This window comes from Aureimonas sp. AU4, assembly GCF_001463765.1.
Classification (GTDB): Bacteria; Pseudomonadota; Alphaproteobacteria; order Rhizobiales; family Rhizobiaceae; genus Aureimonas.
Window position 1 is genome coordinate 1 of the sequence record NZ_BBWK01000077.1, and the last position, 42,382, is coordinate 42,382.

Below are 42,382 nucleotides of genomic sequence, written 5' to 3' on the forward strand. Positions count from 1 at the left end.
TGGATGGATCCTCCCGAAGGCTGCGGGCCGGCGATCCGACCTCGTCCGCCCATATGGCGGATCGCGCCCCTTCGTCACGGGTGCATCCTCTCGACGAACCGCCGGCCCACGATTGCGGGCAATTACTTATCGTCGTTATTTTTGTTGAAAGATGCAAACCGATGCCTCTAAGGAGCGCGTCAGGATACCGGGAGCGCGAGCATGTCGTATCAGTTCGGGACTGGACGTGTCCGGGTTGGGCCTGACGGAGCCAAGCCTGACTTGCGTTCGTCCACGCCGCCCGCCGTTTCGTCGACGGCCTTGGCCAACGGACTTCTCGCTTCGTCGGCCCTCTGGCTCCTTTTCCTGGTGCTCTGGCTGGGCTGCTAGCGACGCCGCTCTCGGCGGCGAGGCGTCGTGTCGCGCCAGGAACCATCGCGCGGTGCGCGGACTTGGATGAGCTTCCAAGAAGGAGTTCATCCATGACCGAGACGAGCCGCCGCACCTTTCTGGCGGGTGCCGCCCTCAGCGCCGGCGCGGCGGTCGCCGCCGGCACGGCCACGCGGGCGGTCGCCCAGGAGAAGCACAAGCCGGGCGCGCCGACCGCGCCCCAGGCGGCCAACTATCCCAAGCCTCCCTACCCCACCGACATGCAGCCCTGGCCGGGCCTCGCCTCGAAGATGAACCCGCGCCCCGACCACGGCGAGACGAGCTACAAGGGTTCGGGCAAGCTCACGGGCAAGCGGGCGCTGATCACGGGCGGCGACTCCGGCATCGGCCGCGCAGCGGCCATCGCCTATGCGCGCGAGGGCGCGGACGTCGCGATCAACTACCTGCCGCAGGAGGAGCCCGACGCGCGCGAGGTCGTGGCCCTGATCGAGGCGGAAGGGCGCAAGGCGGTCGCGATCCCCGGCGACCTGCGCACGGAGGAGTTCTGCCGCCGCCTGGTTGAGGAGGCCGCCACGCAGCTCGGCGGCCTCGACATCCTCGTCAACAACGCCGCGCTTCAGCAGACCCGTCCCTCGATCGCGGAGATCTCGTCGGAACTTTTCGACGACACGATGAAGACCAACGTCTACGCACCCTTCTGGCTCACTAAGGCGGCGCTGGAGCGGATGAAGGAGGGCGCGGTGATCGTGAACACCTCGTCCGAGCAGGCCGGCAACCCGTCGGCCGAGATCATGCACTACGCCATGACGCGCGCGGCCGTCCTCAACTTCACCAAGGGCCTCGCCAAGCAGCTCGCCCCGCGCGGCATCCGCGTCAACGCGGTGGCGCCCGGTCCGTTCTGGACGCCGCTCCAGGTGGCGGGCGGAGCGACCGAGGAGAAGCTTCGCGAGTTCGGCTCCGACACGCCGCTCGGCCGGGCCGGCCAGCCGGCCGAGATCGCGCCGCTCTATGTGGCGGCGGCCGACCCGCTTCTCAGCTTCTCGACGGGCCAGATCTTCGGCTCGACGGGCGGCAACGGCCAGCCGGCCTGATGACGCGTCCGGGGCGCCGCCGCGCAGGCAGCGCCCCGGGCTTCATGCGAGAACCGCTCGGCGGCGCTCCGAAGCGCGGCCCGCAACGAGAATGACGAGCCCGCCCAGCACCACGGCCGCAGCCGCGTAGACGATCACTCCGGTCGGGCCCATCCCGTCGATCAGGAGGCCGCCGATCACCGCGCCGCTCGCGATGGCGACCTGGAAGGCCGAGGACAGGAGCGCGCCCGCGCTTTCGGCGAGGTCCGGTGCGGCCCGCGCGTTCCAGATCGAGGTCGAGACCGGAAACCCGCCGAAGGCGAAGCCCCAGACGGCGGTCGCCGCAAAGGCCACGGCGGGCGAGGTACCCGCGATCGCCAGTGCGATCGCCGCCGCGCCGATCAGGAGCGAGGCCGAGCCCACCGCCCAGGCGGGGCTTCGCGCCGCGACGGCGCCCGCCGCGATGTTGCCGAGGAAGCCGCCGAGGCCGAAGGCGAGGAGCGCAAGCGAGATGGTCGAGACCTCGAGGCGCGGCACCTCTTCCAGGAAGGGCCGGATGAAGGTGAAGCCGGCGAAATGGCCGGAGACGACGATCACCACCGTCAGAAGGCCGATCGCAACCGCCGGACGCAAGAGTGCCGCGCGAAACAGCTTGATGCTCGGCGGAGCGGTGGGCGGCAGCGCGGGCAGGACCGCGAACTGCACCGCAAGCGACGCCAGCCCGAGCCCGGCCGCCGACAGGAAGGTAGCCCGCCAGCCGATCCATTCGCCCAGCGCTGCACCCAGAGGCGCGGCGACCACGGTGGCGAGCGACACGCCCATGACGATGACCGACATCGCGCGCGGCACCTCGGCCGAGGGCACGAGGCGCAGGGCCAGCGCCGTCATCATCGCCCAGAAGCCGCCGAGCGCGAAGCCGAGCAGTGCGCGCGCCAGGAGAAGCATGCCGACGCTGTTCGCCGTGGCCGCGAGGAGGCTCGACAGGACAAGCAGTCCCATCAGGACCCAGACGATCAGGCGCCGGTCGAGACGGCCCGACAGAAGCACGAGAAGCGGCCCGGCGATCGCCGCCACCACCGCCGTCGCGGTGATGGCCTGACCGACCGTCCCATTGCTGACCCCAAGTTCGGCCGCCATGGGCGTGAGCAGGCTGACGGGCAGGAACTCGGCCGTCACGAGGCCGAAGACCCCGAACGACAGGGAAAGGACCGCGGGCCAGGCGGCGCGGGGCTCGTCGATTTCGGACACAAGCCCCGGGGAGGCGACGGGTTGGGCGAAATCCATGAGGGGACCGCTCCTTGCATGATGCTGCGTTGCAGCAGCGTCTACGCTCGTCCGGCTGGCGTTTCCATGCCAGAATGACTGAGATGCTTGACCGATCCGCCAAATCCCACTCGCCCGGCTCCGCCGATCCTCTAACCGAAATGCTGCGCGGCCTGCGCCTCGACGGCGTGGAATACGGTCGCTGCCGCATGGCCGGGGACTGGTGCTTCCGCTATCCCGCCCAGGCTCACGCACATTTTCACTTCGTGGCCGGGCGCGGGTGCTGGCTGCAGGAGCCGGACGGCACTTGGAGCGAGCTGGCGGCGGGCGATGCCGTGCTCGTGCCGCGCGGCGCCGCCCACACGCTGGCGAGCGCACCGGGCCTCGAGCCACGCCCCTTTCCGCGCCGCGACTGCCTCGCCATCTGCGAAAGCGTCTACGACTACGACGGCGGCAACGCGCCCGAGGACGAGGGCTGCGTTCTCTTCTGCGGCACGATGCGCTTCAACCTCGACGGCCTCCATCCCCTCCTGCAGGTCATGCCGGACGTGATGCGGGCGAAGGAGCTGATGGTGGAGGAGCCGACCATTCCCCACCTTCTCGACGCCATGGTGGCCGAGTGCGGGCTGAACCGGGTGGGGGCGAGCGGCATCCTCGCGCGGCTGGCCGACGTCATGGCCGCGCAGATCATCCGCTCCTGGGTGGAGCATGGATGCGGCGACTCGGCGGGCTGGATCGCGGCGGTGCGCGATCCGCAGGTCGGCCGCGTGATCGCGGCGATCCATGCCGAACCCGAGCGGGACTGGGCGGTGGCCAGCCTCGCCGCGATCATGGGCGCCTCGCGCTCGGGCTTCGCGGCCAAGTTCACCGCGACCGTCGGCATGACGCCTGCGCGCTACGTGACCGAGGTGCGCATGCACCGGGCGCGGCAGTGGATCGGGCGCGACCGGATGCGGGTCGGAGAGGTCGCGCACCGGCTCGGCTACGATTCCGAGGCCGCCTTCAGCCGTGCCTTCAAGCGCGTCGTGGGAACGGCACCGGGCCGGCTGCGCACGGGCGTCATGGCGGACGCCTGAGAAAGGCGCGCGGCGGGACCCCGCATCGGACCCGTCAGCACCATGGCCGTCAGTCGAAGAAGCCCTCGTCGCCCTCCGCCAGATAGCGCCGGGCGCGTTCGGGCACGAGTTCCACGCCCATGCCGGGGCGATCGGGCACCTCGACCATCCCGTTCACGACGATCGGGTCGGGCAGTCCGTCCACGATCTCGTTCCACCAGGGCGGATCGCCCGTCGTGTACTCGAAGGCGATGAAGTTGTCGGGGAGCGTGGCCGAAACCTGAATCAGCGCGCCGAGGCCGAGAAGCCCGTTGGCCGTGCCATGCGGGGCCATGGTGATGCCGTGAAGGTCGGCATGCTCGGCGATCCACTTCAGCTCCGCGAGCCCGCCGACATCGGCGGGATCGGGTCCCACCACATGGACCGCGTTGGTCTCGATCAGCTCCTTGAAGTTGCGCCGAAGGTAGATCTGCTCGCCCGTATGGATGGGCGTGGCGGAGGTCCGCGTCAGCTCGCGATAGCTGCCGGCATCCACCCAAGGGGTGTAGTCGCCCGATAGGAGATCCTCGACCCAGAGGAGGTTGTAGGGCTCGAGCATCCGGACGAGGCGGATCGCATCGCCCAGCATCCAGCCCGGCCCGCAGTCGAGCGCCAGGCCGATCCGGTCGCCCGCGACCTCCTTCATCGCCGCCACGCAGCTGACCAGATGGCGCAGGCCCCGCTCGGTCACCGGCCCCCGGTCCAGCGCGCCATGGAAGGGCCCCGCGCCCAGCTCGCCGTAGGTGAAGTCCGGCACCTCGCGCTTCATGGGCGAGTGGAAACCGATCGGCTGCTTGATGATCGTGAAGCCCTCCGGCGAAGCCATCATGCGCGCGAGGTCGTCGGCGTAGTCCTCCGGCCGATGCCCGGCGAGCGGAAAGCGCACCGAGCCGTTGTAGACGCGCACGCGGTCGCGCACCTTGCCGCCGAGCAGGCGGTGGACCGGCAGGCCGGCGGCCTTGCCGGCCAGGTCCCACAAGGCCATCTCGACGACGCTGACGGCGCTGCCCCACGGCTTGAAGCCGCCGCGCTGGCGGATCTTGCGCATGGTGCGCTCGACCAGCGTCGGGTCCTCGCCGATCAGCGCCTCGCGCAGGGCGAGGATGTGGGGCTTCAGATAGGGCTTCCACGTCTCGGCCTGGGCATAGCCCGACACGCCCTCGTCGGTCACGATGCGCACCACGGGGCTGCGGCCGATCACGGCGCATCGGAGGTCGGTGATCTTCATGCGGCGCGGCTCGTCCTGGGGTCCTTGAGGGTGCGGGATACGGCGGCGGCTGTCTCGATCGCGGCCAGCCGGATCGCCTCCATGCGCGCCGCCTCGGTTCCGGCGAGAAAGGGAACGCTGAGGGCGGCGACCATCGCGCCATCGGGACCATGAACCGGGGCGGCGAAGGCCTGAATGCTCGGCGCGTTCTCGCCCTTGTCCTGCGCCCAGCCGAGGCGGCGGATGCGCGCGAGCTCGGCCCTCAAGCGGCGCGGGTCGGTGACGGTGCGCGGCGTGAAGGCGACGAGAGGGCGAGCCAACCAGCGGTCGAGCTCGGCCGCGTCGAGATGGGCGAGCAGCATCTTGCTCGCCGCGCCCGCATGGATCGGCATGCGCTGGCCGGGCGCGACCGTCAGGGCGTATTCGCGCCGCCCCTGCGCGGTGGCGAGCACAAGGACGCCCTCGCCGTCGAGGACGCTGAGCTTCACGCCCTCGCCGAGTTCGGCGGCGAGCCGATCGAGATGGGGCTGGCTCGCGGCCTGAAGGTCGATCTCGCTTGCCTGCGAGGCGACATGGGCAGCGAGCGTCAGAAGGCGCCGGCCCAGGAGATAGTGACCCGCCTCGCTGCGGCGGACCATGTCGTGGCGCTGCAGCGTGTTGAGGATGCGGTAGACGCTGGTGCGCGGCAGGTCGAGCCGCGCCGTGAGGTCGCTGATCGAGAGCCCCTCGGCACGCTGCTCGAGCGCAGCCAGAAGTTCCATCATGCGGTCGATGGCGGGGATGGTGTGGCGGCTCGCGCCCGCCTCCTCGGCGATGTCCATGCGCCTACCCTCTCGGCGGTTGACAGGAAGACGGGAGAGCGTAGCATCAAATCATGAACTATTGAAGTTCATATTTGAACGACGCGGAACAAGCGTCGGCATCTCGGGGAGGACCGCCGCATGTTGACCGTCTCGGCCATCGCTCACGTCGCCATCCGCATCAAGGACATCGACCGGACGATGCGCTTCTACGAGCAGGGGCTGGGCTTTCGCGAGATGCTGCGGCTCGACCGCGACGGACGCCTGTGGCTCGTCTACCTGCGCGTGACCGACCAGCAGTTCCTGGAGATCTTTCCCGAAGGCACGGGCGAGCGCGCCGCCGAGCGCGAGGCGGTGGGCTACAATCATCTCTGCCTTGAGGTGCCCTCGATCGACGGCGCGCTCGCCGAGCTGGCGGCGGCCGGCATCGAGCCGATCCGCCCGAAGGTGCTCGGCGCCGACGGCAACTGGCAGGCCTGGATCGAGGACCCCGACGGCCACCGCATCGAGCTCATGGAGATGGCGGCGAATTCCATGCAGGCGCAGGCGATCGAACGCCTGCGGCAGGGAGGCTGAGGCGATGCGCGCGGAAGGAAACGATGCGGCGCGAGGCGACATGCGGGACAGCGGGCGATGAAGATCACGGGCCTCAAGACCTTCGTCGCCAACGTGTCGCGAACCAACTTCGTGTTCGTGAAGATCTATACCGACGACGGGATCGACGGCGTCGGCGAGGCGACGCTGGAGTGGAAGACGCGCACGGTCGTGGCCGCGATCGAGGAGCTGGAGCGCGTTCTCGTCGGACGCGACCCGTTCGCGGTGGACGCGCTCATTGAGCAACTGCATCGCGACAGCTACTGGCGCACGGGCGCCGTGTTCCGCACCGCGCTCGGCGGCATCGAGGCCGCCCTTCTCGACATCAAGGGCAAGGCGCTCGGCGTTCCCGTCTTCGAGCTTCTTGGCGGCAAGTATCGCGAGCGCGTCGCCTGCTATGCCAATCATTGGTTCTTCGGCGCGGTGACGCCCGAGGACCACGCCGAAAAGGCGAAGGCCGCGGTCGCCATGGGCTACCGGGCGCTCAAGTGGGACCCGTTCGATGCGGCCGACCTCCAGATGGACCGGCGCCAGCGCCACGCCACGATCGCGATCGTGGAAGCGGTGCGCGCGGCGGTCGGGCCCGACATCGACCTGATGCTCGACGTCCACGGACGGCTCGACGTGCCGACCGCGATCGCGATGTGCCGCGCGCTCGCGCCCTTCGACCTTACCTGGATCGAGGAGCCGACGCCGCCCGAGAGCATCGACGCGCTGGCCGAGGTGCGCGCGCACAGCCCGGTGCCGATCGCAGCCGGCGAGCGCTTCTTCGAGCCCGCGCGCTTCCAGGAGGCTCTGGCCAAGCGCGCGGTCGACATCCTCCAGCCCGACGTCTCGCATGTGGGTGGGCTCGGCGAGACCAAGCGCATCGCCCACAATGCCCACACCCACCTCATCCCGGTCGCGCCGCACAACCCGGTCGGCCCGGTGATGAACGCAATGACGCTCCACGCCTCCGTGGCGATCCCCAACATGCTGGTCTTCGAGACCGTGTCGGTGGACGTGCCGTGGCGGCGCGAGCTCGTGCGTGAGACGCTGCGCTTCGAGGACGGCCATCTTCTGGCGCCGACCGCGCCGGGGCTCGGCGTCGAGCTGATCGAGGAGGCCTGCGCGCGCTTCCCCTACGAGGCGACCAACGTGCCGCTGTTCGACGGCTCGATGAACACGACCGGCGTGTCGACCGGCGAGAAGACCTTCTAGCGAGACAGGATGACGTCCTCCCTCCTCATTCGCGGCGGGCGCGTGATCGATCCGGCCTCCGGCCTCGACGCGGTGGCGGACGTCCTGGTGCGGGACGGCAGGATCGCGGCCATCGCGCCCGGCCTTTCGCCGGAGGGATCTGCGGACCACCGCGTGATCGAGGCCGCCGGCGCCCTCGTCGTGCCGGGCCTCGTCGACCTCCACACCCACGCCTACTGGGGCGGCACGCTGCTCGGCGTCAACGCCGACAAGATCGGGCCGCGCACCGGCGTCACCACCTGGGTGGACTGCGGCAGCAGCGGCGCGGCGACGCTGGAGGGCTTCCTCTGGCACGTCGTTCGGCCGAGCCGTGTGCGCATCCTGCCCATGGTCAACCTGTCCTATATCGGCCTCACCGCCGCCGGCCACCTGTCGATGGATGTCGGCGAGCTGCACGACTGGCGCTTTGCGGACCTCAGCGAGATCGATCGGGTGGGGGAAGCGTTCGGTCCCGAGATCCACGGCGTGAAGCTGCGTGCCAGCAACAACGCCTGCGGCGCGAACGGCCCCGTCGTCCTGCCGCTCGCGCGCGAGGCGGCCGACAGGCTCGGCGTCCCCCTCATGATCCATGTCGGCACCGCACCGCCGACCATCGACGAGGTGCTGCCCTTCCTGCGCGAGGGCGACATCCTCGCCCACGTCTACAATGCCAGCGCCGGCGGCTCGGTGCTCGACGCCTCGGGGCGCCTGCGCCCGGCGGTGCGCGAGGCGATAGGGCGCGGCGTGCGCATGGATGTCGGCCACGGCGGCTCGAGCTTCTCGTTCCGCATCGCCGAACGCGCCATGGACCAAGGGCTCCTGCCCGACGCCATCAGCTCCGACCTTCATGCCTACAACATCGACGGCCCGGCCGGCAGCCTGCCGGAGGTGATGGCGAAGTTCCTGGCGCTCGGGCTCCCGCTGGCCGACGTCCTGCGCCTCGCCACCGCCTCGCCGGCCACTGTCATCCGCCGCCCCGACCTCGGTCGGCTCCAGGTCGGCGGCGAGGCCGATCTGGCGGTGTTCCGCCTGGAGAAGCGGGGCGTCGATCTGGTGGACTGCGAGGGCGCCGTGCGGCGCGGCACATCGAGCCTTCACAACATTCTCACCGTGTGCCGCGGCCGGGTGCTGGAAAGCTTCGAGGACGGCCGCAACGAGGGACGTCGCTACTGATGCTTGAAGAACCGGCTCGGGACTTGACCGTTGACAAGCCGATCCTCCCCACGCCAAAGTGCATTATAGAACTACGCAAGTTCATATTTGAACTTTACTGAAGGACCCACGATCGCCGGAAGAAGCGACGGGGTCACGCCTTCGCCGGACGCCAAGGCGCCGGGCCCGGTCGCGGCAGCACAGTGCCGCCGCCGGGCATCGACGGATGATCGGCTCATCGCCGCAACCGCGACGAAACCGTCGCAACGGGAGGAAGCATGCGGAAATCCCTGATCCGTGCCGGGCTGGCGGGCATCCTGTCCGCGCTGACGCTCGGCGGCACGGCCCTTGCGGGCGAGGTCGTCTGGTGGACGCCCAACTTCAACGAGGCGCGCGCCCGCGAGCTCGTCGCAAAGTTCCAGGAGAGCCACCCCGGCATCACCGTCAACCTGCAGATCACCACCACCGACGGCCTGCCGCAGCGCGTCCTCACCGCGCTCCAGTCGGGCGCCGCGCCCGACATCATCGACGTGCAGCACGGCTGGGTCACCGGCTACGCGCAGAACGACCTCGTGCTGCCGCTCGACGACGTCCTCAAGGACCGCACGGACTACGTTCCCGCCAGCCTCGACTACGTGACCTACGACAACAAGCTGTGGGGCATGCCCTACCGCATCGAGTCGCTGGCGGTGCTCTACAACCGGAAGCACTTCACCGAGGCCGGTCTCGATCCGGCCAAGCCGCCGCAGACTTGGGAGGAGCTTCAGGCCGCCGCCAAGGCGCTGACGCGCGACGGGCGCTCGGGCTTTGCGATCACCGGCGGCGGCGAGGTCGGCAACACGATCTTCCGCTCCATGCCCTTCATGTGGATGAACGGCGGCGGCATCCTCTCGCAGGACGGCACAAAGGTGCTCGTGAACAGCCCGGAAACCGTGGCCGCGGTCCAGTTCTACACGGACTTCTACAAGAACAAGCTCTCGCCCGCCTCGACGCTGGAAAACGACGGTACGGCCAACCGCCGCCTGTTCATCGCCGAGAAGGTCTCGATGTACCAGGCCGGCCAGTTCGACGTGAAGTCGATCCAGACCGAGAACCCGAACATCGACATCGGCGTGATGATCATGCCTCATCCGGCGGGCAAGGATACCGCCGCCGTGCTCGGCGGCTGGAGCTTCGTCGTTCCGAAGGATGCGAAGAACCCCGACGAGGCCAAGGTGCTGGTCGGCTTCCTGTCGGAGGCGGCCAACCAGGGCTTCCTGACCGACACCTTCCCCGCCCGTCTCAGCGCGATGGATCTGCCGCGCTTCGGCGACCCGATCCTCCAGGTCTACAAGCAGATGCTGCCCTTCGGCCGCCCGGTCCCCAACCAGCGCAACTGGGTGCAGATCAGCCAGGCCTATTTCGACGGCATCCAGCGCATCCTGCTCGGCGACGAGGACGCCCAGACGGCGATGGACGAGGCGGCCGAGGAGATCGAGGGTCTGCTCTAAGGGTCCTCCCTGCCTTTTACGCGGCGGCCGCTCGAGCGCCGCCGCGCCCCTTCCATGATGCGACCGACGATCGGTGCCGCCATGCAATCCCAGTCCACGGGCTATCTCTTCATTCTGCCGGCGCTTCTCGTGCTGGCGATGCTGATCGCCTATCCCGTCGCCTATACCGGCCTTCTCAGCGTCACCGACAGCCGGGGCGCCTTTGTCGGGCTCGACAACTTCCGCCGCATCCTCGGCGCGCGCGCCACGGCAACCGCGCTTCTCAACACGCTCTGGTGGGTGGCGGGCTCGATCGTCTTCCAGGTCGTGCTCGGCGTCCTGACCGCGATCCTCCTCAACCAGAGCTTTCGCGGCCGGGCGGTGGTGCGCTCGATCACGCTGATCCCCTGGGTCGTTCCGGGCATCGTCGCGGCCACGACCTGGGCCTGGATGCTGCACACCGAGTTCGGCATCGTGAACTACATGCTGACCGGGCCGGGCCTTCTCGAGCATCCCGTCGGCTGGCTCACCAACGGCGACACCGTGCTGCCGGTGATGATCGCGATCAACGTCTGGAAGATGTTTCCCTTCGTCGCGATCATGGTTCTGGCCGGGCTCCAATCCATCCCGAACGACCTCTACGAGGCCGCGCGCATCGACGGCGCGCGCTACTGGGAGGAGGTCTGGTACGTGATGCTGCCCCAGGTGCGCCCGGTGATCGTGGCCGTCACGCTGCTTCTCGTGATCTGGGCGCTCAACCACATCACCATCATCTACGCCATCACGCGCGGCGGCCCGGCCAACCGCACGCTGATCACCCCGATCCAGATCTTCCGCACCGCCTTCGAGAGCACGCAGTTCAACACGGCCGCCGCCCTGTCGGTGATGTTCTTCGCGGTCGCGATCCTGGTGGTGTTCGCCTATATCCGCCTGCTCGCGGCGGGAGCGGCCCGATGAGCGCGGGCGCCGCGCCCAAGCGCCCCGGCCTGCCGCTGCCCCTGATCTGGCTCGGCTCGCTGGTCCTCGTCCTCGTCTGCCTGTTTCCGTTCTGGTGGATGGGCCTGTCGTCGATCAAGACCCTGCGCGAGCTCTACACCGTGCCGCCCATCTGGTGGCCGGAGGTGCCGAGCCTCGAGAACTACCGCAAGGTTCTCTTTGAATCGAACATCCCGCGATACTTCCTGAACAGCCTCGTCGTCTCGATCGGCTCGACGGGTCTGGCGCTGATCCTTGCGATCTTCGCGTCCTACGGCTTCGCCCGCTTCGACTTTCGCGGCAAGCCGCTCCTCCAGTCCTTCGTGCTGATCGGCCAGCTGCTGCCGACCGCCGCGATCATCGTGCCGCTCTTCATCACGCTGCGCGTGCTCGGCCTCGTGAACACCTACTGGGGCCTCATCCTCGTCTACATGATCCTGACCCTGCCACTCTCGGTCTGGATGCTGACGAGCTACTTCCGCGCCATTCCCGTGGAGCTGGAGGAGGCCGCGATCATCGACGGGGCGAGCCGTCTCGGCTGCCTGTTCCGCATCGTCCTGCCGCTGTCCGTGCCCGGCATCGTGTCGGTCCTGGTCTACGCCTTCGTGACCACCTGGAACGAGTTCATCTTCGCCTTATGCTTCGCCACCGACGCCTCGGTGAAGACGCTGCCGATCGGGCTCGCCGAGTTCTCCACCGAGTTCAACACGGACTGGGGCGCCGTGATGGCGGCCTCGGTCATCATGACCCTCCCGATCGCCCTTCTGTTCCTGTCCATGCAGCGCCTGTTCGTGGGCGGCATGACGGCGGGGGCGACCAAGGGATGACGCGTACGAGCCTTCCGGAAGGATATGCCATGACCACGACCATTCCCGCGCTCGGCCTCGGCACCTACGGGCGCACCGGCGAGGAGGGCCTGGCCGCGCTTCTCGCCGCGCTGGAGCTCGGCTACCGCCATCTCGACACGGCGCAGAGCTACGGCACCGAGGGAAATGTCGGCGAGGCCGTCCGCCGCTCGGGGCTTCCCCGCGACGAGGTCTTCGTCACCACCAAGGTCGCCGACACGAACCTCTCGCGCGCCGACTTCGCCCCCAGCGTCCAGCGCAGCCTCGACACGCTGGGGCTCGACCGCGTCGACCTTCTCCTGATCCACTGGCCCTCGGAACGCGACCAGGTGCCCTTCGAGGACTACATGACCGCTCTTGGCCAAGCGAAGGCGGCGGGCCACACGCGCCTGATCGGCGTCTCGAACTTTCCGATCGAGCATCTGAAGCAGGCCCGCGCGCTGCTGGGCGAGGATGCGCTGGCGACCAATCAGGTCGAGATCCACCCCTTCCTCCAGTCGCCCACCTTACGCGACTTCGCGCGCTCGATCGAGCTGCCGCTGACCGCCTACCAGCCGCTCGCCAAGGGCCAAGTCGGCGAGAACGAGACCCTCCGCGAGATCGCGGCGAAGCACGGCGTCACGCCGGCGGCGGTGGCGCTCGCCTTCCTGATGGCGGAGGGACACATCGTGATCCCCGCCTCCGGAAGCCGCGCCAACCTCGAGGCGAACCTTCGGGCGCGCGACCTCAAGCTCCGGCCCGAGGAGATCGACGCCGTCCGGCGCCTCGACCGGGGCGAGCGCGGCATCGATCCGGAGAAGTCCCCTCGCTGGGACGACTGAGAGGGAGGGACGCATCATGGGTTCGGTATCGATCCGCGAGGCGCGCAAGAGCTACGGGGCGCTGGAGGTGCTGCACGGCGTCTCGGTGGAGATCGCCGACGGCGAGTTCGTCGTTCTGGTCGGCCCGTCCGGCTGCGGGAAGTCGACGCTTCTGCGCATGCTCGCCGGGCTCGAGTCGATCTCGGCCGGCGAGATCGCGATCGACGGGCGCGTCGTCAACGCGCTGGCGCCGAAAGAGCGCGACATCGCCATGGTGTTCCAGTCCTACGCGCTCTACCCGCACATGACGGTGGCGGAAAACATGGGCTTTTCGCTCAAGCTCGGCCGCCGGCCGCGCGAGGAGATCCAGGATCGCGTCGGCACGGCCGCGCGCACGCTCAGCCTCGACGCGCTGCTCGACCGCCAGCCGCGCCAGCTGTCGGGCGGCCAGCGCCAGCGCGTCGCCATGGGCCGCGCCATGGTGCGCGCGCCCGCCGTGTTCCTGTTCGACGAGCCTTTGTCGAACTTGGATGCCAAGCTCCGCGTCCAGATGCGCGCCGAGATCAAGCAGAACCATCAGCGCCTGCGCACCACGACCGTCTACGTCACGCACGACCAGATCGAGGCCATGACCATGGCCGACCGCATCGTCGTCATGAACGGCGGGCGCGTCGAACAGATCGGAACGCCGCTCGAGCTCTACGAGCGACCGGCCAACCTCTTCGTCGCCGGCTTCATCGGCTCGCCCGCCATGAACCTCCTGCCCGGGCGGATCGCCGAGGGTGCGCTGACCGCCGAGGACGGCACGCGCATCCCGCTCGGTGGCGCGGCTTCGGCGCAAGGGAGCGCCGCGATCCTCGGCGCACGGCCCGAGCATATCGTGATCGATCCCGCCGGCGTGCCGGCCGAGGTACTGGTGGTCGAGCCGACGGGCGCCGACACGCATGTCACGCTGCGCCTCGCCGGCCAGCCCGTCGTCGGCACGTTCCGCGAGCGCATCACGGCGCAACCCGGCGAGCGGCTGCCCGTGCGGCTCGACCCTCAGCGTCTCCACCTCTTCGACGCCGAAACGGGCCGCCGCCTCGAACAGGGAGGCCGAGCCTAGCCATGACCGCCATCTACCCCGATCTTCGCGATCGCACCGTTCTCGTCACCGGCGGGGCGTCCGGCATCGGCGAGGCCATCGTGCGGGCCTTCGCAGCCCAAGGCTCACGCGTCGGCTTCGTCGATCTGGATAAATCGGCGGGAGAGCGGCTGGCGGCCGAGCTTTCGACAGGCGACGGCCAGATCCGTTTTGCCGCCTGCGACCTTCGCGACATCGCGGCGCTGCAGGCGGCGGTCGGCGAGATCCGCGACGCGCTCGGCCCCGTCACCGTGCTCGTCAACAACGCCGCCAACGACGAGCGCCATCCCACCCCGACCGTCACGCCGGACTATTTCGACGACCGGATCGCGGTGAACCTGCGCCACCAGTTCTTCGCGGCCCAGGCCGTCCTGCCCGACATGGAGCGGGCGGGCGGCGGCTCGATCGTCTGCATGAGCTCGATCTCGTGGATGGCGGGTTTCGGCGGCATGGCGCTCTACACCGCCTCGAAATCCGCCGTTCTCGGCCTCGTGCGCTCGCTCGCCCGCGACTACGGGCCGGCGGGCGTGCGCGTCAACGCCGTCTCGCCGGGCTGGATCATGACCGAACGCCAGCTCGCGCTCTGGCTGACGCCCGAGGCCGACGCCATGCGCGAGGAGCGCCAGGCGCTGAAACGCCGGCTCGTGCCCGACGACATCGCCCGCCTCGTCCTGTTTCTCGCCTCCGAGGAGGCCGGCGCCATCACCGCGCAGAACCACGTCGCCGACGGCGGCTGGGTCTGACGCCCGTTTCCCTTTTCGCCTGCCTTCGAGGTGCCTTTTATGCAGTCCCCTTCCGACATCCAGCCGATCACCCGCCCGCCCCGCGCCTGGTGCGACGCGCTCGCCGCGATCGGCACCGCCACGTGCAGCAGCGAGCTCAGCCTGATGGGCATCCGCGATGCGCAGATCCACGGGCCGCGACCGCTCAAACTCGGCCGCTCGGTGGCCGGTCCCGCGCTGACCCTCCAGATGATGCCCAAGCGCGAGGACCTCTACGGCTCGAACGAGTACGAGAACCCCGAGGTCCAGCTCCATCGCCACGTTCTCTACCCCGCCGAGGCCGGCGACATGGTGGTGGTGGACGCGCGCGGCGACATGGCAAGCGGCATCTTCGGCGAGATGATGCTGACCTTCCTCGCGGGTCGCGGCGGGTCGGGTGTGGTGGTGGACGGCTGCATCCGCGATTCCGCCAAGGCGCGCGAGCTCGACCTCGGCGTCTGGGTGAAGGGCGTGACGCCCAACTACCACGCGCAGACCAACCTCATCCCCTTCGCCGTCAACGTGCCGGTCGCCTGCGGCGGCGCCCTCGTCATGCCGGGCGACATCATCGTGGCCGACGACGACGGCGTGGTGGTGGTGCCCGTCGCCATGGCGGAGCGGCTGATCGAGGGCGCGAGCCAGCATGTCGAGTGGGAGGAGTTCGCGCGCCTGCGCCTGTCGCAGGGCGGAGACCTTCGCAAATACTATCCCCTCACCGACGCGGTGCAGGACGAGTATCTCGCCTGGCGCGCGGCCAACCAGGGCTGACGCTCCCCTTGTGCTCCCGTCCAGGACAGGAGACGGGAGCGTTTCTCCCCGCGCCGGCCCAATGACAAGGACGATCATGACGCCGACCCTCGAAGACCTGAAGCGCGAAGCGAAGGAACTCGATCTGCCCCACTTCGACTACGCGATCGCGTGGGAACTCGGGCTCCGACTGCGCGAGCGCGCGGCGGAACAGGCGCTGCCGGTCGGCATCGAGGTGTTCCATGGGACCGCACCGGTCTTCCTGTCGCTCCTGCCGGGTTCCTCGCCCGACAATGTGGAGTGGCTGCGGCGCAAGCGGGCCGTGGCGTTGCGCTTCCACCAGAGTTCGCTCGCCATGCGGCGGCTGTGCGAGGCGAAGGGCGTCGAGTTCGCCGCTCGCTACCACCTGCCCTCAAGCGAGTTCGTCGCAAGCGGCGGCGCGGTGCCGATCGTGATGCGCGGCACCGGCGTGGTGGGCGTCGCGACCGTGAGCGGCCTGCCCGACACGGAAGACCACGCCTTGGTCGTCTCCGCCTTGCGGGAACTGCGCCGGGCGCAAGGCATCGGCGACTAACGATCAGGTGACCTGACGATCCGCGTCAGCCGTGGCAACATGGCGGCCGGACATCGTTCGCTGGGGAGGAAACGGAATGCGTCGGATGATCTGGGCCGCGACGATGGCTTTAGCGGCGGGTGTCGCGCAGGCGCAGGACAAGCCCGTGGTGAACGCGGGCACGCGCGCGCCGGACTGCACCGCCCGTGTGAACTACGACCGCAACGCCGACCTGCCGGGCTACCTGGACGGCGACGGCATCTGCCAACCCTTCCTGCCGCTGAACCAGCTCATCCCGGCCGGGCGTGACGCCAGCTTCTACACAGACGACTTCACGGACGCCGCGATCCGCACACGCTGGCAGAGCTGCAAGGCCGACGAGGCGTGTGCGGCCGCCGCCCGCAAGGGGGCGCAGGGCTTCGCCCGCGTCGAGACGCGCGAGACCGGGACGGTGGGCGCGACGGGCCGGATCGACCCCGAGGGCGACGTCGATCTCGCTGCGATCCGCCGGCCCGCCTTCTTCGGGCAGGAGCCCTATCGCGAGCCGATCGCGGCCAGCGACGCAAGCGCCCATACGGTCGAGTTCACCGCGCCGCGCGACGCTCTCGAGCGCACCAAGCTCGGCAAGACCGGCGAGATCAAGCTGCGCGGCTGGTATATCCGGGGCGACGGCATCAGCAGTGAGGACGGCACCCGTCAGCGCGCGCTCGTCGTCATGAACAACGGCGGCGGCAACGAGATCACCGCGATCGACGATCCGCGCTCCGAGCTCGTCACGCGCGACGCGGCCAGCGGTAAGTTCACGCTCTCCGACAAGCCCGACGGCCTGACCGAGGAAGCGGGCATGCGCCACTGGCGGGGCTTTGCCGCCGCCTTCCATGCGGCCGGCTTCGACGTCCTCGTCACCGACCGGCGCGGCAACGGCATCTCGGGCGGCGGGAACGGCTTCAACACGGCCGAGCAGGCGAATGACATAATGCGCGAGTTCGACCAGCTCGGCACCGGCGAGGGCCTGCGGGCGATGGGAGCCAAGGGCGGCACGCTGACGGGCAAGGCGGCGGCCGACGCCGTGCTGCAGGGCGCGGACATCGCGGCGATGCCGATCGTCCTCATGGGCTACTCGCGCGGCTCCTATGCGGTCGCCTACGCCATGCAGAAGAACTTCGTCACCGACTGCAACCGCGATGTTCCGGGTGGCACCTGCGCGCCGGCCCTCGCCCGCGCCAACATCCGGGGCGCGATCCTCTATGGCCCGAACTCGGGCGGTCTCGGCACGCGGGTCGCCGGCCACGACATGATCGAGGCGGCACTGCGCGAGGAGTTCGCGACCACCTACTATCCCGACGGCGAGGTGGCGGCCGGCGTCGCGCGCTGGCCGGCGCTGCAGATCGTGAAGGGCACCTGGGACTACGTCGAGGGGATGGAGGGCGCGTTCGCGAGCTACAACCGGGCGACGGGCCTGAAGGACATGTTCGTGTTCCACGGCCCCCATGGGCTCGCCATGCAGTCCGACGGCAACATGGCGCTGGCGGGCGAACGCATGGCGCGCTTCGCCCGCGCCGCCGCGTTCGGACAAAGCCGCCTGGAGGGCACCACGCCGCCGGCCGACCTGCGCGAACTGGTTCTGTCCGCCCCGGCGATCTGGGACACCAACACGGACCCGACCGGTCCGCGATAGGAAGCGTTCCGGCAGGGAACCGCTCAGATGACCTTGCCGGGGTTCAGCGTGCCGCGTGGGTCGAGCGCGGTCTTGAGGAGACGCATGGTCGCGATCTCGGCGGGGCTGCGCGAGTGGTGGAGATAGTCGCGCTTCAGGACGCCGATGCCGTGCTCCGCCGAGATCGACCCGTGGTAACGGGCGATCAGGGAGTAGACGACTTCCTTCAGCGCCCCGATGCGCTCGGGCGTCGGCAGTCCCGTGGTCAGGTGCAGGTTGCCGTCCGCCAGATGCCCGAAGACGTGTAGCCCGAGGACATCGGGGACTTCGCGCCGGAGCGTGGCCTCCACCTCGGTCGCGAACGCCTCCATCGCGCCGAGCGGCAGCGAGACGTCGAAGTCGACCGGCACCGTGAACAGGCGCTGTTCCGCCTCGAAATCCTCGCGGATCCTCCACAGCTCGTCGCGCTGGCGCGAGGATTGCGCAACGACGGCGTCCTCGATGTCCCCTGCCTCGAGCGCTGCTCCGACCACCGCTTCGAAGAGAGCCGGGTCGCCGTCCGGCTCGAAGCCTTCGGCCTCGCACAGGCCGTAGACGGCGGCTCCGGGCACGACAGGGCGCCGCGCGCCGCAAAGGGCCTCGACGTTGCGCTCGAAGAACTCCGGCCACATGATCTCGAAGCTCGACAGCGTGCCGCGCAGGTCGCGCTGGAGGCGCGCGAGCGTGCGGACCGCCGCGTCGAAGCTCGGGAAAGCCAGAAGCGCGGTGGCCACGGTAGCCGGCGCCGGATGCAGTCTCAGGACGGCACGGGTGATGATCCCGAGCGTTCCCTCCGAGCCGATGAAGAGCTGCTTCAGATCGTAGCCCGTGTTGTCCTTGCGGTAGGGGCTGAGATGCGAGAGGACCGTGCCGTCGGCCAGCACGCACTCGAGGCCGAGAACCTGGTCGCGCGCCACGCCGTAGCGCAGCGCCTGGAAGCCGCCGGCATTGGTGGCCAGCGCCCCGCCCAGCGTCGCGGTGCCGCGCGCGCCGAAGTCGAGGCCGAAGCGCAGACCGCTCGCCGCGCAGCGCTCCTGGATCGTCTGGATGACGGCGCCCGCTCCGGCCTCGACGGTCAGTGCGGCCTCGTCCGGCGCGTCGACGGCGTTCATGCGCTCGAGCGAAACGAGGATGCTGGCCCCATCCGCCCGCGTCGCCTGGTTGAGATTGGTGCGTCCGCCTTCGGGCACCACCGCGATGCCCTCGCGATCGCAAAGGGCGAGCACCTTCGAGACCTCTTCGGTCGAGCCCGGCTTCACCAGCGCCCTCGCGAGCGTCGGCTCGTTCGTCCAGAAATCCATCGGCCTCGAGCGCAACTCGTCGCCCGGGACGACATGCCGCTCGCCCGTGATCGCGGCGAGCGCCCCGATGATGTCTCCCATCTCAGCGCCTTCCGGATCGTGCGCGCAGTTCGCCGAGATAGTCGTTGGCCGCCCGGGTGGCCTCGAAGCCGGCCGGGTCGAGATCGGCGAGGAGCATGTCCGGTTCGGCTTCGCCGGCCTGGGCCAGCGCCCTGCCGTCGGGAGCCGCTATGACCGAGAGCCCTTGGTAGCGGAACGCGGCGTCCGATCCGCACCAGTCGGCGTAGGAGACGAAGACGCCGTTCTCGAAGGCCCGCGTCGGAACGAGGCTGCGGGCGATGAAGCGCGCGCCGTCGCCAAACGGCAGGGCGGTGGGCACCAGGACGAGATCCGCGCCGGCCGTGGCGAGCTCGCGCACGGTCTCGGGAAACTCGACGTCGAAGCAGACGAGAAGACCGATCCGAAGCCCCGCGAGCTCGACGAGGGGCGAGACCGCTTCGCCCGGCGAGAAGGCGTCTCGCTCGTAGTCGCCGTAGAGGAAGCGCTTGGCGTAGCTGGCGGGCGCCTTGCCCGGCTGCAGGAAGACGGCGGCGTTGCGCACTTGGCCGTCCTCGACGACCGGGAGGCCCAGCGCGAGCGCGACGCCCGTGCGGGCGACGAGCTCGGCAAGGCGGGCGATCGTGTCCGGCGCCTGTTCGGCCGATGCCCGCAGCGTCGCCGCGCCCGCGCCGTAGCCGGGCAGCGCGAGTTCGGGCATGTGCGCGAGATCGGCGCCGGCAGCGCGCGCGCTCGCGAGCATGTCACCGACCTCGGGAAGGCCGAGGGGCTTGCCGGCGTCAAGCTGAAAGAGGGCGAGGCGCATCAGCGGCGTTCCCACGCGCCCAGCAACTTCGGCAGGTCGCCGAAGCGCGCGACGAGACCGAAGACCAGCGCGGCGAGCGCCACGAACAAAACCGAGATCGAGGCCATCACCGGCGTGTAGCCGTAGCGCAGCGCGTTGAAGATCTTGATCGGCACGGTCTCCATCGTGAAGCCGACCGTCATGTAGGCGATGATGTATTCGTTGAGCGACAGGACGAAGGCGAAGGCGAAGCCCGACACGAGGTAGGGCCGGATCATCGGCAGGACGATCGTGCGGCGCACCGCCGCCTCGCTCGCGCCCATGGTGCGCGCCGCTTCCACGATCTCGCGGTCGATCGAGGAGAAGCCGAGGGTGAGCGTCACGAGTGGCAGGCTGGTGAAGAAGATCGCGTGGCTGACGACCACCGTGAAGGCCGAGCCGTAGAAGCCCGCCGTCGACCAGAAGGCGAGCGCGCCGAGCGCGGTGATCACGGGCGGCAGCACGAAGGGCGAGACGCCGAGGAGCTGCACCATGCGCCCGATGAGCGTCGTGCGCCGCCACAGGGCGTAGGCGATCGGCAGCGCGATCAGGACCGCGAGGGCCGCCGCCAGGAGCGCGATCGACACCGAGGTGAGAAGCGCCCCGCGCCAGTCGGGATCGGTGAAGATCGCGCCGTACCAGCGCAGCGACAGGCCCTTGGGCGGAAAGACGAGGCTTTGCTGGGCGTTCAGCGACACGCCCGCGATGATCGCGACGGGCGCGGCGAGAAACAGGCCGACGAGGGCGAAGAGCAGGCGGCTCATGCCGTGCCCCCCACCCGACGCGCGCCGAACAGGGCGGTGAGCGAGACGAGGAGAATGCTCGCCAGCACCAGGAACACGGCCATCGCGGCGGCGAACGGCATGTTGGACTGGTAGATCGCCTGATCGGTGATCAGCACCGAAAGCGTCCAGTGCTGGGGGCGTCCAAGGAGCTGCGGCAGGAGGTAGGAGCCGAGCGCGAAGACGAAGACCACGACGAAGGTCGCGGCCAGCGCGCCGCGCAGCGCCGGCAGGATCACGGTGAGAAAGGCACGCACAGGCGAGGCGCCGAGCGTCTCGGCCGCCTCGCCGAGCGCGGGGTCGAGACGCGAGAACGAGGGGTAGAGCACCAGCACGCAATAGGGCAGCGCCTGGTAGGACATGCCGAGAAGCACGGCCGCGAAGCTTGGCGTGAAGGCCGCCGGCGACGTCATCAGGCCGAGGGCGACGAGGAGGTTGGAGACGCCGGCCGTGCGCGACAGGAGCGTGGACCAGGAGAAGCCGATGATCACCTCGGACAGGGACAGGACGGCGAGAAGCGCGACCAGCCAGGGCACCTGCGCGCGGCGCGGCAGGCGCGACAGGAGGTAGGTGAAGGGCGCGCCGACCACGAGGCAGACCAGGGCGACGAGGGCGGAAAGACCGAGCGAGAACAGAAGGATCTCGCCGAAGAAGACCGACAGGAAGCGCGCATAGTTGGCCGTGGTCAGGATCGGCTCGTAGAAGCCGCCCTGCACGCGCTGGAAGAAGGATACGGCGATCATCAGGCCGAAGGGCACGACGAAGAAGGCGCCGAGCATCAACGCGGGAAAGACCAGCGCCGCCTGCCCGCTCGGCGTCCGCGAACCGGCCGTGCTCATGCCGCCTCGGCCGGAAAGACGGTGGCCGCGCCCGGCTTGAGCGCGAGCGACACGCGCGAGCCGGCGGGCGCGACGGGGGCGCCGGCCTCGCGATGGGCGATGATCCGCGTCTCGCCCGCGCGCAGGTAGATCTCGATCGCCGAGCCCATGTCGCGCACGAACTCGACCGTCGCCGCGATCGGCCCCTCGCCTTCCGGCAGGAGGATCACGTCCTCCGGGCGCACCGACAGGAGGGCCGTCGCGCCCGGCAAGGCGACGCCCGGCAGAAGGCCACCCGAGGCGAGCCGGGCGCCGCCGCTCTCGCGGCGTGCCTCGATCAGGTTGGTCTGGCCGAGGAAGTCGGCGACGAACGGGGTCGCGGGCCGGCGATACACCTCGATCGGCCGGTCCATCTGCAGCACCCGGCCGTTCTGCATGACCACGACCTGGTCGGCCATGGTCATCGCTTCGCGCTGGTCGTGCGTGACGACGATCGTGGTGATGCCGAGCCGCTGCTGAAGAAGGCGCAGCTCCACCTGCATCGCCTCGCGCAGCTTGGCGTCGAGCGCCGACAGCGGCTCGTCGAGGAGGAAGAGGCGCGGCGCGACCGCGAGCGCGCGGGCGATCGCCACGCGCTGGCGCTGGCCGCCGGACAGCTGCGTGATGGCCCGCCCCTCGACGCCCGGCAGGCGCACGAGGTCGAGAAGCTCGCGCACCCGCGCCTCGGCCTCGCCCCGGCTTGCCCCCCGCAGGCGCAGGGGATAGGCGATGTTGTCGCCGACCCTCAGGTGCGGGAACAGGGCCAGCGACTGGAACACCATGCCGAAGCCCCGCTTGTGGACGGGAACGCGGGTGATCGTCTCGGCGCCGAAGCGGATATCGCCGCTGGTGGGCGTCTCCAGCCCCGCGACCATGCGCATGAGCGTGGTCTTGCCGCAGCCCGACGGCCCCAGAAGGCACACGAAGGTGCCCTCCGGGATCGCGAGGTCGACGGCGTCCACGGCCGCGGTCGCGCCGTAGCGCTTCGTGACGCCCGCGAGCACGAGTTCGGTCATGGGCGAAGGACTCCTGGTGGACGGATCGAACGGGACGCCGGATCAGCCGACGATCAGCTCGGTCCACTTCTGGTTCAGCCAGTCGGCCTTCGAGACGTAGAGGTCGTAGCGCGGCACGATCGGCTCGGCGGTGGACGAGACGGCGGCGAACTCGGCATCCGTCAGGTCGAGAAGCGAGCGCTGGATCACCGGGGCGGTGCCGACCTTGCGGGCGAGCAGCGCCTGGGTCTCGGGCTGCGTCATGTAGTCGATGAATTCGTGCGCGACGTCGAGCTTGGTGGACGCCTTGCTGACGGCCCAGCAGCCCGAATCCGAGATGCCGCCCTCCTTCGGGAAGGTCGATCGCACCGGCGCGCCTTTGGACGCGGCCAGGCCCGTCACGTCGTGGTAGTACTGGCCCATCGGGATCTCGCCGGACTTCAACGCCGCCTCGAACTGCGCCTCGTCGCGATACCAGAGCTGCACGTTGGGCTTCACCTCGGCCAGCTTGTCCATGACCTTGAGGATGCCCTCCTCCGTGTCGAGGATCCCGGTGCCGCCGAAGAAGGTCTTGGCCGTCACCTCGAGCAGGAACGAGTTCGAGACGAGCGCGAGCAGCCCGAGCTTGCCTTCGTTCGCCGGGTCCCAGAACGCGGCCCAGCTGTCGGGCGCGGTCGGATAGGCCTCGGTGTTGGTGACGAGATTGATGTACCAAGCGACGGCGCCCACACCCGCCACGCGCTCGTCGGGATACTTCACCAGGAAGGGCGGCAGGATGTCGGCGGCGTGCTTGATGCGTTTCAGGTCGAGCGGCGCCCAGAGCTCGGTGGTCAGGCCCTTGCGCATGGCCACCTGGCTGATCATCGACACGTCGGCCGGCGCGACGTTGGCGCGTGCCGCCTGCTCGAGCTGAACGAGCCAGGCCTCGCCGGTCGGCTCGGCGACGCCCTCCACCGCGATGCCCGTCGCCTTGGTGAAGGCGGGAAAGATGTTCCCGTCGAACGAATCCTTGAAGTAGCCGCCGTAGACGCCGACCTTGAGCGAGCGGTCCTGCGCGCGCAGGACGCCGGGCATGGCGAGCGCGGCGGCGCCGGCGGCGGCCCCGACGAGCACCGAGCGGCGGGTCGGATGGGCGATGGATGTCGTCATGTCGCGTGTCTCCGTTCGTGGTTCAGGGCTTGGGGCTGCGGCTGGGCGAGAAGGGCACGAGGCTCAGGATCTCGAACAGCATCTGCGCGCCGGCATGGGCGGTGTTGGTGGTGGCGTCGTATTGCGGGGCGACCTCGACCACGTCGCCGCCGACGATGCGGATGCCCGCCAGCCCGCGCAGGAGCGCTTGCGCCTCGCGCGTCGACAGGCCGCCGATCTCGGGCGTTCCGGTGCCGGGCGCGAAGGCCGGGTCGAGGCTGTCGATGTCGAAGGAAAGGTAGACCGGCGCGTCGCCGACCGTCTGCTTCGCCATCTCGATGATGCGGGGAATGCCGAGCTCCGCGATCTCCTCCGCGTGGATCACGGTCATGCCGGACTCGGTGGAGAACTCCCACAGATAGTCCGACGAGCCCCGGATGCCGATCTGGATGGTGCGCGTGGGGTCGAGCACCCCGTCGAGCACCGCCTGGCGGAAGGGGCCGCCGTGGTGGAACTTGCAGCCCTCGTAGGGGCCGCTCGTGTCGCAATGGGCGTCGATGTGGATCATCGCGAGCGGCCGGTCGCGGCCCAGCGCGCGCAGGATCGGATGCGAGATCGAGTGGTCGCCGCCGACCGAGAGAGGAATGACGCCGGCGGCCGCGATGGCGGCCAGCGTCGCCTCGATGTCCTCGTGCGAGCTTGCAAGGTCGAAGCGCGAGCGGAAGGGCACGTCGCCGATGTCGGCGATCGAGAGGTCCATCACCGGCATGGTCTTCAGGACGTGGTTGTAGGGCCCGACGCGCTCGATCGTGCGCAGCGCCCTCGGGCCGAAGCGGCAGCCGTTGCGGTTGGTGACGCCCAGATCCATGGGCACGCCGAGAAGCGCGACGTCGAGTCCCGAGAAGTCGGGCGCCGACCAGTCCATCGGCCGATACGGCACGTCGAGCAGCGTCGGCACCCCGGCAAAGGGCGCGACGCGCGTGCCCTTGGCGTTGAAGATGCGCGAGGCGACACGGGCAAAGCCCTCGTCGTAGATCAGGCGCCCGTTGTCGCCGCCGAACCGGGCGCGAAGGGCTTCGAGATCGAGCGTCATGCGAAGGCCTCCAGCCGGGCGGGGACGAGGGCGAGGCGGCGCGCGATCTCGTGGATCGAGGGCGCCTCGACATTGGCGAAGGCGATGCGCAGGAACCGGTCCTGGCCGGGACCGAAGAAGGAGCCCGGCAGGGTGACCACGCCGAACTCGCGCGCGAGCCGCTCGGCGACGCTTTCCGAAGGCGTGCCGGCGAACGGGTGTTCCACGAAGGCGAAATAGGCGCCGATCTGGCGGATGCGCCAGTTTGGCAGCGCGGAGAAGGCGTCCCGGAACGCGTCCGCGCGCCGGGCGATCTCGGCCGCGCTCGCGCGCCGGAAGTCGCCCAGCGCCTCGATGGCCCAGGGCAGCGCGGCCTGGGCCGGGCGGGGCGCGCAGATCTGGATGCAGTCGACGACCTTCTCGATATCCGCCATCAGCGCGGCGCCGGCGATCAGCGCGCCGACGCGGTGGCCGGGGATCGCGTAGGACTTCGAGAAGGAATACAGGGCGACGAGATGGTCCTCGGCGTCCGCCCGGCCGAACAGCGAATGCGGTCGCTCCTCGGCCGTGAGGAAGTCGCGATAGGTCTCGTCGAGAACGAGGGTGACGCCGCGCCGGGCGCAGAGGGCGAGGATCTCGCACAGGAGCGCGTCCGGATACACGGCGCCGGTCGGATTGTTGGGCGACACCAGCACCACGGCGCGCGTGCGCGCGTCGATCAGCGCCTCGAGGGCGGCGGGATCGGGCAGGAAGCCGCCGGCGGCGTCGAGCGGCAGCGGACGCGGCTCGATGCCGAGCATGTCCAGCGTCATCTGGTGGTTGAAGTACCACGGCGTCGGCAGGATCACGGCGTCGCCCGCCCCCGCCAGCGCGATCATCGCGGCGAAGAAGGCCTGGTTGCAGCCGCTGGTGATCGCCACCTGCCCCGGTGAAACCGGCGTGCCGTAGCGCTGCGAGACGTGCGCCGCATAAGCCGCGCGCAGGGCGGCGTCGCCCAGGATGTCGCCGTAGCGCGCCGCCGCCGGCTCTGCGCCCGCGCGGGCGAGGCGCTCGGCGAGTTCGGGCGGCGGCGGCCGGTTGGGAACGGCCTGACTGCAATCCACGAGCGGGCCGTGACGACCGTCGTACGAGGCCGCCCAGCGCGCCGCCTGCGCGATGGGCGGCACCGAGACATGGTTCAGACGCGCGGTGCGGCTCATCGGGACGGCCGGCCGTCGAAGCGGGAAGGGAAAACCGTATGCATGCGGAATGACCACATCTGGCGGATGGCGTGATGTTGACCATAGAGATCGCATCGACGTCCCAGCCATAGAGTTCTATCAAGGTTCACCTTGACGATGATCCATGTGACGGCGGCTTCGATGCGTGTCTCGGGAAGTGATCTGCGGCTCCTTCAGGTCTTCGACGCCGTGGTGCGCGGTGGCGGCTATGCCGGGGCCGAGGCGGAGCTCAACATCGGCCAGTCCACCATCAGCAATCACATGACGGCGCTGGAGGAGCGCCTGGGCTTCACGCTGTGCCAGCGCGGTCGCGGCGGCTTCCGCCTGACGGAACGGGGACAGGCGGTTCACGAGGCGTCGCGGCGCCTGGGTCAGGCGCTCGGTGATTTTGCGGCCGACATCGCGGCCCTGAAGGGCGAGTTGCGCGGCGAGCTGCGCGTCGCGATCCTCGACTCGGTGGCGAGCGATCCGTCGAGCCGCATCGCCGAGGTCGTCGCCGCCTTCGGCCGCATCGCCCCGGACGTCCGGCTCGTCCTGGTGCAGGAAAGGCCGCAGGACATCCAGCCCAAGATCCTCGAAGGGCTCTACCATTGCGGCATCGGCAGCCACCGTTCGCGCGTCGAGGGCATCGACTACCGGCCGCTCTACGAGGAAAGCCACGGGCTCTACTGCGGCGCGGACCATCCCTTCTTCGGGCTGCCCGACGACGAGCTGAGCGACGAGGTCCTCGCGCAGGTGCCCTACGTGCGGCGCGGCTACTGGCGCGAGGAGGACGGGATGCGCCGCATCCGCTGGCGCGTCGAGGCGACGGTGCAGCAGATCGAGCCCGAACTCCTCCTGATCCGCTCCGGGCGGTTCATCGGCTTCCTGCCCCATCATGCCGCCGAAGCCGACGTCGCGGCCAAGCGGGTCCGACGCATCCGGCCGCACGACGTCGGCTATGTCTGCCTGTTCGAGCTCTACACGCCGCGGGCGCGACGGGGGAGCGACGTCCTGTCGGCGTTCCTGGCGAGCATGGACGCCGTCTCGACGGTCTATCCCGTTCCGGCCTGACGACCGGAACGAGGGCGATGCTTGCAGCCTTCCCGCCCGAACTTCGTTGCGCCCCGATGCCGGACGAAAACGAAGCCCGCGAGACCGACCTCGTCGCCGAATGGCCCTTCCCGGTCGCCGCGACGCTCGGCTCGGCCGTGCGCGCCAAGGGGATCGAGCAGGAGCTGCGCGCCCGCCTGCCCTTTCCCCGGCGCGGCGACCTCGCGGTCGAGGCGGGCCGCATCACGTTGCGCCTGTCCCATGAGAAGGCGCTCCAGTTCGAGGCGGCGCGGGCCATCGTCGACAAGACCCTGGAGGGCATCGCCGCCCTTCCCGTCCTGCCGCGCGAGATCGAGGACATCCTGACGGTCACCGGGCACGAGCGCCTGAAATGGACCCGCGACGGCCGCCTCCGGAGCGCGGGCACGCGCACGGTGAAGCTGCGCGGCCGCGCCAAGGCGGTGACGTTCCACGTCTTCGACCCGCGCCAAGTCGAGGATCTCCTGGACCGGGACCTCGTCGCCATCTGGCGCGAGGAGGACCGGCAGACGGTCGCCGAGAACCGCCGCCGCGCCGCCGGAAAGGCGGCGCTGACGCGCGCCGGCAAGGGCGCGCCCAAGACCGCCCCTCGCGGGGGCGCACGCCGGGACAAGACGGCCAAGCCCTCGCTGGCCGAGTGGGACGCCTTTGCATCCGACGGCCTGCTGCGCTGAAACTGGGCCGGGCGAATCGCCCGCCGGGAGAAGAAAGCCATGACCGATCGCGTCGCCATCGTCACCGCCGGGGGCAGCGGCATGGGAGCGGCCGTCGCGCGGCGCCTGGCCGCCGACAGGTACCGGATCGCCGTCCTGTCCTCGTCGGGCAAGGGCGAGGCCCTGGCGGCCGAACTCGGCGGCTTCGGCGTGACGGGCTCGAACCAGCGGGAAGCCGACCTGCGACGTCTCGTGGACGGCGCGCTGGAGCGCTGGGGCCGGATCGACGTCCTCGTCAACAGCGCGGGCCATGGACCGCGCGCGCCGATCGCCGAGATCACCGACGAGCAATGGCATGCCGGGCTCGACGTCTATCTTCTCAACGTCGTGCGCGCGGTGCGCCTCGTGGCGCCCGCCATGCAGGCGCAGGGCAGCGGCTCGATCGTCAACATCTCCACGGCCTGGGCCTTCGAGCCGAGCCCGATGTTTCCGACCTCGGCGGTGTTTCGCGTGGGGCTTGCCGCATACGCGAAGATCTTCGCCGACGGCTACGCGCCGCACGGCGTGCGCATGAACAACGTCCTGCCCGGCTGGATCGACAGCCTTCCCGCGACCGAGGAACGGCGCGACAGCGTGCCCATGGGTCGCTACGGCCGGGCCGAGGAGATCGCCGCGACCGTTGCCTTTCTCGCATCCGAGGGTGCGGGCTACATCACCGGCCAGAACATCCGCGTCGATGGCGGCCTGACGCGGTCGGTGTGAACCGGCGGCCCGGCGGTAAACCTCCCGTTCACCATATCGGCGCATCCTCCGTCCCAGTGCAGCGAAGGAGACCGTCCATGACCGACCTCGCGACGATTGTAACCAACCCCGTCCTCCAGTCCCGCATCCGCGAAGCCTTGCACCGCTCCCCCGTCCACCGGCTGGAGGAGCGGGTGCCCGGCCGCATCACGCGCCTTCTGGCCGAGCTCGACCAGGTGGAGGCGCGCCAGCCGCTTCATTGAATCAGGCGCCCGGCGGCGGATCGCTCCCCCGCCGGGCGTCGGAACGTCCGGGAGGTCGCCGCCGCGTCCGGGCGGCACTCAGTTTCCCGACCTGAACAGGACCTGCCTCAAACGGTCGAGGACCGCCGGGTCGGCCATCTGCGCCACGTTGAAGCGCATCCATTCCCCCACCGTCTGCGACAGGCTGAAGACGTTGCCGGGCGCCAGCACCATGCCTTCCTTCCACGCCCGGCGCGTCAGGTCGGCGGCGTCGCGCCCATCGGGCAGACGGCACCACAGCGTGAACCCGCCGCGCGGATCGATCCAGGGCCGGATGCCGAGAGCCGCGAGCGAGACCGTCGCCTCCCGCCGCCTCCGCGCGAGCCGGGAGCGCAGGTTCACGAGGTGCTTGCGATAGTCGCCGTCGGCCAAAACGCCCTGGACGATGCCGGCCGCGATGGGGCTGGGCCCTCCGAAGTTCGTCGCCACCTGGAGATCGATCAGGCCCTCGATCCAGTCGGGCCGCGCCGCCACGTAGCCGCAGCGGATCGACGCCGACAGCGTCTTGGAGAAGCTGCCGATCCGGATGACGCGCCGGAGGCCGTCGAGGACGGCGAGACGGGGCGAGGGTTCTGGCTCGAAGTCTGCGAAGATGTCGTCCTCGACGATCGTGACGTCGTGGGCGGCCGCCAGCGTCAGGACGCGATGGGCCGCCTGCGGCGAGAGCGACGCGCCCGTCGGATTGTGGACGGCCGAGTTCGTGACGTAGAGGCGCGGACGATGGGCCTCGAGCGCCTGCGCGAAGGCGGCAAGATCCGGTCCGCCCGGCGTCATGGGCACGCCCACGGCCTTCACGCGGTGCGCGCGCAGCAGGGCTTGGAAGTTGAAATAGCAGGGATCGTCGAGAAGCACGGCGTCGCCCGGCTGCAGGAGGAAGCGGCACACGAGGTCGATCGCCTGCGTGCCCGAGCCGGTCAGGAGGATCTGCTCGGGGCCGGCCTCCAGACCCTCGATCGCGAACTGACGCGCGAGAAGTCCCCGCAGGGCCAGTTGGCCGCGCGTCGCGCCGTAGTCGGACAGAAGAGCGTCGTCGGCGCGCGCCAGCGCCGGCATCGCCCGCCGGATCGGCGCGTTCGGCATCCAGCTTGCCGGAAGCCAGCCGCATCCGGGCCGCAACATCTCCGGGCCGCCGTCGAGCGACTGGCGGGAGACCCAGAACGGGTCCACCGCGCGGTCGGCCCGAGGTTCGACCTCGGAAAGGGCTAGCGGCAGGCTCCCGGCGACAAAGAAGCCGGAGCCGGGCCGCGACCGGATCAGACCTTCGGCGCCCAGCCTGTCGTAGGCCTCGACGACCGTGGACGGTGAAACCCGCATGGACCGGGCCAGCCCCCGGATCGAGGGAAGCTTTTCGCCCGGCGCGATCTCGCGCGTCGAGATGCGTCGGCGGATCGCCTCCATGACGGCGCCCGTGCGCGTCGACCCGTTCCCCGTCCCGTCCACCCGCTCCCCCAACCGTTCGGCCGAGCCGGCCCATACAGTTCGACCTCAGCGTACGGCACCGTTCCTGTCGCGAACAGCCTCGGTCGCGCTATCGAACCCGGCGGCATGGCAGCGGGAGGCGACGATGGAGCGCAGCACGGCGGGATGGGGCAGCGGCCTTCTGGGCGTCCTGATCTTCAGCGGATCGCTCCCCGCCACGCGGGTCGCCGTCGGCGGCTTCTCGCCCCTGTTCCTGACCTCGGCGCGCGCGGTGATCGCCGCGACGCTCGGGGCCGCGCTCCTGCTGGTCCTGCGCCAGCGCCGGCCGCGAGCGGGCGACCTTCCCTCGCTCGCCATCGTGTCGCTCGGCGTCGTGGTCGGCTTCCCGCTTCTCACCGCGCTCGCGCTCCGGCACGTCACCTCGGCGCATTCTGTCGTCTTCATCGGTCTTCTGCCCCTCGCCACGGCGCTGTTCGGCGTCGTGCGCGGCGGCGAGCGGCCCCGGCCCGCCTTCTGGCTGTTCTCGGTATCGGGAGCCCTGGCCGTCGCAGGCTTCGCCCTGGCGCAAGGCGGCGCGACATCGCTTGCGGGCGACGGGCTGATGGTGGCCGCGATCGTCCTGTGCGGTCTGGGCTACGCCGAGGGCGCGGCCCTGTCGCGCAGGCTCGGCGGCTGGCAGGTCATTTCGTGGTCGCTTCTTCTGGCCATGCCCGTCATGGCGGTGGTCGCGCTTGCGACCCTTCCCGGCACCTTCGGCGCCGTCACGATGCCGGAATGGCTCGGCCTCGCCTACGTGTCGGTGTTCTCGATGCTGGTGGGATTCGTGTTCTGGTATCGTGGCCTGGCGCTCGGCGGCATCGCGGGCGTCGGTCAGCTCCAGCTTCTCCAGCCGTTCTTCGGCCTCGCGCTGGCCGGGCTGCTCCTGGCGGAGCCCGTCGCCCCGTCAATGATCCTGGTCACGGCCCTGGTCGTCGCCTGCGTCGTCGGAGCGCGGCGGTTCGCGCGGTAGGGGAGGACGGCCGAGGCCGCACGGGGACGCGGCGAGCGGCTGCGGTCAACCCCGGTCACGCCGGCCGAAACGGCCCGCCGCTGGCCGGATTCCCGCGTCTCGCCGGTCGGCGGCTTGGTGTCTGCGGCGGGATTCGAACCCACGACCCCAGGATTCATACCGCTTCGGCTTTCGCCGCCGCCCTGCGGGCGTTCGCGGTCTGGACTGTCCCTTCACCCTAGGCCACGGCCCTTAGGTGCTGCCCTACCAGTCTCTACACCTTCCGGATCGCTCCGGCTTGGCTCGGGATCGGCACCTCGCGAGAGCGAGAAGCGTTCCCCGAATTTGAGCAGATCCGACGCGCCCTTTCGGTACGCGCCGCCCAATTTCACTCAGGAATCCTGTGCTCTATCCTGCTGAGCTACGCAGACAACGGGAGGCATCATCGCCCGCCGGGGGTTGCGCTGTCCAGCCCAAAACGCGCCGCTCGGGGCCATGACGGCCGGAGCCGCGCGCGTCAGCGTGCGCTCTCGTCCTCCTGGAGGAGCACCAGGGCGCGGCCGCTCCGGCACCCGATCTCCACCGGGCCCGTCGCCTCGTTGGACTGGGTGAGCAGCGAGCCGAAGGGAAGCGCGACGTCGTGGAGCGGGAAGCGCGCGCCCCGGATCGTCAGCCCCTCGACGTCCGAGAAGCGCAGAACCGAGAACTGCGTGCCGTTGGCTGCATCGAGGCGCACCGGCTCGGGGCCGAGCGGCACGCAGCGCTCGCGCCCGTCGCTCATCTCGACCCGCAGGCCCCGCTCGTGCTCGCGCAGGAGAAGCACGAGATGGCTGAAGGCGTGGTCGCTCCGCCCGCCCATGGCGCCCACGAGCAGGACGTCTCGCGCGCCCCGCGCCCGCGCCTCGACAAGCGCCACCTCGCCGTCGGTCTCGGCCTTGTCGCGCGGCAGCCTCAAGCGCTCGACGTCCGGCCAGCCGGCAAGGTCGGCGGGCGCGGCGGAATCGAAGTCGCCGACCCAGAGTTCGGGCGAGAGCCCGAGCGCCCGCGCATGGCGGATGCCCCCGTCGGCGGCGACCGCGCGCCGGCCCCTCACCGCCTCCCGCAGGCGTCCGTTCGCATGGATCGGCCCGGCCATGAGGATGACGAAGCGGGTCGGGTCCATGGGTGAGCCTTTCAGGGTCGGGTTTCGCGTCTTGCCGTGTCCCGTTCCCCTCCGCTAGAGGTGAAGCGTCCACACGGGGTGCCCATCCGGGCTGAGAGGCGGCTGTCCGCCAACCCGCCGAACCTGATCCGGATCGTACCGGCGGAGGGATGGGGGCCATCGCGACACCCGTCCCGACCCGGCGCCTCTCCTCTGCCCCTGGAGGAGTGCCGATGGCCCGTCGCCTTGCCGCCCTTGCCGCTGCCCTGTCGCTTCTTGCCGCGCTGCCGGCGCGGGCCGAGGACAAGCCGGTGCTCACCGTCTACACCTACGAGAGCTTCACGCCCGACTGGGGTCCCGGCCCCAGGATCGAGGCGGCCTTCGAGCGGACCTGCGGCTGCGACCTGCGCTTCGTCGGGCTGGAGGACGGAGTCTCGATCCTCAACCGCCTGAAGCTCGAGGGCCCCTCCACGAAGGCCGACGTCGCGCTCGGCCTCACCGCCGAACTCGTCCCGGAGGCCAAGGCGACCGGGCTCCTCGCTCCCTCGGGCGTCGACCTCTCGGCGCTGAGCCTGCCGGGCGGCTTCGGCGACGACACGTTCGTGCCCTTCGACCGGCTCGACCTCGCCTTCGTCTACGACTCCGAAGCCGTGAAGGATCCCGCCGCGTCGCTCGATGCGCTGGTGAACGGCAACCCGGACGAGAAGATCGCAATCCAGGACCCGCGCACCTCGACGCCGGGCCTCGCCCTTCTTCTCTGGGTGAAGTCGGTCTACGGCGACCGGGCGGAGGCGGCGTGGGCGAAGCTCTCGAAGCGCATCCTCACCGTCACGCCCGGCTGGAGCGAGAGCTACGGCCTCTTCACCAAGGGCGAGGTACCGATCGTCCTCTCCTACACGACCTCGCCGACCTATCACGAGATCGAGGAGCGAACCGACCGCTACAAGGCGATGCGCTTTTCCGAGGGCCATTACCGGCAGGTCGAACTCGCCGCCCGCCTGAAGGGGTCGCAGCATCCCGATCTCGCGCAGAGCTTCCTGCGCTTCCTCCTGTCGCCCGAGGTCCAGTCGATCCTGCCCGTCACCAACTGGGCGCTGCCGGTCGCCCCGACCGCCGAGCCGCTGCCGGCCGCCTTCAGCGACGTCGTCCAGCCGCCCAAGCCCCTGGAGATCCCGGCCGAGGAGGTGGCGCGCCGGCGCGCGGCCTGGACCGAGGAATGGTTGCGGGCGATGGCGCAGCGGTAAGACGGCCCATGCTCGGACCCGCCGACCGGCGTCTGCGGCGCGCGCTGGGCCTTGGGGCCGCCGCGGCCGCCTTCGGCTTTCTCGCCGCCGCGCTTCTCGCCGTGCCGGCGGTCACGGGCCTGTGGCCGGCCTCGCCGCTCACGCTGCTTCGGGACCCGTATCTGAGGAGCATCGTCGGCTTCACCCTGCTGCAGGCCGTGCTCTCCGCGCTCCTCTCGCTCGCGCTGGGCATCCCGCTCGGGCTCGCGCTCCATCGCACGCGCCTGCCCGGCCGCGCCCTTGCGCTGCGCCTCTTTCTCGTGCCCCAGGCCCTGCCGCCGCTGGTCGGCGCTCTCGGCCTTCTCGCCGTGTTCGGGCGCGGCGGATGGGTGGGAGACGCGCTCGCGCTCGCGGGCCTGCCCCGCCCCTCGATCTACGGGCTCGCCGGCATCCTTCTTGCCCACGTCTTCTTCAACGCGCCGCTCGTCGCGCGGCTCGTCTACGGCGTGCTCGGCTCGGTGCCGCGCGAGAGCTGGCGCATCGCCGGGCAACTCGGCCTTTCGCCGCTCGCCGTGTGGCGCCATGTCGAGGGGCCCGCCGTCCGGCGCGCCCTGCCCCAGGCCGCCTCGCTCGTCTTCGCGCTCTGCGTGACGAGCTTCACGCTGGTGCTCGTTCTGGGCGGCGGGCCGGGGGCGACCACCGTGGAGGTCGCCGTCTATCAGGCGCTGCGCTACGACTTCGACCCCGGCCGCGCGCTCACCCTGTCGCTCCTCCAGGTCGCCATGGTCGCGCTGTCGCTGGCACCGCTCCTCCTGATCGGCGGGAGCACGGCGGATCTCGGTCTCGGGCGCGCGGGCTTGGCGCGGCGCTTCGACCGGCCGAGCCGCCCCCGCGCGCTGGTCGACGCGCTCGCGCTCGCGCTCGGGCTTGCGCTTCTCCTCCTACCGCTCGCAGCCCTCGTGGCCGATGGGCTCGCCGCCGATCTCGGCCGTCTCGTCCGCGATCCGGCGGTCGAGCGCGCCGCGCTCACCAGCCTTCTCGTGGCGGTGCCGGCGGCGGTTCTCGGTTTATCCCTGTCGTTCGCCCTCGCGCTCGCGGCAGCCGGCGGGGGCCCGCTCGCGCGCCTTGCGGCGAGCGGCGCCTCGTCGCTCGTTCTCGTGGTGCCGCCGATCGTGGTGGGCGCCGGCTGGTTCCTTCTCCTGCGCGGCACGGGCGACGTCGCACGCCTCGCGCCCTTCGTCGTGGTGCTGGCGCAGTCCGTGCTGATCCTGCCCTACGGCGTGCGCCTCCTTCTGCCCGCGATCGCGGAGGCCGACCGGCGGCACGGGCGCCTCGCGCTCGGCCTCGGGCTCACCGGCTGGGCGCGCCTGCGCCATCTGGAGGGGCCGGCGCTCCTGCGGCCGCTGCGGCTGGCGCTCGGCCTCGCGCTGGCGGTGTCGCTCGGCGATCTCGGCACGGTCGCCCTGTTCGGGTCGGGCGACTTCACGACCCTGCCCCTCCTTCTTCTCCAGCGCATGGGCTCCTACCGCTCGGCGGATGCGGCGGGCCTGGCGCTGCTTCTGGGGCTCGGCGTGCTCCTGGTTCTCCTTCTCGCCGAGATCGGCGGACGACGAGGCGCGGAGGAGCCGGCATGAGCGGCCTCGTGCTCGACGGCGTCGTGTTCCACCACGACCGGACGCCCTTCCGCTTCGACCTCGACGTGCGCCGCGGCGAGTGGATGGCGCTGATCGGCCCGTCCGGCGCCGGCAAGTCGACGCTCCTGGACCTGGCCGCCGGCTTCATTCCGCCGGCCGCCGGTCGCATCGTGATGGAGGGCCGCGACGTGACCGATCTCGGCCCCGCCGAGCGGCCGCTCTCGATGGTGTTCCAGGACGACAACCTCTTTCCCCACCTCACCGCCGAGGAAAACGTGGCGATCGGCATCGCCCCGCGTTTCCGTCTCGGCCGCCGGGCGCGCGAGCGGGCGCGGCAGGCCCTCGATGAGGTCGGCATCGGGGCGCTCGCTGGGCGCCGTCCCGCCGCCATGTCGGGCGGCGAGCGCCAGCGCGTCGGTCTTGCGCGCGCCTTCCTGCGCGAGCGCCCCGTCCTGCTTCTCGACGAGCCCTTCGCGGCCCTCGGCCCCGCGCTCCGGCGCGAGATGCTGGAGCTTCTCAGGGCGGCCCGCGCGCGCCGGTCCGACCCGCCGACCGTTCTCATGGTGACCCATCACCCCGAGGACGCGCGCGGCTTCTGCGACCGCGTGGCCTTTCTGGAGGACGGCTCGGTGCGGGCCGTCGGCGAAACGGAGGCGATGCTGGGCGGGTCGGCGCCGGAGGCCGTGCGCCGCTATCTCGGCGCGCTGCCGCAAGGTGCGAAGCCGGCACCGTAATTTCGGCGGCTTTGCGCAGCATGGGACGCGCGCCAAGGGGGAAAGGACGGATCGTCCGGGCGTCTTTCCATTTTTCCGGCCCTGTGTTCGCGTCGCCCTTTCGCGTCCGAGCCGGGGCGATTACATGAGAACGGACCCGCAACGGACGGGCGCTTCCGGGGGATCGAGGGGCATGGCGGAGAGGCTGGGCGCAGGGCTGGACGGAGCGGGTCGTCGTTGGGGCGCGATCGCCTTGACGCTCGTCGCGCTGTCGGGCTGCACCTCGCTCGGGCGCGGCCTCGAAGAAACCGGCGGCGAACTCCAGACCGGCTACCTGCCGGGCCAGAGCCGGACGCCCGTTTCCTTCGAGGGCGTGCAGGAGAACGATCCGCAGTCGCCGATCGGCCGCTCGCAGCACCCCAAGATCCTGGCGGCCTACGGCGGCGCCTATTCCGACCCCAAGCTCGAGCTGATGCTGGCCGGCATCGTCGGCAAGCTCGGCGCCGTGTCGGACGATCCGGGCCGGGCCTACCGCATCACCGTCCTCAACTCGCCCAACATCAACGCCTTCGCCCTGCCGGGCGGCTATCTCTACGTGACGCGCGGCCTGCTTGCGCTCGCCAACGACTCGGCCGAGGTCGCGGCCGTGCTCGCGCACGAGATGGGCCACGTGAAGGCCAATCACGGCATCGAGCGCCAGCAGCGCGAGGAGGCGGCCGAGCTCGCCGGCCGCGTCGTGCACGAGGTACTGTCCAGCGACACGGCCGCCCGCGCGGCCCTGGCGCGCGGGCGGCTGAACCTGGCCTCCTTCTCGCGCAACCAGGAGCTCCAGGCCGACGCCATGGGCATCAAGCAGACCGGCGAGGCAGGCTACGACGCCTATGCCGCGGCCCGCTTCCTGCGCACGATGGACCAGTTCTCCTCGTTCCGGAACGCCTTCCAGGCCTCCAACCCCGACCTCGACTTCCTCGCCTCGCACCCGGCCGCGCCCCAGCGCGTCGAGCTGGCCCGCAAGCATGCCAGCGTCTTCGGGCCGGAAGGTTCGGGCGCGACCGATCGCGACCGGTACCTGTCGGGCATCGACGGCATGCTCTTCGGCGACACGGCCTCGGAAGGCTACGTGCGCGGCCGCGCCTTCTTCCATCCGGGCCTCGGCATCACCTTCCAGGTGCCCGAGGGCTTCGTGATCGACAACACGGCCGAGGCCGTGCTCGCCACGGGCCCCGGCGACACGGCGGTGCGCTTCGACGGCATCGCCATTCCGCAGACGACCTCGCTCACCGACTATATCCAGAGCGGCTGGGTCGGCGGTCTCGACCGCAACTCGATCCGCCCCTTCCGCATCGGCGAGCTCGAGGCGGTCTCGGCCCAGGCCGCCGGCGGCTCCTACGTCTTCAACGTGACCGTGGTGCGGGTCGGCGGACAGGTCTACCGCTTCCTGACCGCCCTTCCCGCCGACGCGGCCGAGCGCCTGCCCCCGATCGCCCAGAGCATCGCCAGCTCGTTCCGGCTCCTCGGACCGGCCGAGCGCGAGCAGCTGAAGCCGCTGCGCGTGCGCATCATCACCGCGCGGCCGGGCGACACCGAGGCGTCGCTTGCCTCGCGCATCCAGGGCGTCGAGCGCAAGGTCGAGATGTTCCGCCTCCTCAACGACATGGAGGACCTCGGTCCCGTGAAGGTCGGCACGCGCTACAAGATCATCGCCGAGTAGCGGCGGTCCGGCATGAGCCGGACCCATGCGGAACCGGCAGCGGCCCGCATGGACCGCCGCCACATCGATTGCTCAGGCCGCGTGCGCCCGGCGCATGCTCCCCGCCCCAGCCTCGAAGCGTGCGCGCTCGGCCGCGCAGGCCGCCAGGACCCGCCGTTCCTGCCGGATGAAGGCCAGCGCGGCCTCGCGCGTGGCGAACAGGCCGCCCGAGCGGCCCGCCCGGTCCCTGACCGCCCAGCCGCCGGCCGGGTCGGGAGACAGTTCGAAGCCGAACGGATCAAGAATGGCGGACGTGTTCACGACGCGCGCTCCCAGACCGGCGCGTGACGCACCATGCGGGAGGGCGGGGGGCAGCCGATCGTCTCGAGATCCACCGCGATGCGCGCCGCCGCCTGCCGGGCGGACCGGCACAGGGCGTGGAGCGGCAGGCGCACCGTCGTCTCGCAGCCGAGCGCGTCCTGCGCCAGATCCTTGAGGGCCGGCACGCCCTCCGCCTCGACCAGCTGAAACAAGGGCGTCAGCCGCTCCTGCAGCCGCCGTGCTCCCGCGCCGTCTCCGTCGGCGACGGCCTGCCACAACGCGACCACCAGATGCGGCGCGACATTGGCCGCCGCGCTGCTGACGCCGTGCGCCCCCATCAGGCCGCAGGCCGCCATTGCCGGTTCGTGTCCCGCCAGGAAGCAGGTATCCGGCCTTGCCCGGCTGAGGCATTCGAGGTGGAGCGGATTGGGCGAATGGTCCACAAGTCCCGCCACCCCCGCGACGCGGATCATCTCCGCCATCTCGCAGACGGTCAGATGCGTCTTGGTGCGCGCCTCGTCGAACTCGACGAGGATCGGCAGGCCGGCGGCCGCATCCGCCACAGCCGCGATGTGGGCGAGGATGCCGCGTGCCGTCGGCTTGTTGTAGGGCGGCGTCGCGAGAACCAGCCCGTCGGCTCCCGCCCCGCGCGCGTCCCGGGCCATCTCGACGGCGCGCGCCGTGTCGGGAGTGCCGATATGGGCGAGCACCTGCATGCGGCCCTTCACGGGCCCGGCGGCCTTGACCAGCGCGACGCGCTCGTCACGCGTCAGGGTCGGTCCCTCGCCGATTGGGGAGCCGAGGATCACGGCCGAAACGCCCGAGCGCGCCTGCCAGCGCACCAGCGCGGCGAGGCGAAACGTGTCGATCTCGGACCCGGAACCGGGATCCGGCTCGGACGAGGACAGGAAAGGGGTGATCAGCGGCGTGACGACCCCGGAGAAGGCGACGCTCATCTGCGAGGCGCTCCCGTTGTTGCGATACGGGGGAAGATCGTCACTCGCGCATAAGGGATCGATGCGGAATTGCCCGGCGGGGGATCAGGCGGGCGTATGATTCTGCCCGCGCCTTGCACGCAAAAAGGCCGCTCCGAGGAGCGGCCCTTTGGGGAACGAAGCTTCTCTGGGATCAGGCGACGAAAGCGGCCTCGTCGGGGTTCGCCTGGAGAAGCGCCACGCGCAGCTTCTCCAGCGCGCGGGTCTCGATCTGGCGCACGCGCTCCTTGGAGATGCCGAGCTTGGAGCCCAGCGCCTCCAGCGTGGCGCCGTCGTCCTGCAGGCGGCGCTCGCGGATGATTTTCAGCTCGCGCTCCGACAGGACGCCGAGCGCCGAGCGCAGCCACACGACGCGGCGCTCGTCGTCGATCGAGGCCGAGACCATCTCGTCGGGCAGCGGATCGTTGCAGACCAGGAAGTCCTGGCGGTCGGCCGAGCCGGAATCGTCTTCCATGAGCGGAGCGTTGAGCGAGGAGTCGGGACCCGACAGACGCGAGTCCATGAGCGCGACGTCGCTCTCCGACACCTTCAGCGCGGTCGCGATCTCGCGATACATCTCGGTGCCCGAAAGGCTCTCGGACCCTTGGCTGAGTCGGGCGCGCAGGCGGCGCAGGTTGAAGAACAGCGCCTTCTGGGCTGACGAGGTGCCGCCGCGAACGATCGACCAGTTGCGCAGGATGTAGTCCTGGATCGAAGCGCGGATCCACCATGTGGCGTAGGTGGAGAAGCGCACCTCGCGCTCGGGCTCGAAGCGGGCCGCCGCTTCCAGAAGGCCGACATGCCCTTCCTGGATCAGGTCGTTCATGGCGAGGCCGAAGTGACGAAACTTCGAGGCCATGGAGATGACGAGGCGCATGTGGGCGGAGGTGATGCGGTGCAGCGCCTCCTGGTCCTGATGCTCCTTCCACCGGACCGCCAGCTCGTACTCCTCTTCCCGCTGAAGATAGGGGGCGGCCATCGCGGCCTGGATGAGGTGACGGCGGGTGGACTGAGACTTCATTGGTTCGGACCTTCCCAACGGAAAACGCGTGGATCCGAACGCCGCAGAAACGGGACCGAAACCCGGCGCTCTACCTCATTAACAAGGGCGGAGAAGGAAGGTTCCCAAAGGGGTAAACTTTTTTCGGCGAAATAGCGCAGCGTAAAAAAGTTCAAGGGGAAGAAGGAGATGGGCGCAGCTCGCGCCGCCCTCCGACACTTGGCGTATCATTTCATCGCGCAAAAGAAAAGCCGCCCCGAAGGGCGGCTCATCTGGGAAAGAGGACGGCGCGGAAGGCTCAGGCCGCCTCGTCCTGCTCGCCTGTCTCGGTCTCGGCCTCGTTGCCGTCGTCGGCCTCGTCCTCGTCCAGAACCTTGGCGGTGCGCTTGGGTCCCTTGTTGAGGTTCAGCTCGATGAGGCGGACGGCCTCGGTCTCGGACACCTCGTTCACGGCGGCGAGCTCGCGCGCCATGCGGCCGAGAGCCGCCTCGTAGAGCTGGCGCTCGGAATAGCTCTGCTCGGGCTGCGACTCGGCGCGATAGAGATCGCGCACGACCTCGGCGATCGAGATCAGGTCGCCGGAGTTGATCTTGGCGTCGTATTCCTGCGCGCGGCGGCTCCACATGGTGCGCTTCACGCGAGCCCGGCCCTGGACCACCTTGAGGGCGCGTTCCACGAAGTCGGTCTCGGACAGCTTGCGCATGCCCACGCTCTCGGCCTTGGCCACGGGGACCTTCAGCCGCATCTTGTCCTTCTCGAAGTCGATCACGAACAGCTCGAGCGTCATGCCCGCCACGACCTGCTCCTCGATCGCCACGATCTGCCCGACGCCGTGCGCGGGGTAGACGATGCTCTCGCCGGTCTTGAAGCCCTGACGCTGGGAGACCTTCTTCTGAATGCTCATAACGCTAGCTGAACTCCCTGTTGTGCAGAGCCGCCGGGGCCGCTATGCACGGGGCGACCTCGAAGGGGGTCGCGGGTTGAGCAGGCCGGACGGTCCGAGCGACCGGCGGCGGCAGCCTGACCCGATCCGGGCACACCGGTTCCGCCACGACGCAAGCGATCCGGCTCCGGATGGAGGCGGACGAGCGATCGGAAGGCGGAAGGGGCGAACCTTTCAAGAGGCCGTGACCGCCGGGTCAAGGGTGCGTTGTGATGTCCGGCGCTCGACTGTTGCAGAAATAATACCCTATCGAGGCGCAAAATTCAACCCAAATCGCCCGCGCCACCTTGAGGCGACGCGGGCCGTCCACGACGAATCGTGGCGCAGGGGATGGGAAGCGCGGGTTCGGGAGCCCTCAGTCGCCCTGGCCGGGCTCGGGCGAGAAGAACTTCTCGAGCTTGCCCTCCACGCCGTCCATCGCCTTGGCGTCGGCGGGCGCCTCGCGCTTCACGGTGATGTTGGGCCACTTCTCGGCATAGTCGGCATTCAGCTTGAGCCACGTGTCGAGCGCGGGCTCGGTATCGGGCTTGATCGCCTCGGCCGGGCACTCGGGCTCGCACACGCCGCAGTCGATGCACTCGTCGGGATGGATGACGAGCATGTTCTCGCCCTCATAGAAGCAGTCCACCGGACAGACCTCGACGCAGTCCATGTACTTGCAGCGGATGCAGTTGTCGGTGACGACATAGGTCATGGCGGCATTCCCGGCAGAAGGCCACCCGCGAAGCCGGCGGGCGGGAGAAGGCCGGCGGCGGGCGTCAGGAGAGGAAGGATGGGCTGGCGCGCCGAGCGGGCGCCCCGAGGTCCGATAGCGGGGACGTAGCGGCTTCGGTTGGGGCTGACAAGGGTCGCGCGTTGCGTGGAACGGACGCGGCGGGAAACGTTCGTCCGCGCCGCTGGGCGAGGCATTGGCGGACGCTCAGCCCTCCTCGCTCCAGGCCTCCTTGTAGCGTCGCGCTTCCTCGCGCTCGCGACGCGTCGGCCGCTCGCCGGGCTCGACCTGAGGCTCCGGTGCGGAAGCCGCGCGTGGCTCCGGCGGCGGCGTCAGGTCCTCGAAGAGAAGCGCGGCCTCCGGCGCGGGACCGCGCCGCGTCCCGGCCTCGAGCACCTTGAGGACGCGGATGCGATCCGCGACCGAGATCGTCAGGACGTCGCCGGGACGAACGAGGCGCGCCGAGTGCGTGATCTTCTCGCGGTTGACGCGGACCGCCCCCGAGAGGGTCAGCTTCTGGGCGAGCGAGCGCGACTTGCAGACGCGCGCGAAGAACAGCCACTTGTCGATGCGCTGCTCGCCTGCCGCCATGCCCGCTCCCGTGCCGGATCCCTACTTGAGCTTGTCCTTGAGCGCGGCGAGCTTGGCGAAGGGCGAGTCGGGATCGATCGCTCGCGGCTTCTCGAAGCGACGCTCCTCGAAGCGGCGCTCGCCGCCGCCCCCCTTCTCGCGGTCCTTGCCGAAGGCACGGTCCTTGCCGCCTTGGCGCTCGCCGAAGTCGCGGCCCTTGCCGCCGCCCCGGCCCGGTGCGCCGCCGCCGCGATCCTCACGCGCCTGCGCGGGCCGCTCGTCGCGGCGCTCGCCGCGCGGCGGGCCACCCTGCGTG

General features: G+C 70.2%; 43 protein-coding genes and 1 riboswitch. Of the genes, 23 read left to right on the top strand and 20 right to left on the bottom strand.

Features of this window, described 5'->3' with window-relative positions:
• Positions 1–461: 461 nt before the first annotated feature.
• Positions 462–1,460, top strand: a complete 999-nt coding sequence (locus AUL35_RS19215) for an SDR family oxidoreductase (protein ID WP_062017856.1) — start codon at positions 462–464, stop codon at positions 1,458–1,460.
• Positions 1,461–1,502: 42 nt separating this feature from the next.
• On the opposite strand, the gene AUL35_RS19220 is transcribed toward AUL35_RS19215, so the two are convergent.
• Entirely contained in the window at positions 1,503–2,723 is a 1,221-nt protein-coding gene (locus tag AUL35_RS19220; RefSeq protein WP_082666469.1) for an MFS transporter, read from the bottom strand.
• A gap of 83 nt (positions 2,724–2,806) precedes the next feature.
• Between AUL35_RS19220 and AUL35_RS19225 the strand changes: the two genes are divergently transcribed.
• On the top strand, positions 2,807–3,778 hold the full coding sequence (locus AUL35_RS19225) for an AraC family transcriptional regulator (protein ID WP_062017858.1): 972 nt from the start codon (positions 2,807–2,809) through the stop codon (positions 3,776–3,778).
• Between the two features lie 49 nt (positions 3,779–3,827).
• On the opposite strand, the gene AUL35_RS19230 is transcribed toward AUL35_RS19225, so the two are convergent.
• Complete coding sequence (locus AUL35_RS19230) at positions 3,828–5,024, bottom strand: mandelate racemase/muconate lactonizing enzyme family protein (protein WP_062017860.1); 1,197 nt, start codon at positions 5,022–5,024, stop codon at positions 3,828–3,830.
• Positions 5,021–5,824, bottom strand: a complete 804-nt coding sequence (locus AUL35_RS19235; RefSeq protein WP_062017862.1) for an IclR family transcriptional regulator — start codon at positions 5,822–5,824, stop codon at positions 5,021–5,023. Before AUL35_RS19235 ends, AUL35_RS19230 begins: the two co-directional genes overlap by 4 nt.
• A 120-nt stretch (positions 5,825–5,944) precedes the next feature.
• On the opposite strand from AUL35_RS19235, the gene AUL35_RS19240 reads away from it, so the two are divergent.
• The 12 genes from AUL35_RS19240 to AUL35_RS19295 all read left to right on the top strand — a co-directional run bounded on the left by AUL35_RS19240 (position 5,945) and on the right by AUL35_RS19295 (position 17,718).
• Positions 5,945–6,379 carry a VOC family protein gene (locus AUL35_RS19240; RefSeq protein WP_062017864.1) on the top strand — a complete coding sequence of 145 codons (435 nt, stop codon included), beginning with the start codon at positions 5,945–5,947 and terminating at the stop codon, positions 6,377–6,379.
• 57 nt (positions 6,380–6,436) lie between these two features.
• Positions 6,437–7,597 carry a mandelate racemase/muconate lactonizing enzyme family protein gene (locus tag AUL35_RS19245; protein ID WP_062017866.1) on the top strand — a complete coding sequence of 387 codons (1,161 nt, stop codon included), beginning with the start codon at positions 6,437–6,439 and terminating at the stop codon, positions 7,595–7,597.
• Between the two features lie 9 nt (positions 7,598–7,606).
• Positions 7,607–8,788: an amidohydrolase/deacetylase family metallohydrolase gene (locus AUL35_RS19250; RefSeq protein WP_062017869.1), complete on the top strand. Its 1,182-nt coding sequence runs from the start codon at positions 7,607–7,609 to the stop codon at positions 8,786–8,788.
• Between the two features lie 257 nt (positions 8,789–9,045).
• Positions 9,046–10,257 carry an ABC transporter substrate-binding protein gene (locus AUL35_RS19255; protein WP_062017871.1) on the top strand — a complete coding sequence of 404 codons (1,212 nt, stop codon included), beginning with the start codon at positions 9,046–9,048 and terminating at the stop codon, positions 10,255–10,257.
• Positions 10,258–10,338: 81 nt separating this feature from the next.
• Positions 10,339–11,193: a carbohydrate ABC transporter permease gene (locus AUL35_RS19260; protein WP_062017928.1), complete on the top strand. Its 855-nt coding sequence runs from the start codon at positions 10,339–10,341 to the stop codon at positions 11,191–11,193.
• Positions 11,190–12,038 carry a carbohydrate ABC transporter permease gene (locus tag AUL35_RS19265; protein ID WP_062017873.1) on the top strand — a complete coding sequence of 283 codons (849 nt, stop codon included), beginning with the start codon at positions 11,190–11,192 and terminating at the stop codon, positions 12,036–12,038. Before AUL35_RS19260 ends, AUL35_RS19265 begins: the two co-directional genes overlap by 4 nt.
• 29 nt (positions 12,039–12,067) lie before the next feature.
• A complete protein-coding gene (locus tag AUL35_RS19270; protein ID WP_062017875.1) occupies positions 12,068–12,877 on the top strand; it encodes an aldo/keto reductase in 810 nt (269 codons plus the stop codon).
• Between the two features lie 16 nt (positions 12,878–12,893).
• Entirely contained in the window at positions 12,894–13,961 is a 1,068-nt protein-coding gene (locus tag AUL35_RS19275; RefSeq protein WP_062017877.1) for an ABC transporter ATP-binding protein, read from the top strand.
• Between the two features lie 2 nt (positions 13,962–13,963).
• A complete protein-coding gene (locus tag AUL35_RS19280; protein ID WP_062017879.1) occupies positions 13,964–14,722 on the top strand; it encodes an SDR family NAD(P)-dependent oxidoreductase in 759 nt (252 codons plus the stop codon).
• A 39-nt stretch (positions 14,723–14,761) separates the two neighbouring features.
• Positions 14,762–15,508, top strand: coding sequence for a dimethylmenaquinone methyltransferase (locus tag AUL35_RS19285; RefSeq protein ID WP_062017881.1), 747 nt, complete (start codon positions 14,762–14,764; stop codon positions 15,506–15,508).
• A gap of 76 nt (positions 15,509–15,584) precedes the next feature.
• Entirely contained in the window at positions 15,585–16,061 is a 477-nt protein-coding gene (locus AUL35_RS19290) for a heme-degrading domain-containing protein (RefSeq protein ID WP_062017930.1), read from the top strand.
• A 76-nt stretch (positions 16,062–16,137) separates the two neighbouring features.
• Positions 16,138–17,718: a hypothetical protein gene (locus AUL35_RS19295; RefSeq protein WP_062017883.1), complete on the top strand. Its 1,581-nt coding sequence runs from the start codon at positions 16,138–16,140 to the stop codon at positions 17,716–17,718.
• A 23-nt stretch (positions 17,719–17,741) separates the two neighbouring features.
• On the opposite strand, the gene AUL35_RS19300 is transcribed toward AUL35_RS19295, so the two are convergent.
• Genes AUL35_RS19300 through AUL35_RS19335 form a run of 8 tightly spaced genes read right to left on the bottom strand, consistent with a single transcriptional unit; the run spans position 17,742 to position 25,950 of the window.
• The gene (locus AUL35_RS19300; RefSeq protein ID WP_062017885.1) at positions 17,742–19,118 is read right to left on the bottom strand and encodes an FAD-binding oxidoreductase; all 1,377 of its coding nucleotides are present in this window, start codon (positions 19,116–19,118) and stop codon (positions 17,742–17,744) included.
• 1 nt (position 19,119) lies between these two features.
• Complete coding sequence (locus AUL35_RS19305) at positions 19,120–19,899, bottom strand: nitrilase-related carbon-nitrogen hydrolase (protein WP_156418090.1); 780 nt, start codon at positions 19,897–19,899, stop codon at positions 19,120–19,122.
• A complete protein-coding gene (locus AUL35_RS19310; RefSeq protein ID WP_062017889.1) occupies positions 19,899–20,681 on the bottom strand; it encodes an ABC transporter permease in 783 nt (260 codons plus the stop codon). The genes AUL35_RS19305 and AUL35_RS19310 overlap by 1 nt, the downstream gene beginning before the upstream one ends.
• Positions 20,678–21,538 carry an ABC transporter permease gene (locus tag AUL35_RS19315; protein ID WP_062017891.1) on the bottom strand — a complete coding sequence of 287 codons (861 nt, stop codon included), beginning with the start codon at positions 21,536–21,538 and terminating at the stop codon, positions 20,678–20,680. Before AUL35_RS19315 ends, AUL35_RS19310 begins: the two co-directional genes overlap by 4 nt.
• Positions 21,535–22,572, bottom strand: coding sequence for an ABC transporter ATP-binding protein (locus AUL35_RS19320; protein ID WP_062017893.1), 1,038 nt, complete (start codon positions 22,570–22,572; stop codon positions 21,535–21,537). Before AUL35_RS19320 ends, AUL35_RS19315 begins: the two co-directional genes overlap by 4 nt.
• A gap of 42 nt (positions 22,573–22,614) precedes the next feature.
• Complete coding sequence (locus tag AUL35_RS19325; RefSeq protein ID WP_062017894.1) at positions 22,615–23,700, bottom strand: extracellular solute-binding protein; 1,086 nt, start codon at positions 23,698–23,700, stop codon at positions 22,615–22,617.
• A gap of 22 nt (positions 23,701–23,722) precedes the next feature.
• Positions 23,723–24,772, bottom strand: a complete 1,050-nt coding sequence (gene speB, locus AUL35_RS19330; RefSeq protein ID WP_062017896.1) for an agmatinase — start codon at positions 24,770–24,772, stop codon at positions 23,723–23,725.
• Positions 24,769–25,950 (bottom strand): aminotransferase, encoded by a 1,182-nt coding sequence (locus tag AUL35_RS19335; protein WP_062017898.1) that lies wholly within the window; start codon positions 25,948–25,950, stop codon positions 24,769–24,771. Before AUL35_RS19335 ends, speB begins: the two co-directional genes overlap by 4 nt.
• Positions 25,951–26,088: 138 nt before the next feature.
• Here AUL35_RS19335 and AUL35_RS19340 point away from each other — a divergent pair, with 138 nt between their 5' ends.
• The 4 genes from AUL35_RS19340 to AUL35_RS22290 all read left to right on the top strand — a co-directional run bounded on the left by AUL35_RS19340 (position 26,089) and on the right by AUL35_RS22290 (position 28,699).
• A complete protein-coding gene (locus tag AUL35_RS19340; RefSeq protein WP_244493839.1) occupies positions 26,089–27,024 on the top strand; it encodes a LysR family transcriptional regulator in 936 nt (311 codons plus the stop codon).
• Positions 27,025–27,080: 56 nt separating this feature from the next.
• Positions 27,081–27,716, top strand: a complete 636-nt coding sequence (locus AUL35_RS19345; RefSeq protein WP_062017933.1) for a hypothetical protein — start codon at positions 27,081–27,083, stop codon at positions 27,714–27,716.
• Between the two features lie 39 nt (positions 27,717–27,755).
• On the top strand, positions 27,756–28,457 hold the full coding sequence (locus tag AUL35_RS19350) for an SDR family oxidoreductase (RefSeq protein WP_062017900.1): 702 nt from the start codon (positions 27,756–27,758) through the stop codon (positions 28,455–28,457).
• 77 nt (positions 28,458–28,534) lie between these two features.
• Positions 28,535–28,699 carry a hypothetical protein gene (locus AUL35_RS22290; protein ID WP_156418091.1) on the top strand — a complete coding sequence of 55 codons (165 nt, stop codon included), beginning with the start codon at positions 28,535–28,537 and terminating at the stop codon, positions 28,697–28,699.
• Positions 28,700–28,777: 78 nt separating this feature from the next.
• On the opposite strand, the gene AUL35_RS19355 is transcribed toward AUL35_RS22290, so the two are convergent.
• Entirely contained in the window at positions 28,778–30,136 is a 1,359-nt protein-coding gene (locus tag AUL35_RS19355) for a PLP-dependent aminotransferase family protein (RefSeq protein ID WP_062017902.1), read from the bottom strand.
• A 166-nt stretch (positions 30,137–30,302) separates the two neighbouring features.
• On the opposite strand from AUL35_RS19355, the gene AUL35_RS19360 reads away from it, so the two are divergent.
• The gene (locus AUL35_RS19360) at positions 30,303–31,166 is read left to right on the top strand and encodes a DMT family transporter (RefSeq protein ID WP_062017903.1); all 864 of its coding nucleotides are present in this window, start codon (positions 30,303–30,305) and stop codon (positions 31,164–31,166) included.
• 496 nt (positions 31,167–31,662) lie between these two features.
• On the opposite strand, the gene AUL35_RS19365 is transcribed toward AUL35_RS19360, so the two are convergent.
• On the bottom strand, positions 31,663–32,307 hold the full coding sequence (locus AUL35_RS19365; protein WP_062017905.1) for a thiamine diphosphokinase: 645 nt from the start codon (positions 32,305–32,307) through the stop codon (positions 31,663–31,665).
• A gap of 64 nt (positions 32,308–32,371) precedes the next feature.
• A riboswitch (TPP riboswitch) is annotated at positions 32,372–32,474 on the top strand.
• A gap of 45 nt (positions 32,475–32,519) precedes the next feature.
• Here AUL35_RS19365 and thiB point away from each other — a divergent pair.
• The 4 genes from thiB to AUL35_RS19385 all read left to right on the top strand — a co-directional run bounded on the left by thiB (position 32,520) and on the right by AUL35_RS19385 (position 37,567).
• Positions 32,520–33,530, top strand: coding sequence for a thiamine ABC transporter substrate binding subunit (gene thiB, locus AUL35_RS19370; protein WP_062017907.1), 1,011 nt, complete (start codon positions 32,520–32,522; stop codon positions 33,528–33,530).
• Positions 33,531–33,538: 8 nt separating this feature from the next.
• Positions 33,539–35,143, top strand: coding sequence for an ABC transporter permease subunit (locus tag AUL35_RS19375; protein ID WP_062017908.1), 1,605 nt, complete (start codon positions 33,539–33,541; stop codon positions 35,141–35,143).
• Positions 35,140–35,877, top strand: coding sequence for a thiamine ABC transporter ATP-binding protein (gene thiQ, locus AUL35_RS19380; protein ID WP_062017910.1), 738 nt, complete (start codon positions 35,140–35,142; stop codon positions 35,875–35,877). The genes AUL35_RS19375 and thiQ overlap by 4 nt, the downstream gene beginning before the upstream one ends.
• A gap of 172 nt (positions 35,878–36,049) precedes the next feature.
• On the top strand, positions 36,050–37,567 hold the full coding sequence (locus AUL35_RS19385; RefSeq protein WP_062017912.1) for a M48 family metalloprotease: 1,518 nt from the start codon (positions 36,050–36,052) through the stop codon (positions 37,565–37,567).
• A gap of 72 nt (positions 37,568–37,639) precedes the next feature.
• On the opposite strand, the gene AUL35_RS19390 is transcribed toward AUL35_RS19385, so the two are convergent.
• From AUL35_RS19390 to AUL35_RS22655, 7 genes are all read right to left on the bottom strand, one after another.
• Complete coding sequence (locus AUL35_RS19390; protein WP_062017914.1) at positions 37,640–37,867, bottom strand: hypothetical protein; 228 nt, start codon at positions 37,865–37,867, stop codon at positions 37,640–37,642.
• Positions 37,864–38,823, bottom strand: a complete 960-nt coding sequence (locus AUL35_RS19395) for a dihydrodipicolinate synthase family protein (RefSeq protein ID WP_062017916.1) — start codon at positions 38,821–38,823, stop codon at positions 37,864–37,866. The genes AUL35_RS19390 and AUL35_RS19395 overlap by 4 nt, the downstream gene beginning before the upstream one ends.
• Before the next feature lie 172 nt (positions 38,824–38,995).
• Positions 38,996–39,862: an RNA polymerase factor sigma-32 gene (locus AUL35_RS19400; RefSeq protein ID WP_062017918.1), complete on the bottom strand. Its 867-nt coding sequence runs from the start codon at positions 39,860–39,862 to the stop codon at positions 38,996–38,998.
• 277 nt (positions 39,863–40,139) lie between these two features.
• Positions 40,140–40,745: a CarD family transcriptional regulator gene (locus tag AUL35_RS19405; RefSeq protein ID WP_062017920.1), complete on the bottom strand. Its 606-nt coding sequence runs from the start codon at positions 40,743–40,745 to the stop codon at positions 40,140–40,142.
• A gap of 394 nt (positions 40,746–41,139) precedes the next feature.
• Positions 41,140–41,478, bottom strand: a complete 339-nt coding sequence (gene fdxA, locus AUL35_RS19410) for a ferredoxin FdxA (RefSeq protein ID WP_062017922.1) — start codon at positions 41,476–41,478, stop codon at positions 41,140–41,142.
• A 225-nt stretch (positions 41,479–41,703) separates the two neighbouring features.
• Positions 41,704–42,087 carry an RNA-binding S4 domain-containing protein gene (locus AUL35_RS19415; RefSeq protein WP_062017924.1) on the bottom strand — a complete coding sequence of 128 codons (384 nt, stop codon included), beginning with the start codon at positions 42,085–42,087 and terminating at the stop codon, positions 41,704–41,706.
• Positions 42,088–42,108: 21 nt separating this feature from the next.
• A partial coding sequence (locus AUL35_RS22655; protein WP_192847125.1) for a hypothetical protein occupies positions 42,109–42,382 on the bottom strand: 274 nt, incomplete at its 5' end.

What these genes read in the sequence shown, in the direction of transcription:
- AUL35_RS19310 (WP_062017889.1), bottom strand. Translation starts at nt 20,681, where the DNA reads ATGAGCCGCCTGCTCTTCGCCCTCGTCGGCCTGTTTCTCGCCGCGCCC.
- AUL35_RS19260 (WP_062017928.1), top strand. Translation starts at nt 10,339, where the DNA reads ATGCAATCCCAGTCCACGGGCTATCTCTTCATTCTGCCGGCGCTTCTC.
- AUL35_RS19350 (WP_062017900.1), top strand. Translation starts at nt 27,756, where the DNA reads ATGACCGATCGCGTCGCCATCGTCACCGCCGGGGGCAGCGGCATGGGA.
- AUL35_RS19265 (WP_062017873.1), top strand. Translation starts at nt 11,190, where the DNA reads ATGAGCGCGGGCGCCGCGCCCAAGCGCCCCGGCCTGCCGCTGCCCCTG.
- AUL35_RS19335 (WP_062017898.1), bottom strand. Translation starts at nt 25,950, where the DNA reads ATGAGCCGCACCGCGCGTCTGAACCATGTCTCGGTGCCGCCCATCGCG.
- AUL35_RS19400 (WP_062017918.1), bottom strand. Translation starts at nt 39,862, where the DNA reads ATGAAGTCTCAGTCCACCCGCCGTCACCTCATCCAGGCCGCGATGGCC.
- AUL35_RS19240 (WP_062017864.1), top strand. Translation starts at nt 5,945, where the DNA reads ATGTTGACCGTCTCGGCCATCGCTCACGTCGCCATCCGCATCAAGGAC.
- AUL35_RS22290 (WP_156418091.1), top strand. Translation starts at nt 28,535, where the DNA reads ATGACCGACCTCGCGACGATTGTAACCAACCCCGTCCTCCAGTCCCGC.
- AUL35_RS19340 (WP_244493839.1), top strand. Translation starts at nt 26,089, where the DNA reads ATGATCCATGTGACGGCGGCTTCGATGCGTGTCTCGGGAAGTGATCTG.
- AUL35_RS19320 (WP_062017893.1), bottom strand. Translation starts at nt 22,572, where the DNA reads ATGACCGAACTCGTGCTCGCGGGCGTCACGAAGCGCTACGGCGCGACC.
- AUL35_RS19295 (WP_062017883.1), top strand. Translation starts at nt 16,138, where the DNA reads ATGCGTCGGATGATCTGGGCCGCGACGATGGCTTTAGCGGCGGGTGTC.
- AUL35_RS19285 (WP_062017881.1), top strand. Translation starts at nt 14,762, where the DNA reads ATGCAGTCCCCTTCCGACATCCAGCCGATCACCCGCCCGCCCCGCGCC.
- AUL35_RS19305 (WP_156418090.1), bottom strand. Translation starts at nt 19,899, where the DNA reads ATGCGCCTCGCCCTCTTTCAGCTTGACGCCGGCAAGCCCCTCGGCCTT.
- AUL35_RS19300 (WP_062017885.1), bottom strand. Translation starts at nt 19,118, where the DNA reads ATGGGAGACATCATCGGGGCGCTCGCCGCGATCACGGGCGAGCGGCAT.
- AUL35_RS19225 (WP_062017858.1), top strand. Translation starts at nt 2,807, where the DNA reads ATGCTTGACCGATCCGCCAAATCCCACTCGCCCGGCTCCGCCGATCCT.
- fdxA (WP_062017922.1), bottom strand. Translation starts at nt 41,478, where the DNA reads ATGACCTATGTCGTCACCGACAACTGCATCCGCTGCAAGTACATGGAC.
- thiB (WP_062017907.1), top strand. Translation starts at nt 32,520, where the DNA reads ATGGCCCGTCGCCTTGCCGCCCTTGCCGCTGCCCTGTCGCTTCTTGCC.
- AUL35_RS19230 (WP_062017860.1), bottom strand. Translation starts at nt 5,024, where the DNA reads ATGAAGATCACCGACCTCCGATGCGCCGTGATCGGCCGCAGCCCCGTG.
- AUL35_RS19290 (WP_062017930.1), top strand. Translation starts at nt 15,585, where the DNA reads ATGACGCCGACCCTCGAAGACCTGAAGCGCGAAGCGAAGGAACTCGAT.
- AUL35_RS19360 (WP_062017903.1), top strand. Translation starts at nt 30,303, where the DNA reads ATGGAGCGCAGCACGGCGGGATGGGGCAGCGGCCTTCTGGGCGTCCTG.
- AUL35_RS19345 (WP_062017933.1), top strand. Translation starts at nt 27,081, where the DNA reads ATGCCGGACGAAAACGAAGCCCGCGAGACCGACCTCGTCGCCGAATGG.
- AUL35_RS19250 (WP_062017869.1), top strand. Translation starts at nt 7,607, where the DNA reads ATGACGTCCTCCCTCCTCATTCGCGGCGGGCGCGTGATCGATCCGGCC.
- AUL35_RS19255 (WP_062017871.1), top strand. Translation starts at nt 9,046, where the DNA reads ATGCGGAAATCCCTGATCCGTGCCGGGCTGGCGGGCATCCTGTCCGCG.
- AUL35_RS19235 (WP_062017862.1), bottom strand. Translation starts at nt 5,824, where the DNA reads ATGGACATCGCCGAGGAGGCGGGCGCGAGCCGCCACACCATCCCCGCC.
- AUL35_RS19270 (WP_062017875.1), top strand. Translation starts at nt 12,068, where the DNA reads ATGACCACGACCATTCCCGCGCTCGGCCTCGGCACCTACGGGCGCACC.
- AUL35_RS19275 (WP_062017877.1), top strand. Translation starts at nt 12,894, where the DNA reads ATGGGTTCGGTATCGATCCGCGAGGCGCGCAAGAGCTACGGGGCGCTG.
- AUL35_RS19375 (WP_062017908.1), top strand. Translation starts at nt 33,539, where the DNA reads ATGCTCGGACCCGCCGACCGGCGTCTGCGGCGCGCGCTGGGCCTTGGG.
- AUL35_RS19315 (WP_062017891.1), bottom strand. Translation starts at nt 21,538, where the DNA reads ATGAGCACGGCCGGTTCGCGGACGCCGAGCGGGCAGGCGGCGCTGGTC.
- AUL35_RS19385 (WP_062017912.1), top strand. Translation starts at nt 36,050, where the DNA reads ATGGCGGAGAGGCTGGGCGCAGGGCTGGACGGAGCGGGTCGTCGTTGG.
- speB (WP_062017896.1), bottom strand. Translation starts at nt 24,772, where the DNA reads ATGACGCTCGATCTCGAAGCCCTTCGCGCCCGGTTCGGCGGCGACAAC.
- AUL35_RS19415 (WP_062017924.1), bottom strand. Translation starts at nt 42,087, where the DNA reads ATGGCGGCAGGCGAGCAGCGCATCGACAAGTGGCTGTTCTTCGCGCGC.
- AUL35_RS19220 (WP_082666469.1), bottom strand. Translation starts at nt 2,723, where the DNA reads ATGGATTTCGCCCAACCCGTCGCCTCCCCGGGGCTTGTGTCCGAAATC.
- AUL35_RS19280 (WP_062017879.1), top strand. Translation starts at nt 13,964, where the DNA reads ATGACCGCCATCTACCCCGATCTTCGCGATCGCACCGTTCTCGTCACC.
- AUL35_RS19355 (WP_062017902.1), bottom strand. Translation starts at nt 30,136, where the DNA reads ATGGAGGCGATCCGCCGACGCATCTCGACGCGCGAGATCGCGCCGGGC.
- AUL35_RS19245 (WP_062017866.1), top strand. Translation starts at nt 6,437, where the DNA reads ATGAAGATCACGGGCCTCAAGACCTTCGTCGCCAACGTGTCGCGAACC.
- thiQ (WP_062017910.1), top strand. Translation starts at nt 35,140, where the DNA reads ATGAGCGGCCTCGTGCTCGACGGCGTCGTGTTCCACCACGACCGGACG.
- AUL35_RS19405 (WP_062017920.1), bottom strand. Translation starts at nt 40,745, where the DNA reads ATGAGCATTCAGAAGAAGGTCTCCCAGCGTCAGGGCTTCAAGACCGGC.
- AUL35_RS19325 (WP_062017894.1), bottom strand. Translation starts at nt 23,700, where the DNA reads ATGACGACATCCATCGCCCATCCGACCCGCCGCTCGGTGCTCGTCGGG.
- AUL35_RS19215 (WP_062017856.1), top strand. Translation starts at nt 462, where the DNA reads ATGACCGAGACGAGCCGCCGCACCTTTCTGGCGGGTGCCGCCCTCAGC.
- AUL35_RS19395 (WP_062017916.1), bottom strand. Translation starts at nt 38,823, where the DNA reads ATGAGCGTCGCCTTCTCCGGGGTCGTCACGCCGCTGATCACCCCTTTC.
- AUL35_RS19365 (WP_062017905.1), bottom strand. Translation starts at nt 32,307, where the DNA reads ATGGACCCGACCCGCTTCGTCATCCTCATGGCCGGGCCGATCCATGCG.